The sequence below is a fragment of the Stenotrophomonas sp. 2694 genome (assembly GCF_040548715.1).
In the GTDB taxonomy this organism is placed as follows: Bacteria; Pseudomonadota; Gammaproteobacteria; order Xanthomonadales; family Xanthomonadaceae; genus Stenotrophomonas; species Stenotrophomonas indicatrix.
Window position 1 is genome coordinate 1 of record NZ_JBEPSG010000026.1, and the last position, 54407, is coordinate 54407.

Annotated in this window: 57 protein-coding genes and 2 tRNA genes (1 of these 59 running past the window's edge); 31 read left to right on the forward strand and 28 right to left on the reverse strand. The window is 66.2% G+C overall.

Annotated features, from left to right (window positions below; genetic code table 11):
- Positions 1-213 precede the first annotated feature (213 nt).
- Positions 214-1752, reverse strand: coding sequence for a GGDEF domain-containing protein (locus tag ABIA73_RS19410; RefSeq protein WP_032976627.1), 1539 nt, complete (start codon positions 1750-1752; stop codon positions 214-216).
- A 106-nt stretch (positions 1753-1858) separates the two neighbouring features.
- Here ABIA73_RS19410 and ABIA73_RS19415 point away from each other — a divergent pair, with 106 nt between their 5' ends.
- The 3 genes from ABIA73_RS19415 to ABIA73_RS19425 all read left to right on the forward strand — a co-directional run bounded on the left by ABIA73_RS19415 (position 1859) and on the right by ABIA73_RS19425 (position 3883).
- Positions 1859-2494 carry an NAD-dependent epimerase/dehydratase family protein gene (locus ABIA73_RS19415; protein WP_059065400.1) on the forward strand — a complete coding sequence of 212 codons (636 nt, stop codon included), beginning with the start codon at positions 1859-1861 and terminating at the stop codon, positions 2492-2494.
- Complete coding sequence (locus ABIA73_RS19420) at positions 2494-3201, forward strand: helix-turn-helix transcriptional regulator (protein WP_354276183.1); 708 nt, start codon at positions 2494-2496, stop codon at positions 3199-3201. Before ABIA73_RS19415 ends, ABIA73_RS19420 begins: the two co-directional genes overlap by 1 nt.
- Before the next feature lie 295 nt (positions 3202-3496).
- On the forward strand, positions 3497-3883 hold the full coding sequence (locus ABIA73_RS19425) for a VOC family protein (protein ID WP_025874580.1): 387 nt from the start codon (positions 3497-3499) through the stop codon (positions 3881-3883).
- A 36-nt stretch (positions 3884-3919) separates the two neighbouring features.
- On the opposite strand, the gene ABIA73_RS19430 is transcribed toward ABIA73_RS19425, so the two are convergent.
- The 5 genes from ABIA73_RS19430 to pdhA form a co-directional block, all read right to left on the reverse strand.
- On the reverse strand, positions 3920-4903 hold the full coding sequence (locus ABIA73_RS19430) for a hypothetical protein (protein ID WP_354276184.1): 984 nt from the start codon (positions 4901-4903) through the stop codon (positions 3920-3922).
- A 223-nt stretch (positions 4904-5126) separates the two neighbouring features.
- On the reverse strand, positions 5127-6521 hold the full coding sequence (locus ABIA73_RS19435; RefSeq protein ID WP_354276185.1) for a dihydrolipoamide acetyltransferase family protein: 1395 nt from the start codon (positions 6519-6521) through the stop codon (positions 5127-5129).
- Positions 6518-6871 carry an SH3 domain-containing protein gene (locus ABIA73_RS19440; RefSeq protein ID WP_025874583.1) on the reverse strand — a complete coding sequence of 118 codons (354 nt, stop codon included), beginning with the start codon at positions 6869-6871 and terminating at the stop codon, positions 6518-6520. Before ABIA73_RS19440 ends, ABIA73_RS19435 begins: the two co-directional genes overlap by 4 nt.
- A 1-nt stretch (position 6872) precedes the next feature.
- Positions 6873-7940 carry an alpha-ketoacid dehydrogenase subunit beta gene (locus ABIA73_RS19445; protein WP_025874584.1) on the reverse strand — a complete coding sequence of 356 codons (1068 nt, stop codon included), beginning with the start codon at positions 7938-7940 and terminating at the stop codon, positions 6873-6875.
- Positions 7933-9015, reverse strand: a complete 1083-nt coding sequence (gene pdhA / locus ABIA73_RS19450) for a pyruvate dehydrogenase (acetyl-transferring) E1 component subunit alpha (RefSeq protein ID WP_032976633.1) — start codon at positions 9013-9015, stop codon at positions 7933-7935. Before pdhA ends, ABIA73_RS19445 begins: the two co-directional genes overlap by 8 nt.
- A gap of 325 nt (positions 9016-9340) precedes the next feature.
- Here pdhA and ABIA73_RS19455 point away from each other — a divergent pair, with 325 nt between their 5' ends.
- The 4 genes from ABIA73_RS19455 (at position 9341) to ABIA73_RS19470 (ending at position 13785) form a co-directional block, all read left to right on the forward strand.
- Positions 9341-10216 carry a tryptophan 2,3-dioxygenase gene (locus ABIA73_RS19455; RefSeq protein WP_049464095.1) on the forward strand — a complete coding sequence of 292 codons (876 nt, stop codon included), beginning with the start codon at positions 9341-9343 and terminating at the stop codon, positions 10214-10216.
- A 179-nt stretch (positions 10217-10395) separates the two neighbouring features.
- Positions 10396-11895 (forward strand): peptide MFS transporter, encoded by a 1500-nt coding sequence (locus tag ABIA73_RS19460; RefSeq protein WP_033832413.1) that lies wholly within the window; start codon positions 10396-10398, stop codon positions 11893-11895.
- Between the two features lie 16 nt (positions 11896-11911).
- Positions 11912-12514, forward strand: a complete 603-nt coding sequence (locus ABIA73_RS19465; RefSeq protein ID WP_033832411.1) for a thioredoxin family protein — start codon at positions 11912-11914, stop codon at positions 12512-12514.
- Positions 12515-12645: 131 nt separating this feature from the next.
- The gene (locus ABIA73_RS19470; protein WP_279208956.1) at positions 12646-13785 is read left to right on the forward strand and encodes a hypothetical protein; all 1140 of its coding nucleotides are present in this window, start codon (positions 12646-12648) and stop codon (positions 13783-13785) included.
- A 54-nt stretch (positions 13786-13839) separates the two neighbouring features.
- Here ABIA73_RS19470 and ABIA73_RS19475 read toward each other — a convergent pair whose 3' ends face one another.
- From ABIA73_RS19475 to ABIA73_RS19485, 3 genes are all read right to left on the reverse strand, one after another.
- Positions 13840-14901, reverse strand: coding sequence for a PDDEXK nuclease domain-containing protein (locus tag ABIA73_RS19475; protein WP_099785660.1), 1062 nt, complete (start codon positions 14899-14901; stop codon positions 13840-13842).
- A 19-nt stretch (positions 14902-14920) separates the two neighbouring features.
- Entirely contained in the window at positions 14921-15148 is a 228-nt protein-coding gene (locus ABIA73_RS19480) for a hypothetical protein (protein ID WP_025874590.1), read from the reverse strand.
- A 539-nt stretch (positions 15149-15687) separates the two neighbouring features.
- Complete coding sequence (locus ABIA73_RS19485; protein ID WP_049467584.1) at positions 15688-16182, reverse strand: MarR family winged helix-turn-helix transcriptional regulator; 495 nt, start codon at positions 16180-16182, stop codon at positions 15688-15690.
- A 129-nt stretch (positions 16183-16311) separates the two neighbouring features.
- Between ABIA73_RS19485 and hppD the strand changes: the two genes are divergently transcribed.
- A complete protein-coding gene (gene hppD, locus ABIA73_RS19490) occupies positions 16312-17424 on the forward strand; it encodes a 4-hydroxyphenylpyruvate dioxygenase (protein ID WP_025874592.1) in 1113 nt (370 codons plus the stop codon).
- Between the two features lie 78 nt (positions 17425-17502).
- Entirely contained in the window at positions 17503-18801 is a 1299-nt protein-coding gene (gene hmgA, locus ABIA73_RS19495) for a homogentisate 1,2-dioxygenase (protein WP_032951718.1), read from the forward strand.
- Positions 18802-18966: 165 nt separating this feature from the next.
- Here hmgA and ABIA73_RS19500 read toward each other — a convergent pair whose 3' ends face one another.
- Positions 18967-19500: a hypothetical protein gene (locus ABIA73_RS19500; protein ID WP_025874594.1), complete on the reverse strand. Its 534-nt coding sequence runs from the start codon at positions 19498-19500 to the stop codon at positions 18967-18969.
- A 124-nt stretch (positions 19501-19624) separates the two neighbouring features.
- Between ABIA73_RS19500 and ABIA73_RS19505 the strand changes: the two genes are divergently transcribed.
- Both ABIA73_RS19505 and ABIA73_RS19510 read left to right on the forward strand, forming a co-directional pair.
- The gene (locus tag ABIA73_RS19505; RefSeq protein WP_025874595.1) at positions 19625-20269 is read left to right on the forward strand and encodes a hypothetical protein; all 645 of its coding nucleotides are present in this window, start codon (positions 19625-19627) and stop codon (positions 20267-20269) included.
- Between the two features lie 73 nt (positions 20270-20342).
- Entirely contained in the window at positions 20343-21302 is a 960-nt protein-coding gene (locus tag ABIA73_RS19510) for a sodium:calcium antiporter (RefSeq protein WP_033832407.1), read from the forward strand.
- 108 nt (positions 21303-21410) lie between these two features.
- On the opposite strand, the gene ABIA73_RS19515 is transcribed toward ABIA73_RS19510, so the two are convergent.
- The 8 genes from ABIA73_RS19515 to ABIA73_RS19550 all read right to left on the reverse strand — a co-directional run bounded on the left by ABIA73_RS19515 (position 21411) and on the right by ABIA73_RS19550 (position 29267).
- Positions 21411-21797, reverse strand: a complete 387-nt coding sequence (locus ABIA73_RS19515; RefSeq protein ID WP_025874597.1) for a Na+/H+ antiporter subunit G — start codon at positions 21795-21797, stop codon at positions 21411-21413.
- On the reverse strand, positions 21794-22078 hold the full coding sequence (locus tag ABIA73_RS19520; RefSeq protein ID WP_025874598.1) for a K+/H+ antiporter subunit F: 285 nt from the start codon (positions 22076-22078) through the stop codon (positions 21794-21796). The genes ABIA73_RS19515 and ABIA73_RS19520 overlap by 4 nt, the downstream gene beginning before the upstream one ends.
- Complete coding sequence (locus tag ABIA73_RS19525; RefSeq protein ID WP_313282253.1) at positions 22075-22581, reverse strand: Na+/H+ antiporter subunit E; 507 nt, start codon at positions 22579-22581, stop codon at positions 22075-22077. The genes ABIA73_RS19520 and ABIA73_RS19525 overlap by 4 nt, the downstream gene beginning before the upstream one ends.
- Complete coding sequence (locus ABIA73_RS19530; RefSeq protein ID WP_025874600.1) at positions 22578-24113, reverse strand: monovalent cation/H+ antiporter subunit D; 1536 nt, start codon at positions 24111-24113, stop codon at positions 22578-22580. The genes ABIA73_RS19525 and ABIA73_RS19530 overlap by 4 nt, the downstream gene beginning before the upstream one ends.
- Complete coding sequence (locus ABIA73_RS19535; protein ID WP_025874601.1) at positions 24110-24487, reverse strand: Na+/H+ antiporter subunit C; 378 nt, start codon at positions 24485-24487, stop codon at positions 24110-24112. Before ABIA73_RS19535 ends, ABIA73_RS19530 begins: the two co-directional genes overlap by 4 nt.
- A complete protein-coding gene (locus ABIA73_RS19540; RefSeq protein WP_354276186.1) occupies positions 24487-27315 on the reverse strand; it encodes a monovalent cation/H+ antiporter subunit A in 2829 nt (942 codons plus the stop codon). The genes ABIA73_RS19535 and ABIA73_RS19540 overlap by 1 nt, the downstream gene beginning before the upstream one ends.
- Positions 27316-27647: 332 nt before the next feature.
- Positions 27648-28133 carry an Mpo1 family 2-hydroxy fatty acid dioxygenase gene (locus tag ABIA73_RS19545; protein ID WP_025874603.1) on the reverse strand — a complete coding sequence of 162 codons (486 nt, stop codon included), beginning with the start codon at positions 28131-28133 and terminating at the stop codon, positions 27648-27650.
- A 207-nt stretch (positions 28134-28340) separates the two neighbouring features.
- The gene (locus ABIA73_RS19550; protein ID WP_080149676.1) at positions 28341-29267 is read right to left on the reverse strand and encodes a phosphoribosylaminoimidazolesuccinocarboxamide synthase; all 927 of its coding nucleotides are present in this window, start codon (positions 29265-29267) and stop codon (positions 28341-28343) included.
- Positions 29268-29411: 144 nt separating this feature from the next.
- On the opposite strand from ABIA73_RS19550, the gene ABIA73_RS19555 reads away from it, so the two are divergent.
- The 5 genes from ABIA73_RS19555 (at position 29412) to yegS (ending at position 32811) form a co-directional block, all read left to right on the forward strand.
- A complete protein-coding gene (locus ABIA73_RS19555; RefSeq protein WP_025874605.1) occupies positions 29412-29741 on the forward strand; it encodes a J domain-containing protein in 330 nt (109 codons plus the stop codon).
- 57 nt (positions 29742-29798) lie between these two features.
- Positions 29799-30473 (forward strand): ribulose-phosphate 3-epimerase, encoded by a 675-nt coding sequence (gene rpe / locus ABIA73_RS19560; protein WP_025874606.1) that lies wholly within the window; start codon positions 29799-29801, stop codon positions 30471-30473.
- Positions 30474-30530: 57 nt separating this feature from the next.
- Complete coding sequence (locus ABIA73_RS19565) at positions 30531-31010, forward strand: GNAT family N-acetyltransferase (RefSeq protein ID WP_354276187.1); 480 nt, start codon at positions 30531-30533, stop codon at positions 31008-31010.
- A gap of 26 nt (positions 31011-31036) precedes the next feature.
- Positions 31037-31624 carry a hypothetical protein gene (locus tag ABIA73_RS19570; RefSeq protein ID WP_301866870.1) on the forward strand — a complete coding sequence of 196 codons (588 nt, stop codon included), beginning with the start codon at positions 31037-31039 and terminating at the stop codon, positions 31622-31624.
- Positions 31625-31878: 254 nt separating this feature from the next.
- Positions 31879-32811: a lipid kinase YegS gene (gene yegS, locus ABIA73_RS19575; protein ID WP_059065388.1), complete on the forward strand. Its 933-nt coding sequence runs from the start codon at positions 31879-31881 to the stop codon at positions 32809-32811.
- Between the two features lie 8 nt (positions 32812-32819).
- Here the strand turns inward: yegS and ABIA73_RS19580 are convergent, their stop codons facing one another.
- Together ABIA73_RS19580 and ABIA73_RS19585 are read right to left on the reverse strand one after the other, a co-directional pair.
- A complete protein-coding gene (locus tag ABIA73_RS19580; protein WP_354276188.1) occupies positions 32820-33677 on the reverse strand; it encodes an ankyrin repeat domain-containing protein in 858 nt (285 codons plus the stop codon).
- Positions 33678-33688: 11 nt separating this feature from the next.
- Complete coding sequence (locus ABIA73_RS19585; protein WP_256993991.1) at positions 33689-34792, reverse strand: ankyrin repeat domain-containing protein; 1104 nt, start codon at positions 34790-34792, stop codon at positions 33689-33691.
- On the opposite strand from ABIA73_RS19585, the gene ABIA73_RS19590 reads away from it, so the two are divergent.
- The 7 genes from ABIA73_RS19590 to ABIA73_RS19620 all read left to right on the forward strand — a co-directional run bounded on the left by ABIA73_RS19590 (position 34673) and on the right by ABIA73_RS19620 (position 42788).
- Complete coding sequence (locus ABIA73_RS19590; protein ID WP_502960555.1) at positions 34673-37054, forward strand: Tle-like phospholipase domain-containing protein; 2382 nt, start codon at positions 34673-34675, stop codon at positions 37052-37054. The genes ABIA73_RS19585 and ABIA73_RS19590 overlap by 120 nt on opposite strands.
- Positions 37055-37230: 176 nt before the next feature.
- Positions 37231-38721 carry an anthranilate synthase component I gene (gene trpE, locus ABIA73_RS19595; protein ID WP_059065384.1) on the forward strand — a complete coding sequence of 497 codons (1491 nt, stop codon included), beginning with the start codon at positions 37231-37233 and terminating at the stop codon, positions 38719-38721.
- A 67-nt stretch (positions 38722-38788) separates the two neighbouring features.
- Positions 38789-39568: an SIMPL domain-containing protein gene (locus ABIA73_RS19600; protein WP_025874613.1), complete on the forward strand. Its 780-nt coding sequence runs from the start codon at positions 38789-38791 to the stop codon at positions 39566-39568.
- Between the two features lie 2 nt (positions 39569-39570).
- Positions 39571-40158, forward strand: a complete 588-nt coding sequence (locus ABIA73_RS19605) for an anthranilate synthase component II (RefSeq protein ID WP_025874614.1) — start codon at positions 39571-39573, stop codon at positions 40156-40158.
- 16 nt (positions 40159-40174) lie between these two features.
- Positions 40175-41206, forward strand: coding sequence for an anthranilate phosphoribosyltransferase (trpD, locus tag ABIA73_RS19610; RefSeq protein WP_025874615.1), 1032 nt, complete (start codon positions 40175-40177; stop codon positions 41204-41206).
- A 74-nt stretch (positions 41207-41280) separates the two neighbouring features.
- On the forward strand, positions 41281-42075 hold the full coding sequence (gene trpC, locus ABIA73_RS19615) for an indole-3-glycerol phosphate synthase TrpC (protein WP_354276190.1): 795 nt from the start codon (positions 41281-41283) through the stop codon (positions 42073-42075).
- Positions 42072-42788 carry a haloacid dehalogenase-like hydrolase gene (locus tag ABIA73_RS19620; RefSeq protein ID WP_025874617.1) on the forward strand — a complete coding sequence of 239 codons (717 nt, stop codon included), beginning with the start codon at positions 42072-42074 and terminating at the stop codon, positions 42786-42788. Before trpC ends, ABIA73_RS19620 begins: the two co-directional genes overlap by 4 nt.
- Positions 42789-42939: 151 nt before the next feature.
- On the opposite strand, the gene ABIA73_RS19625 is transcribed toward ABIA73_RS19620, so the two are convergent.
- Together ABIA73_RS19625 and crp are read right to left on the reverse strand one after the other, a co-directional pair.
- The gene (locus ABIA73_RS19625; protein ID WP_025874618.1) at positions 42940-43701 is read right to left on the reverse strand and encodes a sulfite exporter TauE/SafE family protein; all 762 of its coding nucleotides are present in this window, start codon (positions 43699-43701) and stop codon (positions 42940-42942) included.
- A gap of 137 nt (positions 43702-43838) precedes the next feature.
- Positions 43839-44528: a cAMP-activated global transcriptional regulator CRP gene (gene crp, locus ABIA73_RS19630; protein WP_025874619.1), complete on the reverse strand. Its 690-nt coding sequence runs from the start codon at positions 44526-44528 to the stop codon at positions 43839-43841.
- 150 nt (positions 44529-44678) lie between these two features.
- Here crp and speD point away from each other — a divergent pair, with 150 nt between their 5' ends.
- The gene (speD, locus tag ABIA73_RS19635; protein ID WP_025874620.1) at positions 44679-45473 is read left to right on the forward strand and encodes an adenosylmethionine decarboxylase; all 795 of its coding nucleotides are present in this window, start codon (positions 44679-44681) and stop codon (positions 45471-45473) included.
- A gap of 165 nt (positions 45474-45638) precedes the next feature.
- Positions 45639-45959 (forward strand): DMT family transporter, encoded by a 321-nt coding sequence (locus ABIA73_RS19640; protein WP_025874621.1) that lies wholly within the window; start codon positions 45639-45641, stop codon positions 45957-45959.
- A gap of 95 nt (positions 45960-46054) precedes the next feature.
- Here ABIA73_RS19640 and coq7 read toward each other — a convergent pair whose 3' ends face one another.
- The gene (gene coq7 / locus ABIA73_RS19645) at positions 46055-46699 is read right to left on the reverse strand and encodes a 2-polyprenyl-3-methyl-6-methoxy-1,4-benzoquinone monooxygenase (RefSeq protein ID WP_099843937.1); all 645 of its coding nucleotides are present in this window, start codon (positions 46697-46699) and stop codon (positions 46055-46057) included.
- Positions 46700-46895: 196 nt separating this feature from the next.
- On the opposite strand from coq7, the gene rplM reads away from it, so the two are divergent.
- Positions 46896-47324 (forward strand): 50S ribosomal protein L13, encoded by a 429-nt coding sequence (gene rplM, locus ABIA73_RS19650; RefSeq protein WP_025874623.1) that lies wholly within the window; start codon positions 46896-46898, stop codon positions 47322-47324.
- A 2-nt stretch (positions 47325-47326) separates the two neighbouring features.
- A complete protein-coding gene (gene rpsI, locus ABIA73_RS19655; RefSeq protein ID WP_005411311.1) occupies positions 47327-47719 on the forward strand; it encodes a 30S ribosomal protein S9 in 393 nt (130 codons plus the stop codon).
- Positions 47720-48021: 302 nt separating this feature from the next.
- Here rpsI and ABIA73_RS19660 read toward each other — a convergent pair.
- Both ABIA73_RS19660 and ABIA73_RS19665 read right to left on the reverse strand, forming a co-directional pair.
- Positions 48022-48095, reverse strand: a tRNA-Gln gene (locus ABIA73_RS19660).
- Between the two features lie 52 nt (positions 48096-48147).
- Positions 48148-48224 (reverse strand) — tRNA-Met (locus ABIA73_RS19665).
- A gap of 121 nt (positions 48225-48345) precedes the next feature.
- On the opposite strand from ABIA73_RS19665, the gene ABIA73_RS19670 reads away from it, so the two are divergent.
- The 4 genes from ABIA73_RS19670 (at position 48346) to bfr (ending at position 50224) form a co-directional block, all read left to right on the forward strand.
- Complete coding sequence (locus tag ABIA73_RS19670; RefSeq protein ID WP_025874624.1) at positions 48346-48969, forward strand: RNA pyrophosphohydrolase; 624 nt, start codon at positions 48346-48348, stop codon at positions 48967-48969.
- Between the two features lie 8 nt (positions 48970-48977).
- Positions 48978-49268, forward strand: coding sequence for a hypothetical protein (locus tag ABIA73_RS19675; RefSeq protein WP_313282247.1), 291 nt, complete (start codon positions 48978-48980; stop codon positions 49266-49268).
- 135 nt (positions 49269-49403) lie between these two features.
- On the forward strand, positions 49404-49613 hold the full coding sequence (locus tag ABIA73_RS19680; RefSeq protein WP_032951724.1) for a (2Fe-2S)-binding protein: 210 nt from the start codon (positions 49404-49406) through the stop codon (positions 49611-49613).
- A 140-nt stretch (positions 49614-49753) separates the two neighbouring features.
- Positions 49754-50224 carry a bacterioferritin gene (gene bfr / locus ABIA73_RS19685; RefSeq protein WP_025874625.1) on the forward strand — a complete coding sequence of 157 codons (471 nt, stop codon included), beginning with the start codon at positions 49754-49756 and terminating at the stop codon, positions 50222-50224.
- 1 nt (position 50225) lies between these two features.
- Here the strand turns inward: bfr and ABIA73_RS19690 are convergent, their stop codons facing one another.
- The 3 genes in view from ABIA73_RS19690 to ABIA73_RS19700 are tightly spaced (at most 44 nt apart) and all read right to left on the reverse strand, a layout consistent with a single transcriptional unit that may run on beyond the window.
- Positions 50226-52430: an ATP-binding protein gene (locus tag ABIA73_RS19690; RefSeq protein ID WP_354276191.1), complete on the reverse strand. Its 2205-nt coding sequence runs from the start codon at positions 52428-52430 to the stop codon at positions 50226-50228.
- Complete coding sequence (locus tag ABIA73_RS19695) at positions 52431-54326, reverse strand: EAL domain-containing protein (protein WP_032976658.1); 1896 nt, start codon at positions 54324-54326, stop codon at positions 52431-52433.
- 44 nt (positions 54327-54370) lie between these two features.
- On the reverse strand, positions 54371-54407 hold the 3' end of the coding sequence (locus ABIA73_RS19700) for a DUF4126 domain-containing protein (RefSeq protein ID WP_025874628.1). The gene runs 581 nt beyond the window's last position; 37 of the gene's 618 nt are visible here — the last part of the coding sequence; its start codon lies beyond the right edge, outside the window; it ends in the stop codon at positions 54371-54373.

Here is a 54407-nt window from a genome sequence, read left to right on the forward strand (position 1 = left end):
GTCCGCGCGTGCCAACCAAGGTTGGCACCTACCCAGCGGTTTCCGGCGCCTTGCCCGGTAGAGGCCGACCTTGGTCGGCGGTTTGTTGTCCGCGCTTGCCAACCAGGGTTGGCACCTACCCAGCGGTTTCCGGTGCCTTGCCCGGTAGAGGCCGACCTTGGTCGGCGGTTTTATTCCCGCAAGCACCAACCAAGGTTGGCACCCACCGACGAGCTAGCCCGCGTGTACCCGGTTCTTGCCTTGGCGCTTTGCCGCGTACAGCGCGTCATCGGCGCGCCGCAGCAGCGTATCGGCATCGTCTCCCGGCTGCCATTGCGCCAGGCCCGCGCTGAAATGCACGGGGATGCGCCGCTCCTGCAGGGTCAGCACGCGATGCGCCAGTGAGCGCTGCAGCCGCTGCACCGTGGCCATGCTGTCCGCGCCGGGGGTTTCGGGAAGCACCAGCACGAATTCGTCGCCGCCCAGCCGGGCGATGCCATCGGTGGCACGCAGCAGCAGGCGGCACACTGCAACCAGGTGCTGCAGCAGCGCGTCGCCGCCGGCATGGCCGTGTTCGTCGTTGGTCTGGTGGAAATCATCCAGGTCGATCACCGCCAGTCCGAGCGGCGAGTGGTTGCGTGCGGCGCGGGCCAGCTCGCGCTGCAGCAGTTCATCCAGGCCACGCCGGTTCAGGGCCTGGGTCAAAGGATCGATACGCGCCAGATCGCCGGCCGCGCGCAGATCCTGTTCCAGCTGGTTGATGCGCTGTTCGGCGCGTTCCACTTCCTGCCGCGCGCTGGCCAGGTGATCGCGCGCCTGCGCCGCCTGCTGCTGCACTTTGCCGGTGTCCTGCATCACTTCCTGCAGCAGGTGGTTGAGGTCGGCGATGCTGCGCGCCTCGCGCAACTGCAGCGCGTAGCTGCCGATGCGGTCGTGGTATTCACCGGTGCTGGCAGCCATGCCATCCATGCGCTCGATGAACTCGCCCATCAAGCTACGCATGGCCGCTTTCGAATCGTCGATTCCCTGCCGCAGCAGGCCCTGCTTGTAGATCACCTCGCGCAGCTCGGCGCGGGTGCGCTCGACCGATTCGGCTTCCAGCGGCCCGGCCAGCAACTGGCGCACGGCCGCGATCTGGCCCTGCAGCCAACTGCGGTCATCCAGCAGCTCGCTGACGTTCTCCAGCAGCAGGGCGAACAACTCAAGCAACAACGCCTGCTGTTCCTGCCAGCTTTCGGCGCGCACGCCGATCTGGTGGCCCAGCTCGCGCGCGCCCTGTTCGATCGGTTCCAGTGCCGCGCCCGGTTGCCATTGGCGCAGGCGTACGGCCAGGGCCTGCGCCTGCTCGCGCAGGTCGGGATCGTGCTGCAGCAGCGCGACCACCGCGCCGCCCAGCAGCAACCGCAGCTGCTCGGACAGGCGCAGGCTGTCGGGCTGCCCATCGGGCGAGTGCTGGTCGATGGTGCGGATGTATTTATCGATCAGCTGCCGCATCGCCCGGCCATAGCGCGGCCAATCGGCACTGGCCTGCGCCGATTGCAGGCGATCACCCATGTCGCCCAGCTCGCCCGGCAGGGTGGCCATGCCATTGGCGAAGGCGGCCAGCAGCGGCTCGGGGGCATCGGCCCCGGCAAACAGCTGCTGCAACGCCACGCTGCTACCGCCCTGCAGTACCACCCGATCGCCGCGCCCGTCATCGACCACCGCGCGCACGCGCGCAGGCGGCCCGATGGCGGTGCCGGGGGCAGGGCGGGGGTCGGGCTGGTCCGTCATGGAACGCATCCTGGGATGGCAGGGGGGCTGGTCACAGCATATCGGCGCAACCGGCGGTGGCTTGAACCGATAGGATGGGCGACAGGATGCCGCAGTGGAGGTGGGTATGCGTGTGATGTTGCTGGGGGCGACGGGACTGGTCGGAGGCCACGCCCTGTCGCAGCTGCTGGCCGACCCCCGCTGCAGCGCCGTGGTCGCGCCCAGCCGTCGCCCGCTGGCTGCGCCGCACGGGAAACTGCACAACCCGGTGCTCGACTTCGCCCGGCTGCCCGATGCGCCGGACTGGGCCCGGGTGGACGCGGTGATCTGCGCCCTGGGCAGCACCATCGCCCAGGCCGGCAGCCGCGAGGCGTTCCATCGCATCGACCACGACTATCCGCTGGCCTTCGCCCGCCTGGCCCTTGCGCAGGGGGCCCAGGCCTTCGCGCTGAACTCGGCCGCAGGCGCCAACCCGCGTTCGTCGATCTTCTACAGCCGGGTCAAAGGCGAGCTGGAGCGCGACCTGCGCGCGCTGGGTTTCCCGTCGCTGACGCTGGTGCGGCCGGGGCTGATCGGCGGTGAGCGGCAGGAGGTCCGCCGTGGCGAACACTTCGCGCTGCAGGTGCTGGGTGTGCTGGGGCCGGTGTTGCCACGTGCGTGGCGGATCAATCCGGCACCGGTGATTGCCCACGCGCTGGTGGATGCGGCGCTGGCGGCAAAGCCGGGCGAGCGCGTGGTGCCGTCGCGCGATCTGGTCGGCTGATGTCCCGCGCGCTGCGCCTGAACCAGCTGCTGCAGGTGCTGCGCCGCCATCGCCGGCCGGTGGCCGGGCAGGCGCTGGCCGAAGAACTGGGCATCAGCCTGCGTACGCTGTACCGCGATATTGAAACGCTGCGCGAGCAGGGCGCCGATCTGCGCGGGGAAGCCGGTGTCGGATACCAGCTGGAACCGGGCGATGTGCTGCCGCCGCTGACCTTGCCACCGGCCGAGATCGACGCGCTGGTGCTCGGCCTGCGCTGGGTGGCGGCACGCACCGAGCCGGCCCTGGCCGAGGCCGCGCGTGATGCCCTGGCGCGGATCGCGCACGTGCTGCCGGCGGCGCGACGCGATGCGCTGCGTGACAGCGGCCTGCGGGTGGGGCCATCGCGAACGACGGCCAAGGTACCCCCGGCGCGGCTGCAGGCCGTACGCGAAGCGGTGGGCAGGCAGCAGCGGCTGCAGTTTGCCTATGAAGATGCGCAGGGCCGGCGTACCGAGCGCGTGGTCTGGCCGTTCGCACTGGGGTACTTCGATGAAGTGCCGATGCTGGTGGCGTGGTGCGAGGGCCGCGAGGACTTCCGTCATTTCCGCCTGGATCGCATTCGCCATGTGCGTGCGTTGGAAGAGCACTACCTGGTGCCACGTGCGACCTTGTTGCGGCGCTGGCAGAAGGCGCAGGGCATCGCTCCGGATTGGCTGGACCGTTCGTGACGAGGTCGAGCTTGCTCGACCGCTTCTGGTCGTTGCTCTGGCTTTGGTAGATGTCGAGCTTGCTCGACGCTCTTGCTCTTCGCGGAGAGCAGTCGAGCAAGCTCGACATCTACCAAAGCGGAAGCAGCAGCAGTCGAGCAAGCTCGACATCTACCAAAGCGGAAGCAGCAGCAGTCGAGCAAGCTCGACATCTACCAAAGCCAGAGCAAAGGCAGTCGAGCCTGCTCGACGCTGCTGACAGGATCTGTCAGCAGGGCAGGGCCACCATGACCGCTCCCAACCACGGAGCTTTCCTATGTTCAAACCAAGCACCCTGCTGCAGTACGTGCGCGACGTTGCCACCAGTGCCACCTTCTACAGCGGCATCCTCGGCACGGCACCGGTCGAACAGTCGCCCGGCTTTGCCCTGTTCCTGCTCGGCGATGGCGCCGCGCTCGGCCTGTGGCAGCGCGACGACGTGCAGCCGCCAGTGCATGCGCGGGCTGGCGCCGCCGAACTGGCGATGGTGGTCGCCAACCCCGACGCCGTGCAGCAGATGCATGATGCGTGGCGCGCACTCGGCGTGCAGATTCTGCAGGCGCCGGTGACGCTTGAATTCGGTCACACCTTCGTCGGCATCGATCCTGATGGCCACCGGCTGCGTGTCTACAGCCGCGCCGAGGGCATGGTCGCGCGGAACTGATCAAGGTAGGGGGCCGGCACTTGCTGGCTCCTGGACCTACCCTTGCTTCTGCGCTGCGTCGATGACGATTGAGAATATCTCGTCGTCTTCCGAATCCCAATCAATGGCCAGCTGGGCCAGCTCTGCGACCACGTCGCGGCCTGGATTGCATCGCCTGAGCTCTTTGATGAACTGTCGGACTCGGCGTGGCGTTAATTCACTGCCCGGATAGTTGAAGAGATTGAGCGCAGCATCTGAAGAGACGCCCAAGAGGTCGGGTGCGAGGATGGAATACGCTTTGATGTAGCGGGAGAGCGGAATATCCGACAGGAAGTTCTCCGCTGCACACATGATCGACGCGTCATGTGGCGGGTTCCGGAGGAATTCCCTCATGACCGCAAGGACGACTTCTACTGACGGTGGTTTTGTCAGTGGCCTGTAGAAGTGGTTGGCGTATGCACGGTCACCTTCGTGGGTGACCGCAGCATCCGATAGCGTTGCGAGCATCGTGATCCAGACGTCAGCGTCCAGCGGCGTAGCCGGTTCGGCGTGTCCTTGTTGATCGGCATTGGGGATGATCGCCCGGACGATGGACTCGCCGTTGCGCCATGACTGCAGGCGGGAGTCGATAATTGCGTACATCTGCTCCTGTTTGTCCCACATGGCGTTCGGCGAAGGCGTGGCGTCTTGAGGGAACAACGAGAAGAAGTCCGACAAGTAGGGTGCGGCCATGCAGAAGTAGCGGACGGTGAACTCCAGCAATTCCGGGTCGAACGCAGCGCCGGGAATTTCGTCCTGGAAGGCAGTTTCGACGCATGCCAAGGCATCTGCCGGCGAGGGAGCGGCTGCCACCGTAGAGCCGACCGATGCGTCAAGGAACGCGCGATTTCGGGCGAGCCAGCGCAGGAAGATGATGCCGAGGACCCAGTTCGTGTCCGACGGATCCTCATCCCTCGGCAGCAGTGTGCTGAACGGGGAGGCGCGGAAAAAATCATCGCCCGCCTTCAGGAATTCTTCGAGTGTGGGTGGTGTCTCAAACATGGAAATTCGACGTCTGCAGAGAGGCTCAATGCTATCGAGCTACTCTTGGGAATCCATGCAACTATTCTCAAAATGCTCCCTTGCGCTCTCGCCCGACTGTCGGAGAGCCCAGTAGATCCACGCCATGCGTGGATGGAGCGCGACGGAGCAGCCACAAAAAAACGCCGGGCAGTGCCCGGCGCTTTTTCAGGTCATGTGCCAACCAACGGTTGGCACCCACCAATCAGCTGGCCAGCGCCAGATCGTCCATCATCGCGCGCAGGAAGCGGGCCGCTTCACCGCCGGTGGCGGCGCGGTGGTCGAAGGTCACCGACAGCGGAATGACCTTGTGCGCTTCCACGCCGCCCATCACCGGGGTCATCTGGTGGCGGGCACGGCCGGCACCGACGATGGCCACGCACGGCGGCACCACGACCGGGGTCGCGTAGCGGCCGGCGAACATGCCGAAGTTGGACAGCGAGATGGTGTAGCCGCTCAGCTCCGAGGCCGCGATCGAACGCGCTTCCACCTGCTCGCGCAGGCGGTTCACGCCTTCACGGATGCCACGCGCGTCGAGCATGTCGGCGTTGCGCAGGGCCGGCACGAACAGGCCGTCGTCGGTATCCACGGCGATGCCGATGTCCACCTGCGCGTGCAGGGTGCGGGTCAGCGCTTCACCGTCGAACCAGGCGTTCATCGCCGGCACCTTCTGCGCGGCGACCACGATTGAGCGCACCAGGCGCGCGGTGACGTCGTTGCCCGGCAGCCAGGCGTGGATGTCGGCGTCGTCGTTCAGCGTGGTCGGCACGACCTTGCTGTGCGCATCGGCCATGACGCGGGCCATGTTGCGGCGCACGCCCTTCAGCGGTTCCGGCTGGCCCTTGGCGACCACGCCCGGCGGCTGGGTGCGCATCGGCTTGCCGGCAGCAGACAGCGGGGTGCGTGCGTCGGACTGTACCGGTGCGGCCGCCTGGGCTGGGGCCGGTGCGGCAGCAGCCGGTGCAGCAACCGCTGCCGGTGCCGCGCCGATCTTCGCGCTGCCGTCGGCGGCGGCCTGTTTGACGTCGGCCATGGTCACCGCGCCATCGGCGCCGGTGGCACGTACGCGGCTCAGGTCCACGCCCAGCTTGCGCGCGGTGGCACGCACCGCCGGCACGGCCTTGACGCCGCCCACAGCCAGCGCCTGTTCGGCATGCACAGCGTTGGAGCTCTGCATCGCGCCGACCACGGTGCCGGCGTCATCACGCTCGGCGGCAGCCGGCTTGGCTTCTTCTGCAGCTACCGGGGCGGCTGCGGTGGGCAGCGGCGGCGGCGTCGGAGCTGCGGCGGCAGCCGGAGCGGCATGGCCGTGGCTGTGGCCGGTGTCCTGGCCGTCAGCACGCTGCGGCAGGTTCGGGTCCAGCGAGAAGCTGGCCAGCACCGCGCCGGTCGGGATGATGTCGCCGGCAGCGCCGGACAGCTTCAGCACCGTGCCGGAGAACGGCGAGGGCACTTCGACGACGGCCTTGGCGGTCTCCATCGAGACCAGCGGCTCGTCCAGCTTGATCACATCGCCTTCCTTGACGAACCACTCGACGATGGTCGCGTCCGGCAGGCCTTCGCCCAGGTCGGGCAGGTTGAAGTTCTTGGTCTGGCTCATTTGCAGTTCTCTTCCAGCAGTTCCAGTTCGCGGGCAGGCAACCAGCCCGTCGCGCCATTGGCGCGCTCGGACCACCACCACCCGCCGTGTTCGTGATGAAGCTTGACCATCTCGCCGTTCTCCACATCCAGCTCGCGGGCGTCGTAGTCGCGCAGGGCTTCGGCGCGACCATCGTCCAACAGCTGCAACCACGCTACCGGTGCCCATCCGGCGCGCCCATCGCTGGTGCGCACCCAGGCAAACGCCGGCCATTCCTCGTCACGTACACCTACTTCGACGATCTGGCCGGTGCGGAACCGGAGCGGGTTGGGATACTGGCTGCGGTAAGCCCCGAGAAGGCGGGCCCGCATGTCAGCCTGCCGCCACCGCGCGCTTGGCCGCCGCCACGATCCGCTCCACGCTCGGCAGATACTTCATCTCCAGGCGGAACAGCGGAATGTGGGTGTCGTAACCGGTGACGCGCTCGACCGGAGCCAGCAGGTCGTAGATCGATTCCTCGGCCAGGCGTGCGGCGATTTCCGCGCCGAAGCCCGCGGTCTTCGGGGCCTCCTGCACGATCACGCAGCGGCCGGTCTTGGCCACCGACTCGGCGATGGTGGCAAAGTCCAGCGGACGCAGCGTGGCTACGTCGATGACTTCGGCACTGATGCCTTCGCCGGCCAGCTTGTCGGCCGCTTCCAGCGCTTCCTTCACCTGCGCACCCCAGGTCACCAGGGTCACGTCGGTGCCATCGCGCAGCACGAAGCACACGTCCAGCGGCAGGGCTTCGCCGTCGTTGACGACCACTTCCTTGTACTGGCGGTAGATGCGCTTGGGTTCCATGTAGATCACCGGATCCGGCTCGCGGATCGCGGCCAGCAGCAGGCCATAGGCGCGCTGCGGCGAGGACGGCAGCACCACGCGCAGGCCCGGCACGTTGGTGAAGATCGCTTCGTTGGCCTCGCTGTGGTGCTCCGGCGCACGGATGCCGCCACCCCACGGCACGCGCAGCACCATCGGGCAGTGCAGGCGGCCACGAGTGCGGTAACGCAGGCGCGCGGCGTGGCAGATGATGTGGTCGACCATCGGGTACATGAAGCCATCGAACTGCGCTTCGGCCACCGGCTTCATGCCCTGTGCGGCCAGGCCGATGGTGAGGCCGGCGATGGTGGTTTCATCCAGCGGGGTGTCGAGGATGCGGTCGGCGCCGAAGCGCTGCTGCAGGCCGGCGGTGGCGCGGAACACGCCGCCGTTGACGCCCACGTCTTCGCCCAGCACCAGCACCGACTTGTCGTGCTCCAGCTCCCAGGCCAGCGCCTGGGTGATGGCTTCGATGAGGGTGATCGGGGTGTCGGTCATGTTCTGTTCTCCGCGCGCGACGGCAGCGCTGTCGGCGGCGTTGGTATGCGCGCTGGACGCGCCGTTCTTGATCTCATCCATGGCGCTGCTCCAGGGCGATCGCCTGGGCACGCTGGGCCAGCAGGTCCTGCGGCGGGTCGGCATAGAGGAAATCGAACATCGCCTCGACCGGCTGCACCGGCGTGTTGAGGTACAGGTTCACTTCCTCGTCCACGCGCTTGCCGCACTCGGCGGTCCAGGCAGCTTCTTCTTCCTCGCTCCAGACACCGGCGTTGGTCAGGTACTTGCGCAGGCGCAGCATCGGCTCGCGCTGCCAGGCATCCTTCACTTCGGCGTCGTCGCGGTAGCGGCGGGCGTCATCGGCGGTGGTGTGGTCGGACAGGCGGTAGGTCATCAGTTCCAGCACGGTGCCGCCGTCGCCGGCCAGCGCACGCTCGCGCGCCTGCAGCATGGCGGCCATCACCGCGATCAGGTCGTTGCCGTCCACCTGCAGGCAGTGCAGGCCGCCGGCCAGGCCCTTCTGTGCCAGCGTCTCGGCACCGGTCTGCGCCGAACGCGGGACCGAGATGGCCCAGCCGTTGTTGACGATGCACAGGATCAGCGGCAGCTTGTAGGCACCGGCCGAATTCAAGGCCGCGTAGAAGTCGGTCTTGGAACTGCCACCGTCGCCGCATACGGCCACCGCGATCTGCGGTTCCTTGTTGAGCTTGAACTTCAGCGCAGCGCCTGCGGCGTGCAGGCACTGGGTGGAAATCGGCACGCAGAACGGGAAGTCCTTGGCGGCATTGCCGCCGTAGTCGTTGCCGCGCTCGTCGCCGCCCCAGTACATCAGCACGTCGTGCGGGCGCACGCCACGCATGAACATCGCGCCGTACTCGCGGTAGGACGGTGCGAACACGTCGTCCTTCTGCATCGAGGCGCCGATGCCCACATGCGCGGCTTCGTGGCCGAGGCAGGCCGCGTAGGTGCCCAGCTTGCCGGTGCGCTGCAGCGCGATCGACTTGCCGTCGAACACGCGCACGAACAGCATCTGCTTGAACATCGGCAGCAACGCGCGTGGGTCGCGCAGGGCTTCGGGCAGGTCATCGCGGACGAGCGTGCCGTCCGTGTCCAGATACTGCAGGTATTCGATCTTGAACTCAGCGGCAACCGTCATTGCGTACTGCACCTTCGACAGAGAAGTTACAAATGATATGAATCGCCATGTTAAGGAATGCGTACGAAAAAGCCGTCCTGCGGCGCAGCACGGACCACCGTCCTTTGTACCCCCTTCCGGGCGCATGATGCCAATAACTTCAACGTATTCAGCCATTGCTGCAAAGCATCACAAGCGACGCTGGGCTGAGCGCCAGTAGAACGGCGCAAACGGTTCCACGCGCAACCACCGTTCCACAGGCCTACCGCACGCCCCGGTACGGTCATCGCGGCTGCCAGCGCGGCGGCAACGCGCTACCCTTGCCGCCCCCGATCTGGTCCCGCCCATGTCCGTCGACAACAACCAACGCGATCTCGAAGCCGGTATCCACACCGATCTGCAGGGGCGGCTGACCTACGGCGGCTACCTGCGGCTGGACCAGCTGCTCAGCGCGCAGCAGCCGCTGTCCAACCCGCCGCATCACGACGAGATGCTCTTCATCATCCAGCACCAGACCTCCGAGCTGTGGCTGAAGCTGCTGGGCCACGAGCTGGGTGCGGCGATCGGCTTCCTGCAGCGCGATGAGGTCTGGCAGTGCCGCAAGGTGCTGGCGCGCAGCAAGCAGGTGCTGCGCCAGCTGACCGAGCAGTGGTCGGTGCTGGAAACGCTCACCCCGTCCGAGTACCTGGGCTTCCGCGACGTGCTGGGTCCGTCCTCGGGCTTCCAGTCGCTGCAGTACCGCTACATCGAGTTCCTGCTGGGCAACAAGAACGCGCAGATGCTGCAGGTGTTCGAGCACGACACGGCCGGGCAGGCGCAGCTGCGCACCGTGCTGGAGGCGCCGAGCCTGTACGAGGAATTCCTGAAGTACCTGGCCCGCTTCGGCCACGCCGTGCCGGCGGTGTACGAGGCGCACGACTGGACCCAGCCACACGTGGCCGACGACAGCCTGCAGCCGGTCTTCGAACGCATCTACCAGGACACCGACCGCTACTGGCGCGAGTACGCGCTGTGCGAGGACCTGGTGGACCTGGAAACGGCCTTCCAGCTGTGGCGGTTCCGCCACATGCGCACGGTGATGCGGGTGATCGGCTTCAAGCGCGGCACCGGCGGCTCGTCCGGCGTGGGCTTCCTGGCCAAGGCGCTGGAACTGACCTTCTTCCCTGAATTGTTCCAGGTACGCACCACCCTGCAGGCCGCGCCCCCGCCGGATCTGGCCTGATCCCCATTCAGCTTGGCCGCCCGCGGCTGGCTGGATCGTTTCAGATGCAAGTTCAGCGAGCAGGCCGCGACCTGCCTCAAACGGCGTGTATTTGACGTGAACGCCAGAAGTCGGTGATCCTCGCGCGTTGCTTCACCGCACATCGGACGTGCCTCCATCCACCGAACCAGGAATTCCGCATGAGCGTAAACGCCACTGCGAACACCCCAGAGCCGGCGCTGCCGGACTTCAACACCACGATGGGCCACCCGCGCCCGTTGTGGATGCTGTTCATGACCGAGTTCTGGGAGCGCTTTGCGTTCTACGGCATCCGCTGGGCGTTGGTGCTGTACATCGTTGCCCAGTTCTACAACGGCAACGCCGCCGGTGAAGGCGACGCCAGCCGCATCTACGGCGCCTACCTGGCGCTGGTGTACGCCGCAGCGATCTTCGGCGGTTACGTGGCCGACCGGGTACTGGGTTACCAGCGCTCGATCCTGACCGGCGCGATCATCATGGCCGTCGGCCTGTTCATGATCTCGCTGCCGCAGGAGCACATCTTCAAGCTCGGCCTGGCCACCATCATCGTCGGCAACGGTCTGTTCAAGCCCAACATCTCGACCATGGTCGGCAAGCTGTACGGCCTGAAGGACGAACGCCGCGACTCGGGCTTCACCATCTTCTACATGGGCATCAACATCGGCGCGATGATCGCTCCGGTGCTGACCGAGTACCTGGCCCGCAAGGTCTTCGGCACCTCGGAAATGCCGTCCTACAAGGTCGTGTTCATCGCTTCCGGCGTGGGCATGCTGATCTCGCTGGTGTGGTTCTACATCGGTCGTGCCGGCCTGAAGGGCATCGGCGCGCCGCCGGCCGGTGCCGAAGGCTTCGGCCGCATCGTCATGGTGCTGGTCGGTTCGCTGTTCGCCATTCCGGTGGCCTACTTCCTGCTCGCCACCGGCGCCACCGCGCTGGCCTGGATCCTCGGCGTGATGTTTGCCGCGCTGGCCGTGCTGCTGCTGGTGGAAGGCATCCGCGAGGGCAAGGTGCAGCGCGACCGCGTGATCGCCATGCTGATCATCTTCGCCTTCAACGTCATGTTCTGGATGTTCTTCGAACAGGCCGGCAGCTCCTTCACCTTCCTGGCCGAGAACATCGTCAACCGCCAGCTGGGTGATTGGACCTTCCCGACCGCGTGGTTCCAGTCGGTCAACTCGGTGGCGATCATCACCCTGGCGCCGATCATCGCCTGGATCTGGGTGGCCCTGGGCCGCGCCAATCCGTCCATTCCGCGCAAGTTCGGCCTCGGCCTGCTGTTCAACGGCGCGGCCTTCGCCCTGCTGATGTTCGCCCTGTCGACCATGGTCGTGGACGGCAAGATCCCGTTCTGGACCCTGTTCATGGTCTACGTCATCCAGTCGGTCGGTGAGCTGTGCCTGTCGCCGATCGGCCTGTCGATGGTGACCAAGCTGGCTCCGGTGCGCCTGGTCGGTTTCGGCATGGGCGGCTGGTTCCTGTCCACCGGCATCGGCAACAACCTGTCGGGCATCTTTGCCGGTGCGGTCAGCGGTGAAGGCGGCATGACGGTCGAATCGGCCCTGAAGGGGTATACCTTCGGGTTCTGGGCCTTGATCGGTTCGGGTGTGGTCCTGTTCCTGGTCGCGCCGCTGATCAACAAGCTGATGCATGGCGTGAAGTAATGAGAGGGTAGTGGGCATGCGTACAACGTTCGGTGGTGCAGTGGTGGCAGTGGTGTGTGCGGCGCTGATCGGCGCCTGTTCGCAGCCTCAACCTCCCGCGGCCCCCGAGCCCACGCAGCCCCTCGACACCCGCCCCACCGAGCCACCGGTCGCTGACCCCAGCGAACCGGTGGCCTCGGGGAACACCCCGGCGGCGGCCGACATCGCCGCCATTGCCGGGCTTGGCGCGCAGTTCGACCCGGCCCGCAATCCCGTTGCCGACCTGGAAACGGCCAAGGTCGAGGCCCAGCGCGGCAACAAGCGCATCATCCTGGAAGTGGGCAACGCCGCGTGCGAGCCCTGCCATGCGCTGGATGAAGCCGTGGAAGGCAATGGCGATCTGCGCCGCTTCCGTGATGCCCACTACGTGTGGGTGAAGGTCAACGACAGCGCCGAGAACCCGAACGCGGCGTTCCTCGGCCAGTTCCCGCCGCTCGAAGGCGAGCACCCGCACCTGCTGGTGATCGATGCCGACGGCACCCTGCTGGCGCCGCAGCCCAGCGAAGCAATGCGCAAGGGCAATGCCGTGCAGACCGCACGCGTGATGGCGTTCCTCAAGCAGTGGGCACCTGACCGGTAGCGCTGGACAGTGCCCGGCGGCCCACGGTGCGCTGCCTGGCCATCCACGCGTGGCGTGGATCTACAGATCATTACCCTTCGGCCGTTAATGGCAAGGACCTCACTGCGCCACCCGGCGCGACCGGAGCGCCCATGCACAGCGACCACGCCGAACGCCTGCCCGAACCTGCCAGCCCGTTGGCCGAAGGAGAGGCACCCGATGGCGTGAGCCTGCCTGCGCAGGAAGCCCTGCTGGATGACGCCGGCACCGGCGACGACACGCTGGAGTTGGCACCGCCGCGGCATCGGCTGCCGCAGATTGCCCTGCCCGACAACGTGGTGCTGAAAGGCGCGGTGCAGAAGCTGGTGGAACAGAAGGCGCGGCTGGATCGACTCGCCGCCGAAGGACAGCTGGCCGGCCTGCTGCCGCCGGAATGGCACGGCAACGGCGTGCGTGCGATCGACCTGTCCAGTTTCGTGCAGGGCGTGCTGCCGTTCCTGCAGCCCGCTGAGCGTGGTGAAACCGCACCGGCCCGCCTGCCGGTGCGCCATGTGCTGGGCGACGACAGCCGCTGGGGCCTGGTCGATGTGCCCGAACCGAAGTCACTGGCCTGGTACCTGGCCAGTGATGACCGCGCCAACGCGGGCAGCAAGGATGTCGCCGAGGCCTATCTGGTCGGCGCGCTTGGCTTGGCCTGGATGCAGGAAGGGCGCAGCCGTCCCGGCTTCCTGCGTGCGATGGACCAGGACAGCCTGGCGGCCCGGGTGACCATGCTGGGCTACCCGCCGCCGAGCGAGCTGGCGTTGTACAGCGTGACCGCACACGGCCAGCCGCAGATCTGGTGTGTGCATGGGCGGCGCAGGCTGCGCCCGCTGGTGGCGCCATGGCTGAGCGTGCCGCTGCTGACCGCCTATGGCGTGCCGGCACCGGTGGCGTGGCCGGGCAGCTTCCCGCCCGTCGAGGCCGTGGCCGAGGCGATTGCCGCCGCCCGTCCGGGCAAGCTGCTGCCGGAAGTGGATCTGGGCAGAGTGGTAGCGAAGATCGCCGAAGATGCGTCGTCCGAAGCGTGGCAGCCGGTCAGCCTGCTGCAGCTCAACACCTGGTCGCCGCGCTGGCCGTTCTTCCTGGGCACCTTCGTCGGCCTGCCGTCGCTGCTGCTGGTCACTGCCGCACTGGCGTTGCCCGGGGCGGTCGAAGCGGCCACTGTTGCTGCCTCGCTGGGCTTTGCCGGTGGCGCCATCGGCGCGCTTGCCGTGCCGTGGATCCATGCGCGGCGCAAGCATCTGAGCTGATCGAGTGGGTCATCCACGCATGGCGTGGATCTGTCGATCCTTGCTGAGTGGAGGCTAGGGATCGATGTCTTCAGCAGTGAGTTCCATGCGTTGCCGGGCACGCTCGGTGGCGGCCTGCAGTCGTTGCTTGAGGACTTCCCGGGAGGGAAGGGAGGTCAGGTACTCCGCCACATGGATGCCTGAGCGGTCCAGCTCCAGCAACTCGATCTGGCCTGCCTTCTTGCCTGTGCAAAGGATGATGCCCAGCGGCGCCTCTTCCCCTTCCTCTCGTTCATAACGATCCAGCCAACGCAGATAGAGCTCCATCTGGCCCTTGTACGCTGGCTTGAAGTCACCGATCTTCAATTCGACGGCCACCAGCCTGCGCAGGCGGCGGTTGTAGAACAACAGGTCGAGATGGAAGTCATCGTCGTCGATCTGGATGCGTTTCTGGCGGGCGACGAAACTGAAGCCTGCCCCGAGTTCAAGCAGGAACCCCTGCATTTCACGCAGGATGGCGCCTTCCAGTTCCTGTTCGTCCCAGCAGTCCTTCAACCCGAGAAAATCCAGTACGTACGGGTCGCGCAGGACCAGGCCCGGGGAGAGCTGCTGGTTCCTGCGCAACGCCGACAGCTCATTGGCGATTGTCTGTTCGGGCTGGCTGGAGAGTGCTGTGCGTTCGTACAGCATCGAATCGATGCGCTGGCGCAACATGCGGACACTCCAGCCTTCCGTGCTGGCCATCTGGGCGTAGAAGTCGCGTTTGAGTGGATCAGACAGCGGAATCAGCGCGATGAAATGGGTCCAGCTCAATTGTCGTAGCAGTGATACGACAATCTGCTCGTCGGCAAATGCGATGGAGAACTGCACCATCCTGCGCAGGCTCTTTTCACCGAACGAGCCGCCGAACTCGGTAGACAGCGTTCTTGCGATGCGCTTGAACAGGACCTCCCCATAGCGTGCCCGATGTCCACCCATCTGATCGACATGGATGCGACGTCCTATACGCCAGTAAAGCAGCGTCAGTTCGGCATTGACGGTCCTGACCATTCCGGCGCGGGCCGTGGATATCAGTGTCCGGATATCAGCCAGCAGGTCGTTGGTATGCGGCAGGGTGGGGCGCGGTGTGTCATCCATGAGGTGCTTTCCATCAGGGTCAGGGCTCGGCAATCACCCGCAACGCACTGGCATAGCCCTTGGCGAGACTGGTCAGGTCAAGCAGCCGGTTCAACGACAGCAGCAGGCCTGGCTGGCAGGCCTTCAGGCGATGATGCTCAAGCCAGGCCTCGGTGACGTTTTCCAATGTGGCCAAGGCCTCATCGATGCGCTGCAGGTCGGCATCGCGGTCGATGGGCCCGGTGGTGGGGTGATGGGGGCGTGTCATGGCGAAGCTCCGTGGCGGGCCGCCGGGAAGGCGGCAGGCGATGCGTGGTTGAAAGACCGCTTAAACGCGAAAACGGTGGGCACCAGGCCCCACGCACCGCCCGCCATAGGGCAGACCCGGCTGCAGAATGGCGCCCACCGTAAGATGGGCACCATGGGTGCAGCGTCGTTACGCGTTTGAGTGACGGGCTTTCAACCCCGGCAGCGGAGCGCCGCTGCGTTCCCACCCTCAGGCCTGTGCAGCCCGCCGTCCAATAGGCAATGCCACTCAATACGCGAATGTCGATACAGCCGCTCCGTCGGTCATGACTCTACCGGCCCGATGCCGAAACATCAGGTGGTAAACGCGACACGTTGAGTCGAACCCGGCCGAAAGACCGTTCGTCGGCGGGCCATGAACACCGCGCGTTGCACGTCATCAATGGCCTGCGCCGGATCCCTCACAGCGCAGCCCGCGACATCATCCACGCGTGGCGTGGATCCAAGTGTCGACCAAGGTCGACACCTACCAAGGGCGGCGAGGGCGCCGCCCCGAAGGGATCAGACCCCTTCGCCCATCCGCTCCAGGCCATCGCCGGCCAGGCGCAGGATCAGCTTCTCCAGCACCTGCTCCTCTTCCTCGCTCAGCACCGACATCAGCTTGCGGGTGATCTCGATCACCATCGGCGCGATCGTTTCGTATACCTCGAACCCCGCCGCCGACAGCGCCAACACCGAACGGCGGCGGTCATCGCCATGCGTCTCACGCTTGATGAAACCGCGCTCCAGCAGGCGGGCCACCGCGCGGCTGACCGCGACCTTGTCCATCGCCGTGCGGTCGGAGACCTCGCTGGCCGACGACCCGGGGTACAGCGCCAGGATGGTGATCACCCGCCACTCCGGAATGGCCAGGCCATAGCGGTCGCCGTACAGCTTGGCGATGTTGCCGCTGACCCGGTTGGACAGCACGCTCAGCCGGTACGGCAGGAACTGTTCCAGGTCGAGCAGGACGTGGGAGGCACGCAGGCGGGTGGAAACGGGATCGGCGGGGCTCATGTTGCGGTGCACCTTGCTGGTGGTTTCAAGTGTAACTATAAGTGTTGGGTCCGTACCCTGCATTCTCGCCGGGTCCAACCCCGCCCGCACCTGGTTTGTGCCGATGCGGCACCGATTCGGAGCCACGCCATGAATACCGCAGTCCCGTCCGCCTCGCATCCCAACCCCGGCATGCAGGTCACCACCTTCGAAAACCCGATGGGCATCGACGGCTTCGAGTTCGTCGAATTCGCCGCACCGGCCGGCCGTGGTGCCGAGCTGCACGAGTACTTCCGCAAGATGGGCTTCAGCGCGGTGCTCAAGCACAAGCAGCGTCCGATTACCGTCTATCGCCAGGGCGACGTCAACTTCCTGGTCAATGAAGACCCCGATTCGTTCGCCGCCGACTTCGCTGAAAAGCACGGCCCGTGCGCCTGCGGCTTCGCCATCCGCTTCAAGAAGCCGGGCGCGGAGGTCTACCAGACCGCGCTGGGCAATGGCGCCGAAGCCATCGCCTTCAAGCCGGAGAGCAAGGCGGTGAACGCCCCGGTCATCAAGGGCATCGGTGACTGCATGCTGTACCTGGTGGACCGCTACGGCGAAGCCGGCAGCATCTTCGATGGCGACTACGAGCTGATCGCCGGCGCCGAGCTGCGCCCGAAGGGCTTCGGCCTGACCTTCATCGACCACCTGACCCACAACCTGTACTTCGGCAACATGCAGCAGTGGTCGGACTATTACGAGCGCCTGTTCAACTTCCGCGAGATCCGCTACTTCGACATCAAGGGCCTGAAGACCGGCCTGGTGTCCAAGGCGATGACCGCGCCGGATGGCATCGTGCGCATTCCGCTGAACGAATCGTCCGACCCGAAGAGCCAGATCAACGAGTACCTGGATGCGTACAAGGGCGAGGGCATCCAGCACATCGCCTGCTTCACCGAGAACATCTACGAAACGGTCGAAGCCATGCGCGCGCAGGGCGTGGATTTCCTCGACACGCCGGAGACCTACTTCGATGTGATCGACCAGCGCGTGCCGAACCACGGTGAGGACGTCGCCCGCCTGGCGAAGAACAAGATCCTGATCGACGCCGACCCGGAAACCCACCAGCGCAAGCTGCTGCAGATCTTCACCCAGAACTGCATCGGCCCGATCTTCTTCGAGATCATCCAGCGCAAGGGCAACGAAGGCTTCGGCGAAGGCAACTTCACCGCGCTGTTCGAGAGCATCGAACGCGACCAGATCCGCCGCGGCGTGCTGTAAGGTTTCCACAACGGCACCTTCTCCACCGGTAGCGCCGGGCCATGCCCGGCGGCTTTCCCCAGGCTTCCAGGAACCCCCATGTCTCCCTCCATCACCGCCCGCGGCTACCAGTCCGGTTTCGGCAACGAGTTCGCCAGCGAGGCCGTGCCCGGTGCGCTGCCCGTCGGCCAGAACTCGCCGCAGAAGGTGGCCCATGGCCTGTATGCCGAGCAGCTGACCGGTACCGCATTCACCGCACCGCGCGGCAGCAATCGCCGCAGCTGGCTGTACCGGATCCGTCCGGCGGTTACCCACGGTGAGTTCACTCCCTTTGCGCAATCGCAGCTGCAGTGCGATTTCAGTGCGCAGCCGGCTTCGCCTAACCAGCTGCGCTGGAGCCCGCTGCCGCTTCCGGAACTGCCCACCGATTTCGTCGAAGGCCTGTACACGATGGGCGGCAACGGCTCGCCCGACGCGCATGCCGGTGTCGGCATCCATCTGTACGCGGCCAACCGTGACATGGTCGGCCGCTACTTCTACGACGCCGACGGCGAACTGCTGATCGTGCCGCAGCTGGGCAGCCTGCGCCTGCTGACCGAGCTGGGCGTGATCGAGATCGAACCGCAGCAGATCGCGGTGATTCCGCGCGGCGTGCGCTTCCGCGTCGAGCTGCCGGATGGCCCGAGCCGTGGCTACATCTGCGAGAACTTCGGCGCACTGCTGAAGCTGCCCGACCTGGGCCCGATCGGTTCCAACGGCCTGGCCAATCCGCGCGATTTCGAGACTCCGCATGCCGCGTTCGAAGACGTCGACGGCGATTTCGAACTGATTGCCAAGTTCGACGGCCGCCTGTGGCGTGCGCCGATCAATCATTCGCCGCTGGACGTGGTCGCCTGGCACGGCAACTACGCGCCGTACCGCTATGATCTGCGCCGCTTCAACACCATCGGCTCGATCAGCCACGACCACCCGGATCCGTCGATCTTCCTGGTGCTGCACTCGCCCAGCGACACCCCGGGCACCAGCAACATGGACTTTGCGATCTTCCCGCCGCGCTGGCTGGTGGCGCAGAACACGTTCCGCCCGCCGTGGTTCCACCGCAACATCGCCAGCGAGTTCATGGGCCTGGTGCATGGTGCCTACGACGCCAAGGCCGAAGGCTTCGTGCCGGGCGGTGCGTCGCTGCACAACTGCATGAGCGGCCACGGTCCGGATGCCCCGACCTTCGACAAAGCCTCCAATGCGGACCTGTCCAAGCCGGATGTGATCAAGGACACCATGGCCTTCATGTTCGAGACCCGCGGGGTGATCCGCCCGACCGCGCAGGCGCTGGCAGCAAGCCACCTGCAGGGCGATTACCAGCAGTGCTGGAACGGCCTGCGCAACAATTTCCGTTGATCGTCCGCATCCACGCATGGCGTGGATCTATCGGGAATCACGATACCGTATCCAGGCATGGCGTGGATCTACCGGAAAGCGCGATATCGCGTGCACGCGTGACGTGGATCCATCCGGGCACGTGATGTAGTAGATCCACGCCATGCGTGGATGCTGTTCCCCGGTTCAGGCAATGGCCGCGAACGCGCTGCAATGCTCCACCGGCAGCGCCTCCATCAGCCGCTGCCGCACGCGCTGGCAGTACCCTTCCGAGGTCAGCGCCGGCAGCACCTGCAGCGCCGATTGCATCACCCGCAGCACCTCGCCTTCGGCACGCGCCTGCTGCAGGTCGCGGAACAGCGCCGCTGCGTTGGGATGCCGCTGCATCTCCAGGATTCCCAGCACATAGATGCGCGCGGCGACCAGCGAGCGGCGGCGCTCGACCGGCGCAGAAGCGGCAGTGACTGACGGCGCCAGCGGAGCCGCCATCGCAACCGGCGCAGGTGGCGTGGAGGCGGGTGCGTCCGCAGCGGTCACCAGGTAGCCGCCCTGGATCAGCTGGATCACCATCGCTGCCGCGTCCTGCCCAAGCAGTGCGGTCAGCTCGGCGATGCTGCGCTGGCCATCACACAGGATCAGCAGGCGTCGCTGGCGCATGTCCAGCGGTGCGCGGTGGGCCTGCAGCGCGGTTCGGGCGAGGTCGGTCTTGCGCGGTTGCATGGGGAGGACAGCCAAGTCGGTGCTCGCCCAGCCTGAATGAGGGCGATGAAACCGGGATGACAATGCAGCGCCTGCACGCCGGCTGCGGTAGCGTGCACCCACCCTGTGCCAAGGATCCGCACCGATGAAGCATCTCCCGATGGCCGGCCTGCTGCTGTTGTCGTTGGCCGCCTGCAACCGTAGTCCCGACACCGCCGCACCGGCAGCGCCGCCCGCGGCCACCGCACCGGCGAAGGATGCCTCCGTTCCCGCCGACGCCGATCTGGCCACCGCTTCGCCGGTGGATCCGCGCAGCGACAGCCCGGCACGCCTGGATGGCTTCGGCGGCGCCACGCTGGGCGCAGGCATCGCCGAGGTGCGCAGTGGCTTCGGCACCCCCTTGCAGGGTCTGGGTACCGACGCCACGGGCAAGCCGCTGCCTGCCGACGATGCCAATGAAGGCTGCTACTTCCTGCGCCCGCAGGGGGCCGAAGACCCGCGCCTGATGTTCGAGGCGCGCAAGCTGGTCCGCTACGATGTACGCAGCCCGTCCATCGTCGCTCCCGGTGGCGGCCGGGTCGGCATGACCCTGGGCGAGCTGCAGGTGCTCTATCCCGAGCGCGCCGACGTCGGTCCTGACAAGTACGACGACAAGGCCCAGCACCTGCGCGTGCGCCCGGCGCAGGACGGAGCGGCGATCATCGATTTCGCCCTCGGCGCTGACGGCAAGGTCGGCGCCTGGCGGGTCGGCAGGACCCCGCAGGTGGACTACGCCGAAGGCTGCGGCTGATCGGCCATCCTCGGCTCACCCGCCGCGGGTGGGCCGAGCGTAGAATCGCGCCACGACCGCTGGGGAGCGCCCGATGATCGCTATTGCCATTGCCTGGTTCCTGCTCGGCCTGCTGTTGCTGGCCCTGGGTGGGGACTCCATCGTCAAAGCCGTGTCCGGCCTGGCGCAGCGTTTCGGCGCCAGTGCATTCACCGCAGGCCTGCTGTTGCTGGGTATCACCACCTCGCTGCCGGAGCTGGCGGTCAACGCCCGCGCGCTGGTGGTGGGCCAGCCGGAGCTGGCCTTGGGCAATGCCGTCGGCAGCAGCGTGGTCAACCTCGGCCTGACCCTGGCGGTGGCCGCGATGGTGGCGCCGTTGCTGCTGCGCGCGCGCCTGCAGGCCGTGCTGTGGTGGGGGCTGCTGGCCGCGGGCCTGCTGCTGATCGTGTTCGGACTCGATGGCCGCCTGCTGCGCTGGGAGGCCGGCGTGCTGGTGGCCGGGTTCGTGGTGGTGCAGTTCCTGCTGCTGCGTCGCGGACGCCATGAGAGCGCCGAGGTACAGGCGATCATTGCCGAGTCAGCCCTGAGCCGCACCAGCCTGCCGTTGAACGTACTGCGCCTGCTGGTTGCCGCACTGGCGTTGTATTGGGGCGCGCGCCTGGTGGTCGGTGCCGCCGCTGATTTCGGCGCCGCGCTGGGCTGGACGCCGCTGCTGGTGGGTCTGCTGCCGGTGGCGATCGGCACTGCGTTGCCGGAGGTGGCGGCCGCGGTCGCGGCAGCACGCCGTGGTCACGGCGACATGGTGCTGGGCCACGTGCTCGGCTCCAGCGTGGTCAACCTGATGCTGGTGATCGGTGCGATGGGGCTGCTGCAGCCGCTGGCGTTGCCAGCCTCGTTCGTGCGCTTGGAACTGCCGGCGGTGCTGGCCTTCGCACTGGTGCTGTACCCGATGCTGCGCGGCGACCTGCGCATCAGCCGCATCGAAGGTGCGGTGCTGCTGGGCGCGTTCGTGGCCTGGCTGGGGCTGGAAATCGCGCTGGTCACACCGGTCTGAGGTAGTGCCGGCCGCTGGCCGGCAACCTCGGCGAACTCGCAGCCAGGCATGGCCTGGCTCTACTGGCGGTTATCCGGGGTCGTGCCGACCAACGGTCGGCACCCACCGTCAACGCGCGGTGGTTTCCTCTTCCCGCTCCGGTTCCGGCGGGGGCAGCTGCTCGTCTTCGGCACGCTCGTTGCCCGGCAGGCTGGGGCGCGTTTCCATCAGCAGCGACAGTGCCGCCTTGGCCATCAGGTGCGCGCTGATCGGTGCGGTGATGAACAGGAACACGGTGATCAGCAGCTCGCGCGGCTGCGGGTCCTGGCCCAGGAAGATGTGGTAGCACACCGAGCACACCAGCACGCAGCCCACGCCCAGCGTGCTGGCCTTGGTCGGTGCGTGCAGGCGCTTGAAGAAGGTGGACAGCTTCACCAGGCCCAGTGCGCCGACCAGGATGAAGAAGCAGCCGAACAGCAGCAGGATCGACAGCGCGATCTGGATGAAGGTGATCATTCGACGATGTCCCGGCGCAGCACGAACTTGCTCAGCACCACGGTGCTGCCGAAGCCGAGCATGGCGATGATCAGTGCCGCCTCGAAGTAGATCGCCGAATTGAGGTACATGCCGAACAGCATCAACTCGGCGATGGCGGTCACCGACAGCGTATCCAGTGCAAGGATGCGGTCGGGCACGGTCGGCCCGCGCAGCAGGCGCCAGGTGGCCAGCAGCATGGCCAGGCCGACCACGTGCATGCACACCACCAGGGTGGTCTGGATGATCTGGAATCCAGTCATGGGAAGATCTCCATCAACGGGGCTTCATAACGGCGCTTGATCGTGTCGATCAGCTCCTGCGGGTCTTCCAGGTGCAGCACGTGCACCAGCAGGAATTTGCGGTCGTCGCTGAGGGCGGCCGACACCGTGCCGGGGGTCAGGGTGATCATGCTGGTCAGCGCGGCGATGCCGTGGATGTTGGCGATGTCCAGCGGCAGCCAGATGAAACCGGGGTGGATGTTCTTTTCCGGGCCCAGCACCTGGATGGCCACGCGGATGTTGGACATCAGGATGTCCCACAGGGTCACGAACAGCAGCTTCGGCAGCGGCCGCAGGGTGCCGATGCGGGCGAACTCGCGGTCCAGGCGCGCGGCGAACAGCGGAATGACCACGCCCAGCAGCAGGCCCAGCAGGAACTGGCCGAGCGTGAAGCTGTCGGACATCAACAGCCAGAACACCACCACCATCACGCTCAGCGCGGGCGAGGGCAGCAGGCGGCGGATCGGGGAACGCTTGGCGCTCATGGCTGGCGGATCTCCGGCGTGGTCGCGCGCAACTGCTGCACGTAGTCGCCCGGCTGCAGCAGCTGGGTGGCGATGGCGTCGGTGTGCTGCATCAGCGGGGCAGCGAACAAGGTCATGCCGATGCCGTACGCCAGCAGGATGCAGGCGGCGAACAGCTCCACACGGCGCAGTGGTGCCTTGCGCGGTGGCGGTGCATCGGGATCGGGCAGCGGCACGCGCCAGAACAGGCGGATGCCGCCGCGGGTCAGGCCCATGATGACCAGCAGGCTGCTGACCAGCACTGCGGTCCACACCGCGCCGGTGTACTGCGCCGGCATGCCGGCCAACAGCGCGGCCTTGGCCAGGAAGCCGGACAGCGGCGGCAGGCCGGCCACCGACACCGCTGCGATCAGGAACAGCACGGCCGGGGTCTCCTTGCCGGGCATCGGTGCGATCACTTCCTTGCGGTCGCTGGCGCCGCCACGGCGGCGTCGGATCAGGTCGGCGACCAGGAACAGTGCGGCGGCGACGAAGCTGCTGTGCGGCAGGTAGTACAGGCCGGCCGACAGCACCTCAGGCGTGCCCACCGAGAAGGCGATGAACAACGTGGCCGCCGAGACGATCACCAGATACGAAATCAGCACGCGCAGGCGTGCGGCGGCCAACGCGCCCAGGCCACCCAGCACCAGCGTCGCTACGCCGGCCCACAGCAGCCAGTCGCGGCCGTAGCCGGCCATCGCCCCCGCATCCTCGCCGAACCACAGCATCTGGATGCGCAGCACGGCATACAGGCCCACCTTGGTCATGATCGCGAACAGCGCCGCCACCGCCGCCGGCGCACGCGCATACGATTCGGGCAACCACAGGTACAGCGGCATCAGCGCGGCCTTGGCACAGAACACCAGCAGCAACAGGCCCATCGTCGCCTTCACCAGGGTCAGCTGCGCAGGCGGCACTTCGGCGATGCGCTGCGAGAGCTCGGCCATGTTCAATGAACCCAGCGAGGCGTACAGCAGGCCCAGTGCGATCAGGAACAGGGTCGAGGCGGTGACGTTGAACACCACGTAGTGCAGGCCGATGCGCATGCGCAGGCCGCGGCCGCCACTGAGCAGCAGGCCGTAGGAGGCGATCAGCATCACCTCGAAGAACACGAACAGGTTGAAGATGTCGCCGGTCAGGAAGGCGCCGTTGAGGCCGACCAGCTGGAACTGGAACAGCGCATGGAAGTGCGGTGCGCGCCGGTCCCAACCCGAACACGCATGCAGCAGGCAGGGGATGGCCAGCAGCAGGGTGGTCAGCAGCATCCACGCCGACAGCCGGTCGGCCACCAGTGCGATGCCCAGGCGCGACGGCCAGTCACCCAGCAGGTACACGCGGATGTCGCCGCCAGCGGTGTCGGCGAACAACAGGCCGACCACCACCGCCAGCGCGCCCAGCGCGGTCCACGCCACGGCGCGCTGCACCTTCGGCCCATAGCGGCGGTGTTCGACGAACAGCGACAGCGCAGCGCCGAGCAGCGGTACCAGGATCGGCAGGATCACCAGATGATTCATGCGCGGTCCTCGCCCCGGCGCGGCGGTGCATCGTCGTCCGGCTCGTGCGCGTCCACGTGGTCACTGTGGTTGTCGCTACGGCTGCGCATGGCCAGCACGATGCTGACGGCGGTCATCGCAAAGGCAATGACGATGGCGGTCAGCACCAGCGCCTGTGGCAGCGGATCGGTGTAGTTGCCCAGGTGGCTCTCCACGCCTTCCTGCAGCACCGGCGCCTTGCCCTGCACCACGCGGCCACCGGCGAAGATCAGCAGGTTGGTGGCGTAGGACAGGAAGGTCATGCCGAGGATCACATCGAAGCTGCGCGCGCGCAGCAGCAGGTAGATGCCGATGGCGGTCAGCACGCCGATCGCAGAGGCCAGGGCCAGTTCCATCAGTGCATCTCCCCCGTTCGTGCCGAGCGGCGTTGCAGGTCGATCTCGCCCTTGCGCGCGGTGCGCGTCCGCGAGGGTTTGACGGTGGCCATCATCGACAGCATCAGCATCGCGCCACCGAACACCACCAGGTACACGCCGATATCAAAACCAATCGCGCTGGCCAGCGGTACATCGCCGATCAACGGCAGGTGCAGGTCCAGGTGGCCGCTGGTCAGGAACGGCACGCCGAACAGCATCGACGCGGCGCCACTGAGGATGGCGATCAGCAGGCCGGTACCGATGCAGCGGATGTAGTCGAAGCCGAAGCGTGACTCCACCGAGGCGGTGCCCTGGATCACGTACTGGATCAGCAGCGGCACTGCCAGCACCAGGCCGGCGATGAAGCCGCCGCCCGGCGCGTTGTGGCCGCGCAGGAACAGGAAGATGGAGACCGTCAGGGTCAGCGGGAACATGATCTGGGCCAGATCGGCCGGCACCGGCAGCTTGATCGGCGGACCGGGCATGATCTGCTCCGGCGCCATCCGCGTGCGACGCAGCAGCGCATGCACGACCAGTGCGGCAATGCCGAACACGGTGATCTCGCCGAAGGTATCGAAGCCGCGGAAGTCGACCAGGATCACGTTGACCACGTTCTGGCCGTACGCCTCGGGCAGGGCGCGGGCAAGCAGCTCGCCGGCCATGGTGTTCGGCGGCAGGGTCATCGCGCTGTAGGCCAGCGCGCCCAGGCCGGCACCGGCCACGATCGCGATCAGCGCATCACGGCGCTTGCGCCAGCGCGGCCGCTCCGGGCCGGACTGTGCCGGCAGGTAGTTCATGCCCAGCAGCATCAGCACCAGGGTCACCATTTCCACCAGCAGCTGGGTCAGCGCCAGGTCCGGTGCGGACAGGAACACGAAGGTCAGCGCCACCATCAGGCCGACACCGCCGACCAGCAGCACGGCCAGCAGGCGCTGCTTGTACATGCGCAGGGTCGCCACCGCGCAGGACATCATCACCAGCCACAACGCCCAGCCCAGCAGCGGTATCGGCTGCGGTCTGGTCCATTCCGGCGAGGCCGGGTTGGCGATGTAGGGCGCGGCGGCGACCACGATCGCCACCAGCACCAGGCCCAGCAGCATGCGCTGCAGGCTGCCGTTGGCGATGCCGGCGGTCAACCGCTGCGCACCGGCCGACAGCAGGTCCAGCTGGTGGTGGAAGACGTTGCGTCCCGGCGTGGTGTTGGTTACCGCGTGCAGATCGATCAGCTTGCGCAGGCCGAAGTAGAGGGCCACGCCACCGACCACGCCAGCGGCGCTCATCGCCAGCGGCAGGTTGAAGCCATGCCAGATCGACAGGTTGTACTCGGGCATCGCGCTGCCGAGGATCGAGGCGGCTGCCGCGTGCAATACCGGGGCCACGGTCACGGCCGGGGCGATACCCACCGCCACGCAGATCACCACCAGGATCTCCACCGGCACCTTCATCCAGCGCGGCGGTTCGTGCGGCACGCGGTCCAGGCCATGCGGGCCCTTGCCGAAGAACGTGTCGTGCACGAAGCGCAGGCTGTAGGCCACGCCGAACACACCAGCCAGCAGCGCGGCGATCGACACCGCCGTGCGCATGGTGTCGGTGTCGCCCGCCGAGAGCGCTTCGGCGAACAGCATTTCCTTGGACAGGAAGCCGTTGAGCAGCGGGATGCCGGCCATCGCCAGCGAGGCGATGATCGCCAGCGCGCTGGTGAACGGCATCAGCCTGCGCAGGCCACCCAGCTTGCGCATGTCACGGGTGCCGGTCTCGTGGTCGATGATGCCGGCGGCCATGAACAGCGAGGCCTTGAAGGTGGCGTGGTTGATGATGTGGAACACGCCGGCGACCACCGCCATCGGCGTGGACAGGCCGAACAGCAGGGTGATCAGGCCCAGGTGCGAGATCGTCGAATAGGCCAGCAGGCCCTTCAGGTCATGCTGGAAGATCGCGTTCCAGGCACCGATCAGCAGGGTGATCGCACCGATGCCGCTGACCGTGTAGAAGAACAGATCGCTGCCGGCCAATGCCGGATGCAGGCGCGCCAGCAGGAACACACCGGCCTTCACCATGGTGGCCGAGTGCAGGTAGGCCGACACCGGGGTGGGGGCGGCCATCGCGTGCGGCAGCCAGAAGTGGAACGGGAACTGCGCGCTCTTGGTGAAGATGCCCGCCAGCACCAGGAACAGGGCGTAGGGGTACAGCGCGCTGGCGCGGATCTGCTCGCCGGCGGCCAGCACCACGTCCAGGTCGAAGCTGCCAACGATGCGGCCGATCAGCAGCACGCCGGCCAGCAGCGCCAGGCCGCCGCCGCCGGTGATCACCAGCGCCATCCGCGCGCCCTCGCGCGCGTCCTGGCGGTGCGACCAGAAACCGATCAGCAGGAACGAGCTGATGCTGGTCATTTCCCAGAAGACCATCAGCAGCAACAGGTTGCCCGACAGCACCATGCCCAGCATGGCGCCCATGAACAGCAACAGGTAGGTATAGAAGCGGTGCGCGTTGTCCTGGCTGCTGAGGTAATAGCGCGCATACAGCACCACCAGCGCGCCGATGCCCAGCACCAGCCCCGCGAACATCCAGGCCAGGCCATCCAGGCGCAGGGTGAAGTCCAGGCCGATCTGCGGCAGCCACGGCACCATCGTGCGCACCACCTGGCCATCAAGCACCGATGGGGTCAGCCAGGCGAGGATCGCCAGCCCGCCCAACGGCGCCAGCGCCGCCAGCCAGGCAGCAGTCGAGCGCGAACTACGGGGGAAGGCTGCGACAGCCACTGCCATGAGGAACGGCAGGGCCAGCAGCAGGGGCAGGCTGGGGAGCATGCAGGGAATCCATGATTCACGAGCAGGTCAGGGAGCATAACAGGCTGCCAAATGTCGCCGAAACCCATTGAACAGCGATCAATTGCATGTAACGTGCGCTGATTCATTTTTTCTGCGATGCAGCATGCCGCGCGGATGACCCATCAGGACCCGGTGGGCAGGTCCACCCTACGCCCACGCAGGGACAGCGCAGCCCCTGTCGCACAGGGACCGCCGCCGCTGGGCGGGGCAAGGTGAGGAGGTCACCGCGGCAGGCTGGCAGGCCCGCCGTGCAGTGTCGGTGACGGGATCTGCCCGTTCAGGAAACCAAGGCGTCGACGCGGCGACGCTGGTCAGTAGCGCCAGTCGAGCTTGCGATAGGCCTTGGCCATCACCCACGCCGGGCCGATCAGCAGGTAGGTCAGGTCGGTCAGGAAGCTGGGCTTGCGGCCTTCGAACTTGTGGCCGATGAACTGCGCGATCCAGGCGACGACGAATACGCCGATGGCCAGCGAGCGCAGGTTGTGCAGGCCGATTTCCGCTTCCAGCAGTCGGCACAGGCAGCCGAACACGAAGAACTGGATGAGCATGCCGATGCCCAGCGGACGCGACAGCTTGTTGTAGAAGCACCACGCGCTGAACATCGCGAACGCCGACCAGATGCCGTACTGGAACCAGGTGATCAGCGGCGGCACGCACCACAGCAGGGCCACCACCGACCACAGGATCGCCGGCACCGCCACCACGTGGATGCGCTGGTTGACCACATTGCGGTGGTCGTCGGAGTAGCTGGCGAAATAGCGGTCGATCGGACGCGCAAGCTGGGTGCTGGTCTGCATGTGGCCAGCATACCCCGGCCGGGGCCGGCAGTAGAGCCAGGCCATGCCTGGCTGGATGTTCGCGGGGTTGCCGGCCAGCGGCCGGCACTACCAACCGCCAGTAGAGCCAGGCCGTGCCTGGCTGCAAGTTCGCCGAGGTTGCCGGCCAGCGGCCGGCACTACCGCACTCAGAACGCCCCCGCCACGCGGGCCGGGGGCGCAGGGGAATCAGTCGACGCTGATCCCGGCCAGGCGCTGCAGCGCCTCGGCGTACTTGGCGCGGGTGCGCTCGATGATCTCCGCCGGGATGCTCGGGCCCGGGGCGGTCTTGCCCCAGTCCAGCGTCTCCAGGTAGTCACGCACGAACTGCTTGTCGTAGCTCGGCGGGCTGGTGCCCACTTCGTACTCGTCGGCAGGCCAATAGCGCGAGGAATCCGGCGTCAGCATCTCGTCCATGATGTACAGGCGACCGTCGGCGTCGGTACCGAACTCGAACTTGGTGTCGGCCAGGATGATGCCGTGCTCGCGTGCGTAATCGGCCGCGAACTTGTAGATGCGCAGCGTCGCGTCGCGCACCCGCTCGGCCATCTCCGCACCGACCGTCTTCACCATCGCGTCGAAGTCGATGTTCTCGTCATGGTCGCCAACGGCGGCCTTGGTCGAGGGGGTGAAGATCGGCTCGGGCAGCTGCTCGGCCTGGCGCAGGCCGTCGGGCAGCTCGATGCCGCTGACCTTGCCGGTGCGCTGGTAGTCCTTCCAGCCGCTGCCGATCAGGTAGCCACGGGCGATAGCTTCCACCGGTACCGGCTTCAGCTTGCGGGTGACCACCGCGCGCTTGGCGTACAGGGCCGCGTCCACGCCATCGGGCAGCACGCTGGCCACATCAATGCCGGTCAGGTGGTTGGGCATCAGGTGCGCGGTCTTGGCGAACCAGAAGTTGGACACCTGGCAGAGCATCTCGCCCTTGCCCGGGATCGGGTCGGGCAGGACCACATCGAACGCCGACAGGCGATCGGTGGCGACCATCAAGAGGTAGTCCCCCGGTGGGGTACCGGCCGGCAGTCGCTCGCGCGGGATATCGAACACATCACGCACCTTGCCGCGGTGGCGCAAGGGCAGGCCGGGGAGATCGGATTGCAACAGCGTGGTTGGCACGGGCACTCCTGGGGCTTCGTCGAGACGGCTGCCCAGGGGACCCGGCGGGCCCGCAACTGGTCAGCGGGCGGCCTAGTGTAAAGCGGTCCGGGCCCGCTGTGACGTAAAATGAGCGTCCATTTCGTCGGCCGACCCCGGAGCGCCATGCGCTGGTACGGAAAACTGCTCGGATTCATCGCCGGCGCCCTGCTGTTCCGGCCCAATCCGCTGTTCGGCGCGGTGGTCGGCCTGTTGCTGGGGCATGCCTTCGACAGCGACTGGTTCCGCCTGAACAAGGAGAACCCGTACCGCGAGCTGGGGCTGACCTCCGAGGCCACGGATGCCGAGGTCGAGCGCGCCTACCGCAAGCTGATCTCCCAGTACCACCCCGACAAGCTGGGCGGCGCTGCCCCGGAGCTGCAGCAGCAGGCCGAGCAGAAGTCGCGGCGCATCAACGCTGCCTACGACCGCATCAAGACCCTGCGCAAGCGCTGACCCCATTGCCCCGCCTGCGGGCGGGAGACCCCTTTCCCCGTTCCGAAGGCCCCGGCCATGTCCAACTGCCTCATCGCTCCTTCCATCCTCTCGGCCAACTTCGCCCGCCTGGGCGAGGAAGTCGACAACGTCCTGGCCGCAGGTGCGGACTGGGTCCATTTCGATGTGATGGACAACCACTACGTGCCCAACCTGACCATCGGCCCGATGGTCTGCCAGGCGCTGCGCAAGCACGGCGTCACCGCGCCGATCGACGTGCACCTGATGGTCGAGCCGGTCGACCGCATCATCCCGGACTTCGCCGAGGCCGGTGCCACCTACATCAGCTTCCACCCGGAGGCCAGCCGCCACGTGCACCGCACCATCCAGCTGATCCGCTCGCTGGGCTGCAAGCCGGGCATCGTGCTCAACCCGGCCACCCCGGTGGACATCCTCGACTGGGTGCTGGACGACCTCGACCTGGTGCTGCTGATGTCGGTCAACCCGGGCTTCGGCGGCCAGGCCTTCATTCCGTCGGCCTTGGACAAGCTGCGCGTGGTGCGCCAGAAGATCGATGCCAGCGGCCGTGACATCCGCCTGGAGATCGATGGTGGCGTGAAGGCCGACAACATCGGCGAGATCGCCGCCGCTGGCGCCGACACGTTCGTCGCCGGCTCGGCCATCTTCAACGCCAAGACCAGCTACCAGGACGTGATCGCGCAGATGCGTGCCAACGTCGCTGCAGCGCGCTGACAAAAAGGGGACGGAGGGGATTAAGCTCGTTCAATTCCCTCCGTTCCCTCTTCGCCCATGGCACTGTTGAACATCCGCCCGGCCACCGTCGCCGACGCCGGCCTGATCCTTCGGTTCATCCGCGAACTGGCGATCTACGAGAAGGCCGAGCAGTCGGTGCAGACCGATGAGATCGGCATCGCCGAAAGCCTGTTCGGCGCCGACGCCACCGCCTGCGCGCTGGTCTGCGAGGCCAACGGTGAAGCCATCGGCTACGCGGTGTATTTCTACAACTATTCCACTTGGCTGGGGCGCAAGGGCATCTACCTGGAAGACCTGTACGTGAGCCCGGAAAAACGCGGCTCCGGCGCGGGCAAAGCGCTGCTGAAGTACATCGCCCGCCAGGCGGTAGCTGAAGGTTGTGGTCGCTTCGAATGGTCAGTGCTGGACTGGAACACGCCGGCCATCGAGTTCTACACCGCAGCCGGCGCCAGACCGCAGGACGAGTGGACGGTGTACCGGTTGGAAGGTGAGGCGCTGAAGGCATTCGCCGGGTAGGCCGTGTCCTGGTGACTGGTGTGCCGATGAAATACGCCATTGCCGCACTCCGCCAGCGGCTGCCGGCCTCGATTGCTGTCTGCAGGCAGGCGCTGGAGGCTGCCGGCGGTGACCTGTCACAGGCGCACGCCTTGGTGGTTGATCAGCTCGTGGCCGATTACGGGCACCGCACAGGGTTGGGGGTCGCCGAGGCCGCCATCGAGCTGCAGGCCGCTGGCCATGACGTGGAACGCGCCATGATGCTTTGGCGTCGCCGCCACCCATCGCCGCCGCCGCGGCCATTCGCGGCGCTTGAAAAGGGATGGGCACTGGCAGCGGAGCTGGCTTCGGCGGACACCGGGTTGCGCTGTTTCGCCCATGTCATCTCTGGCGAACAAGACACCTACGAGCTGCGCATGATCACCCATGCCGCACGCTTCACCGAGACCGCCTATGGCTTCGACTACGACTACGCCATGCAGGACGCGCAGACCAGGGTGGAACGCAGGTTCGTGACCGGAATCCCGGCGCTCAACCTTCTGTTGCAGGAGTACGCAATTGATGAAGCGATGTTGTGCAGCATCGATGCCTTCGACAGCTGCCTCCTGCACGGTCCCATCGAGGCTTACCTGTAAGCCGATATGCAGCGCCGCGCAGAAAAAAAAAGCCACGCCAAACGCTGGCGTGGCCTTGCTGCATGCGTGGGAGGCTGATCCTGCCTCCATCCGTCGTCCCTGCTATGGCCTTCCATTTTCCCGGTGGCCGATGACACCTGCATGACATGCCGCGCGGGCGAGCCCAGCGCCCTGACCTGAACGGTGGCCGCCGCCTTTCACTGGCCCCGAACGCGCGGTTGCTAGCCTGTGCCGCCCTTCCCTGGAAGCACCGCATGAGCACCCCCCGCTGGCGCCTGATCCTCAACGGCAAGTCCGCAGGCAACGATGACCTGCGCGAGGCCGTGGGCCACTGGCGCGAACGCGGCGTGCAGCTGGAAGTGCGGGTGACCTGGGAAGACGGTGATGCCGAGCGCTACGTCGCCGAAGCCATCGACCACGGCGTGGACGTGATCGTGGCGGCCGGCGGCGACGGCACGCTCAGCGCGGTGGCCGAGACGCTGGCCCATCGCGACGAGCCGGCTGAGGCGCTGCCTTCGCTGGCGCTGGTGCCGATGGGCACCGCCAACGATTTCGCCACCGCTGCCGGCATTCCGGTGGAGCCGCAGGAGGCCTTCGCACTGGTTGCCAGCGGCCACCCACGCCCCATGGACCTGCTGCGCGTCGATGCCGACGGCAAGCCATGGTGGTGCGCAAACCTCGCCAGCGGTGGCTTCGGTACCCAGGTCACGGTGGAAACCGATGCCGGCTTGAAGAAGATGCTCGGCGGACTGGCCTATGTCATCACCGGTATAGCCAAGCTCGGCCGCATCGAACCCATCACCGCACGCCTGAGCGGGCCGGACTTCCAGTGGGAAGGTGGGTTCATCGCGCTGGGTATCGGCAACGGCCGTCAGGCCGGTGGCGGCCAGCAGCTGTGCCCCCAGGCACTGATCGATGACGGCCTGCTGGACGTCACCGTGGTGCCGGAACTGGAGGGTGAAGTCGCAGCCACCCTTGGACAGATGCTGACCGGCGGCAAGGAGGCGGCGCTGGAACGTGTCGCCACGCGCGCGCAGCTGCCGTGGCTGCAGATCGACGCACCGCAGCCGTTGACGCTGAACCTGGATGGCGAACCGGTGCAGGCACGCCGCTTCCGCATTGACTGCGTGGCGGGCAGGGTGCGGATGCATCTGCCGGATGACTGCGTGCTGCTTTCCGGCAGCTGAGACAGGAATCAGAGCAGCGGAATGTCTTCTTCCTTGCTCGGGAATTTGAAGGCCTCGCGCTTCCTGCGGATGTGTTCGGGCATCGGCGGGCGGGGGATGTTGCGCTCAGCCAGCCATTGCTGGCATTTCTTCTGCCACGGCAGGTTGTCCGGCGTGGTGATTTCCCAGTAGATGTCCTCGACCATCTTCTGCCGGCCAGGCTGGCTGGACCCTTCCGGCTTTGCAATCGCTGGATCAGCACCATGTTCCAGTAGCCAGTAAGCGTAGTCGAAGCCGCCTCGCGTCGTGTACCAGCTCAGGACCGTGTCATCGCCCAGGTCCAGGCTTGATTCATTGATGTTGGCCCCGTTCTCAATCAGTACCTGGATGTTCTTCCACTGATTTCCGCTGAGGAATGCCTGCAGCAGTAGAGTCTCGTTGGCTGAGTTGCGGGTGTTGGGGTCTCCGCCATGCTTCAGGAGCAGCTCCAGGAAGCGAGGGTCGTCCAGCTTTGCCGCGTAGACCATCGCATTGTTGTAACCAAGCCTGCGCCCGTCCACCGTCCTGTATACGCGTGCATTCGGATCTGCGCCGTTGTCCAGAAGTGCACGTAGCCCATCAAGATTCTTCGCCAGGAGGGGCCACGCCACCAAGGGGATGCCAGCATCGCGAGCGAAGACCTTGTCGGGATCGACGCCTTCGTCCTTTACCAGGCGCGTGATCTTGTCGGCATCCCCTTGCTCGCTGGCAACGGCCAGCTCAAGCGCCTTGCCCTTGAAGTAGTCGCTGGCACCATGCGTTGACTGTGGCGTGCAGCCCGGAATCAGAAACAGCGCTGCTGCCAGAAGGGCGGGATACGCAATGATGCGACGCAGGTGAACGTCCATGTCAGAGCTCCTTACAGCAGCGGAATGTCTTCTTCCTTGCTCGGGAATTTGAAGGCCTCGCGCTTCCTGCGGATGTGGTCGGGCATCGGCGGGCGGGGGATGTTGCGCTCAGCCAGCCATTGCTGGCATTTCTTCTGCCACGGCAGGTTGTCCGGCGTGGTGATTTCCCAGTAAATGTCTTCGACCATCAATTGCCGAGCCGTCCTGCCAGAGTTCTGGGGCACGCGCTCGGATATGGTCGGGTCTGCGCCATGCTCCAGCAACCAGTAGGCGTAGTCGAATCCGCCTCTTCCCGTGTACCAGCTCAGCACGGTGTCATCCCCCAGGCCGCGGTTCGATTCGTTGATGTTGGCTCCGTTCTCAATCAGTACCTGGATGTTCTTCCACTGGTTTCCACTGACGAAAGCCTGAAACAGCAGGGTTTCATTGGCCGAGTTCCGGGTGTTGGGGTCTCCGCCGTGTCTCAGCAGAAGCTCAATGAACCGGGAATCGTCCATCTTGGCGGCATAGACCATTGCATTGTTGTAGCCAAGCTTGCGTCCATCTACTGTCTTGTATGCGCGTGCGTTTGGATTTGCGCCGTTGTCCAGAAGTGCACGTAGCCCATCAAGATTCTTCGCCCGAAGGGGCCACGCCACCAAGGGGATGCCAGCATCCCGAGCGAAGACCTTGTCTGGATCGACGCCTTCGTCCTTTATCAGGTGCCGAATGGTGTCCGAATCGCCATTCTCGGTTGATATCGCAAGCTCAAGGTTTTTCCCGTCGAAGTACTGCTCGGCGCCATGGCTTGACGGCAGGGCGCACCCACTTACAGATAGAAGTGTGACGAAAAGCGCCGTTATTGGGAGTCGCTTCACATTCTCGATAATATGAATGGGCATGCCGATTCTTTGATGCTGCATCAGATGATGCTCAAGCCGTGACATTAGCAAATGGTTCTGGTAATCGATAAGTGTCGCGGCGCAAATGCGCCTACCAGGTGAATGGAGCTTGCCATGACGGATTCCGACATTGAGGCGCGGGCCCGCGCAATCCAGGAACAGCGTGAACTTGTCGAGCGGCTGCGTGCCAGTGGCCACGGTGAAGAAGCAGATCGCTTGCAGGAGACGTACCACGCGCGGGAGATGTCCGGACTCGCCTCCGATGTGTATCAATCAGCCAAGCATGCTGGCGAGCCGCCTTTGGGGTGGACGCGTGCAAGCACGGATCCTGCAGCACTGCGCGCGGCAGGGATCGACCTGGCGGACGATGCAATCCGGAAGCTGCTGCAGCCACCTGAGTCCGGATTCCGTGCCGAAATCTACATCCCGGACAAGCGCGTCTTTGGCGAGGATGCGAAACCTGTCGTGGTCTACAAGGGATCTACGGGTGAGATTGTTGACCCTCTGGCGCCCGATGGAAAACGTGAATCCGGCGGCGAGGATTTCCTCAACAACGGCCAGCAGGGCATCGGCATGCGCAGCGATTACTACGATCGCGCGATGGAACTTGCCGTAGCCATGAACAGACGCCTGCCCGGTGGCTTCGAAATCGCCGGTCACTCCCTCGGTGGCGGCATGGCGTCCGCCGCGTCCGCAGTCACCGGCGCACGTGCCACCACGTTCAACGCCGCCGGCCTGCATCCGGCTACCCCGGCGCGTTTCGCCAAGGACAACGGCCTGCCGACCTTCGATACGCAGCAGACCGTGCACACCTACCAGACCACCGGTGAAGTGCTGAACGATGTGCAGAACGGCATGCACCGCCTGAGCGAGCAGCAGCGTCGTGGCTACGGCGTGCTTGCCAACGAGCTGGGCATGGTGCTGAAGGATCCGGCCATGCAGAAGGTCGTCGGTGAAAAGCTGCGCGAGATGCTGCCCCCGGGGGCGCAGACCTCCGCTGCACAGTTCATCGAACAACTGGCGAGCCAGCCGGGCCAGCAGGCGCTGCGCGATATTCCGCTCGCGGCAGGGCGCCTGGAATTGTTGCTTGAGCCCAAGACCCGCGATGCGCAAGGGGCGCTCGTCGATCGCCCGCACGTGGCGCCGCCCAGCCAGGTGGCGGAACTGGCGGGGCCGTTGTCCACTGTGCTGCACGCCACGGCCTACGGCATGCGTAGCGGTCGGCTGGCCGGCGAGCAGGTCGAGCGGGCGGGCGCTGCCACTGCCCAGGTGCTGGACAGAACGGGCGATGGCGTCGAGCGCGTGCTGAAGACCGAGGGCATGGTCATCGGCCAGGTAGTGAACATGGGCTCGGCCAGCCTGCAGTTGGGTACCCGGGCGACGAGCACGGTGGTTGCTTCGGGGCGCGAACTGACCGGAAGCATCGAATCCACCCTGCACCGCGTCGAATCGCAGACCCGCTCCCATGGCCTGTCCGCACTATCGTGGGTCGCTGACCGGGTGGGCGCGGACAACGTCGCCGGCAGGCTTGCCAAGCAGGCCGAAGACGTCCGTGACCACGGCGAGCAACATGCGCAGCATGCGACGAAGCAGGCCCTTGCCGATGCCGCAGGCACGCGCGCGGCGGGCGAGCGCGTGGCCGCCGCCATCAACCACGACGGCCAATGGGTCGCTGGCAAGCTGCAGAACGGGTTCGCCACCGCCGGCGCCCATGTTGACCGCGGCTATGACCTGGTGGCCTCCCATGTGAAGGGCATTACCGACAAGGCGCCGATCACACTGTCCGCGGTAGGTGGTGCTGCGGTGGGCATCGGGGCTGCCGCTGCGACCCACTTGCCGACCGGCAACCTGGCGTTGGACGCAGCGAAGCTGCACAACCTCGACAAGTCCGAACGCGTCATCCGCGGAATGATGCCGGCCTTCAGTGAGGCGACCGCCCGCCATGGCATGGATCCGACGGTCATCCCCAGCCTGGACTCGGAACTGATCAAGCAGGAGGCCGCCGCCCGGAAACTGGTCGAGCGGCCCCCGCACGTCCAGCCTGCCGCCGAAAGCCGGCAGGCCAGCCGTGCCGCCGAACCCTTGGCGCAGGCGATCGGCATCGACCATCCCTCCCATGCCGGCAACCCCCTGTTTGTGGGTGCCCAGACCGGGGTCCACGCGCTGGACCGCGCCCACAACCGGGTGCCTGACCTGCAGAGCGACCAGCTCGCCGGCGCACTGGCCGTGCAGGCCAAGCGCGAGGGGCTGGAGTCCATTTCCCACGTGGTGCTCAGCGACGACCACAGCCGCGCCTTCGCGGTGGATACGCCCGACCTGAACGCCGCGCACCGTCGACATGCCCACGTCGAAGTGGCGGCGGGCATGGCCCAGCCGTTGAGCGCGAGCACCGCCCAGATGGACGCGATCAATGCCACTCGCGAGCAGGCGCAGGGGGTGTCGCTGGCCCAGCAGCAGGTGCACGAGACCCAGGAACAGGCACGGCGGATGGGCTAGGGCGGCGTAAACCGCCCGTCGCCAAAGGGTTTCCCTGCGGCCAAAGCTGCGATACAGTCATTGGGTGTCCAGCCTGACGACCCCGCATACCCTTTCTTCCGCACGCCGTTGGTGGCGATGGTGGCCTGTTGCCGTCGTCCGTCCCCATAACGCTGTGTCCCGGAAGGAAAGTCGTCTTGATCTCGCACGCTCAGTTTCAGCAGCAGGCCGCTGAAGGCCACACCCATATTCCCGTTGTCCGCGAAGTGCTGTCCGACCTGGACACGCCGCTTTCGGTCTATCTGAAGCTCGCCGACGGCCCCAATACCTACCTGTTTGAATCCGTCGAAGGCGGCGAGCGCTTTGGTCGTTACTCGATCATTGGCCTGCCGGCACGTCGCTTGTACGCCTTCCACGGCCACACCCTGACGGTGCGCGAGGACGGCCAGGTGGTGGAAACCCGCGAGGTGGCCGATCCGTTTGCCGAGGTCGAGGCGCTGCGCAGTGCTCACTCGGTGCCGAAGCTGGAAGGCCTGCCGGGCTTCACCGGTGGCTTGGTCGGCTGGTTCGGGTTCGAGTGCATCGGCTACATCGAGCCGCGCCTGGCATCGCCGGCCGGCCGCGACGAACTGGGCACCCCGGACATCCTGCTGCTGCACTCCGATGAGCTGGCGGTGTTCGACAACCTGAAGGGCCGGCTGTACCTGATCGTGCATGCCGATCCGCGCCAAGCGGGCGCCTTTGAACAGGCCCAAGCGCGCCTGGACGCATTGGCGGCCAAGCTGCGCGCGCCGGGTGCCGGCTATCCGGCACCACTCACCAGCGACGTGCTGGACGAGTCCGATTTCGTTTCCGGTTTCACCCGCGAAGGCTTCGTCGATGCGGTCCAGCGCAGCAAGGAGTACATCCGTGCCGGCGACATCTTCCAGGTGGTGCTCAGCCAGCGCCTGAGCGTGCCGTTCAAGGCGCGCCCGGTGGATGTGTATCGCGCGCTGCGTGCACTGAATCCGTCGCCGTACATGTATTTCCTCGATGTCGGCGACCTGCAGGTGGTCGGCTCCTCGCCGGAAATCCTGGTGCGTCTGCAACATACCCATGAAGGCGTGGGTGAAGTGACCGTGCGCCCGATCGCCGGCACCCGCCCGCGCGGCGCCACGCCGGAACTGGACCAGGCGCTGGAAGTCGAGCTGCTGGCCGATCCGAAGGAACGCGCCGAGCACTTGATGCTGATCGACCTGGGCCGCAACGACGCCGGCCGCGTGTCCAAAGCCGGTACCGTGGAAGTGGGCGAGCAGTTCGTGATCGAACGCTACAGCCACGTCATGCACATCGTCAGCGAAGTGACCGGGCAGCTGCAGCCGGGCCTGAGCTACGCCGACGTGCTGCGCGCCACCTTCCCGGCCGGTACGGTCAGCGGCGCGCCGAAGATCCGCGCGCTGGAAGTGATCCGCGAACTGGAACCGATCAAGCGCAATGTCTACGCCGGCAGCATCGGTTACATCGGCTGGCACGGCGATGCCGATACCGCGATCGCGATCCGCACCGCCGTGATCAAGGATGGCCGCCTGTACGTGCAGGCCGGCGCCGGCATCGTCTACGACTCGGACCCGGACAAGGAATGGGACGAGACGATGAACAAGGGCCGCGCGCTGTTCCGTGCCGTCGCCCAGGCCGCCAAGGGCCTGTGAGTTTCCCCGTGCTGTGGCCTGCGCCGCAGCACCCCTCGCTGTTTCCATTCAAGACAAGGAGTACCGCATGAAGCTGCTGAGCGCATTGCTGTGGTCGTCGCTGCTGGCCACGATGGCCCCGTCTGCCTGGGCGCAGGCCAACACCATTCCCTCGCAGCCGCACCTGCTGGTGAAGGGCGAGGCGCGCCGTCTGGTGATGCCTGACCGGTTCGGCCTGCAATTGAACATCGAAGAGACCGATATGGAGGCCGATGCCGCGCGTCGCCGCGTGCAGGACAACGTCGCCCGCGTGCTGGCGCTGTTCAAGCAGCACAAAGCGGTGGACGGCAGCGTGCGCGCGGACAACCTGCGCGTCGGCCCAGCGACGCGCTATGAGCAGAACCGGCAGGTCTTCATCGGTACGCGCGTGTCACGCCAGCTGCGCGCCAGCTTTGCCAGCGTGAAGGCGATGCAGGATGTGCTGGGTGCGCTGAAGGCCAACGAGAACGTACAGGTCAGCAGCCTGGCCCCGACGTACTCGGGCGAGGTGGCGCTGCGCCGTGAACTCAAGGGCGAGGCCGCAGCCAAGACCCGCGAGTCCGCGCAGGGCCTGGCCAAGGCCTACGGCACCCAGCTGCGCGGTCTGTACAGCATTTCCGATGTGGCGCCGAACTTCGCCTACGGCATCCAGGCAGGCAGCTGGCCCAGCAGCGGCGATCTGGTGACGCCGCCTTCGCCGCCCTCGCCCGAGGCGCCGATGAACAGCATCGAGACCACGGGCTCGCGCCTGCCCGAATCCATCGAAGCCGGCCCCATCACCTACACCGAAAACGTGTACGCCATTTTCCTGATAAGCGACGGAACCTGACCATGTTGTGGATGATCGACAACTACGACAGCTTCACCTACAACCTCGTGCAGTACCTGCAGACGCTGGGTGCCGAGGTGAAGGTGGTGCGCAACGATGCGATGAGCGTGGACGAGATCGCCGCGCAGAAACCCGAGCGCATCGTCATCTCGCCCGGCCCGTGCACGCCCAACGAAGCGGGCGTGTCGCTGGAGCTGATCCGGCGCCTGGGGCCGACCACGCCGATCCTCGGCGTGTGCCTGGGCCACCAGGGTATCGGCCAGGTCTACGGCGGCACGGTCATCCGTGCCGGCAACATCATGCACGGCAAGACCTCGCCGATCCGCCATGAAGGCAAGGGCGTGTTCGCCGGCCTGCCGGACGGTTACCAGGCCACCCGCTACCACTCGCTGGTGGTGGACAAGAACAGCCTGCCCGACGCGCTGGAAGTGACCGCGTGGACCGAAAACGAGGATGGCTCGATCGAAGAGATCATGGGCCTGCGCCACCGCCAGTTCCCGGTGGAGGGCGTGCAGTTCCATCCCGAATCGATCCTCACCGAGCATGGTCACGCGCTGCTGCGCAATTTCCTGCAGCGCCCGGCTGCCTGATCCAAGGAGTATTCCGATGAGCTTCTCCCCCCAGGAAGCCCTGCAACGCACCATCGAACACCGCGAAATCTTCTTCGACGAAATGGTCGACCTGATGCGGCAGATCATGCGCGGCGATGTCTCGCCGATGATGACCGCCGCCATCCTCACCGGCCTGCGCGTGAAGAAGGAAACCATCGACGAGATCGCCGCTGCGGCGACGGTGATGCGCGAATTCGCGCTGGCCGTGCCGGTCGCCGATACCACCCACCTGGTCGACATCGTCGGCACCGGTGGCGATGGCTCGCATACCTTCAACATCTCCACCTGCGCGATGTTCGTTGCTGCTGCCGCCGGCGCGCGCGTGGCCAAGCATGGCAACCGCAGCGTGTCGTCCAAGTCCGGCAGCGCTGATGCGGTCGAGGCATTGGGCGCAGCGATCGAGCTGCAGCCGGCGCAGGTGGCGGCGGCCATCGAACAGACCGGCATCGGTTTCATGTTCGCGCCGATCCACCATCCGTCGATGAAGGTGGTGGCGCCGGTGCGTCGCGAGATGGGCGTGCGCACCATCTTCAACATCCTCGGGCCGCTGACCAACCCGGCCAGCGCACCGTCGGTGCTGATGGGCGTGTTCCATCCCGACCTGGTGGGCATCCAGGCGCGCGTGCTGCGCGAGCTGGGTACCGAGCGTGCGATGGTGGTCTGGGGCCGCGACAACATGGACGAGATCTCGCTGGGCGCCGGCACCCTGGTGGGTGAGCTGCGCGACGGCAAGGTGCGCGAGTACGAGATCCATCCGGAAGACTTCGGCATCGCCATGTCGGCCAGCCGCAACCTGCGCGTGGACGGCCCGGAGCAATCCATTGCCATGCTGCGCGCGGTGCTCGACAACGAGCCGGGTCCGGCGCTGGACATCGTCGCCCTGAATGCGGGCGCAGCGTTGTACGTGGCCGGCGTAGCCAGCGATATCGGCGACGGCCTGGCCCGTGCCCGCGCGGTCATCGCCGATGGCAGCGCCCGTGCCCGCCTGCAGCAGTATGTCGATACCACCCGCGCGCTGGTTGCCTGAGCGCGCGGTTCAGCCTGACCCACCCGATGGCCGATAATGGTCGTCCTCACCGCCCCAGCACCGACCCGACGACGATGAGCGATATCCTGCAGACGATCCTGGCCCGCAAGGCCGAAGAAGTAGCCCAGCGCCGCGCCCAGCGGCCGCTTGAGGAGCTGCAGGCGGCGCTGGCCGATGCGCCACCGGTGCGCGGTTTCGTGCGCGCGCTGCAGGCCGCCGTGGCCAATGGCGATCCGGCGGTGATTGCCGAAGTGAAGAAGGCCAGCCCGTCCAAGGGCGTGATCCGCCCCGACTTCCGCCCGGCCGACATCGCGGTCAGCTATGAGTTCGGCGGCGCCAGCTGCCTGTCGGTGCTGACCGACGTGGATTTCTTCCAGGGGGCCGACGTCTACCTGCAGCAGGCCCGCGAAGCGTGCACGCTGCCGGTGCTGCGCAAGGACTTCGTGATCGATGCCTACCAGGTGGTCGAGGCGCGCGTGCTCGGCGCCGACTGCATCCTGCTGATCGTCGCCGCGCTGGACGATACGCAGTTGGCCACGCTGTCCGAACTGGCGATGTCGCTGGGCATGGACGTGCTGGTGGAAGTGCACGACATCGACGAACTGGAACGTGCACTGCAGGTGCCGGCGCCGATGATCGGCATCAACAACCGCAACCTGCGCACCTTCGAAGTGTCGCTGCAGACCACCCTGGACATGCGCCTGGCCGTGCCGCGCGATCGCCTGCTGGTCACCGAGAGTGGCATTCTCGGCCCGCAGGACGTGGCGCTGATGCGCGATGCCGGCATCCACTCGTTCCTGGTCGGCGAGGCCTTCATGCGCGTGGAAGAGCCGGGCGAGGGTCTGCGTCAGCTATTCTTCGCAGCATGAAAACGCACTATCCAACGCCGCGCGAGGATGCGCCGCTGGTGGTCTTCGACTTCGACCACACCCTGTATGACGGCGATTCGGGCACCCACCTGTTCGCCTCGCTGATCAAGCGCAACCCGCTGCGGATGCTGGCGGCGCTGCTGGTCACCCCGATCGCCGGGCCGATGGTGGCGATGCTGCCGACCCGCCGTGCCGGTATCTCGGTCTATGTCTGGATCGGCAGTTTCGGGTTGCACCGCGCGCGTGAGTTCAACAAGGTGATCGACGCCTACGTGCTGCGCAACGAGGCGCAGATGCGCGCCAAGCTGTTGCCGCAGGCGCTGGAGGTGTTCGCCGCGCATCGTGCCAAGGGCGACCGCGTGGTGGTGGCCACCGGTGCGCCGCCGGAGCTGGCCCGCGCGATCCTGGCCTTTGTCGCTCACCAGGACGTGCCGGTGATCGGCACCGAAGTGGGGCCGCGTCTGGGCGGGGTAGGGCCGACCCGACACTGCCACAACGAAGAGAAGATGCGCATGCTGCGCGAGCGCGGCTACGGCGACATCGACATCGCCTATTCCGACAGTACCGCCGACCTGCCGCTGCTGCTGGCGGCGAAAGCGCCGGTTGTGGTCAACCCGAAGCCGGCCAAGGTGGAATTCTTCCGCCGCGTGCTGCCGGCCGGCACCCGCATCCTCAACTGGGGCTGCGTGGACCGCGGTGGCGACAAGGCGTAATCGATCCCGCCTGCGCGCCGGGCAGGGACCCGGTAGTGCCGGCCGCTGGCCGGCAACCTGGCAAGCGTTTCCGGAGTTCATGAGGTTGCCGGCCAGCGGCCGGCACTACCGAATCCCACGCGGGTAGCGCCGGGCCACGCCCGGCGGGCGGTCAGCGGCCCAGGTACCCGAACAGCGCATGGCCTACCTGGAACAGGCTGATGCCCAGCACCAGCACGCCCACTGCGACCAGCACCCAGCGTTCCTTCACCCGCTTCACCAGCACCGCCGCCACCGGCGCGGCCATCATGCCGCCGATCAGCAGGCCGGCGACGATCTGCAGGTGCTGCACCCCCATCGACAGCAGGAACGTGGCCGAAATGGTCAGGGTGACCACGAACTCGGCCGCGTTGACGGTGCCGATCGTGGTCCTGGCCTGGCCACCGCGGGCGAGCAGGGTGGAGGTGGCCACTGGGCCCCAGCCGCCGCCGCCGCTGGCATCGAGCAGGCCAGCGAAGAATCCCAGCACCGGCACCCGGCGGATCTCGCCCTTGGGCATCCAGCGGCCGGCCGCGCGGGCCAGGATGATGATGGCCAGCACCAGCAGGTACAGGTAGATCAGCGGGCGGATCAGGTCGCCAGGGACCTGTGTCAGGACGTACGCGCCGAGTGCGCCGCCCAGGGCGCCGGGCAAGGCGAGGCGGAAGAACAGGCGTTTGTCGACATTTCCTGCTACCAGATGCGACACACCGGATGCGCCGGTGGTGAACACCTCAGCGGTATGGACGCTGGCGCTGACCTGTGCGGGAGGCAGCCCCATGCTGAGCAGCACCGATGAAGAAACCAGCCCGAATGCCATGCCCAGCGCACCATCGACCAGCTGTGCGCCAAGGCCGATGAGGATGAACCACCAGAATTCGCTGCTCAGTTCCATGGATCGAGCCTAGCGGAAGCGGGTGTGCGGGACATGCGATGGTACGTCGCACGTACGGCGGTCCGCCGGGCATGTCCCGGCGCTACCGGCGCAGGTCTTGTGGTAGCGCCGGGCCATGCCCGGCGGACACCGGGTGGTCAACGGGTGCCGTACAGCACCACGGTCTTGCCGCGGGCGTGCAGCAGGCCGTCGGTCTGCAGCTTCTTCAGCACCCGGCCGGCCATTTCGCGCGAGCAGCCGACCAGGCGGGCCAGTTCCTGGCGTGAGACGCGCAGCTGGCTGCCCTGCGGATGGCTCATCGACTCCGGCTCCTGCGCCAGATCGTGCAGGGTGCGCACGATACGGTCGGTGACATCCAGGAACGCCAGGCGGCTGGCCTTGCGGCTGGTGTCCAGCAGGCGCTTGGAGATCTGCTGGCCCAGCGCGTACAGCAGGCGCGGGGCATCGGCCGACAGCGGGCCGAGGAACAGCTGATGCAGGCGCTCGTAGCTGATTTCGGCAAGCTCACAGGCGGTGCGGGTGCGCAGGATCACCTCGCGGCGGTCCGACTCCACGAACAGGCCCATCTCGCCGACGAACTCACCGGCGCCGAAATAGCCCAGCACCAGCTCGCGGTCCTCCTCCTCCTCGGCCATGATCGAAACCGAGCCGCTGATGACGTAATACAGGGTTCCCGCCGGGTCACCGGGTCGGAAGACGTCGGTACGGGTGGGATAGCGCCGCCGGTGGCTGTGTGCCAGGAAGCGGTCGATTGTTGCGATGTCCAAGGCCAATGGGCTGCTAGCTAGGCGCACGGTTGACACGATAGGGGCGCTCCCTCTGCGCATGAACGGATTCACGGGGTCGATAGCGGAGCTTAACCAGCGCAATTGTTAAGGGCAAACAGTGTGCCAGAACCTGAGCGTCTTCACGTTCCCCCTGGAGACACTTATGCCGCATAATTCCCCCTTTCCCTTCTTACACAGGAATCGACCGCCGTGGTCAAGCCGTTGCCTCGCCTGAGGTTGCAGGGTTTCAACAACCTCACCAAGGCGCTGAGCTTCAACATCTATGACGTGTGTTACGCGCGCACCGAAGAGGAGCGTCAGCGTTACATTGAATACATCGATGAAGAGTACAACGCCGACAGGCTTACTCAAATCTTGACCGATGTCGCTGAGATCATCGGCGCCAACATCCTCAACGTGGCGCGCCAGGATTACGATCCGCAGGGTGCCTCGGTGACGATCCTGATCTCCGAAGAGCCGGTGATCGACAAGAAGCAGGCCGGCAAGGAGTTGATTTCCGATGCCGTGGTCGCGCACATGGACAAGTCGCACATCACCGTGCACACCTATCCGGAAACGCACCCGCAGGAAGGCATTGCCACCTTCCGCGCCGATATCGACGTGGCTACCTGTGGCGTCATTTCGCCGTTGAAGGCACTGAACTACCTGATCGAGAGCCTGGAATCGGACATCGTGATCATGGACTACCGTGTCCGTGGCTTCACGCGTGATGTGAAGGGCAAGAAGCACTACATCGATCACAAGATCAACTCGATCCAGAACTTCCTGGCCAAGAACATCAAGTCGCGTTACGAGATGTTCGACGTCAATGTCTACCAGGAAAACATCTTCCACACGAAGATGCACCTGAAGGACTTCGACCTGGACCAGTACCTGTTCGAGGAAAAGGCCAAGAACATCTCGTTCAAGGAACGCATGAAGATCGAAGCGCTGCTGCGTCGTGAGATCGAAGAGCTGTTCCACGGCCGCAACCTGGCTGAGTGACCCATGTGCGATGCCGGCAGGCATCGCCACCCAGGCGGGACGCCCCGCCCCGTGGAGCCTGCGCTTGGCGCAATCTTCAGTTCCACGGCGATGTACCGACCTACGGCCCGGTGTGAAAACACCGGGCCGTTTCGTTTTTCCCAAAAAGGTAAGGAGCCCCCACCCATGCCCTGGATCTACCTGCTGCTTGCCGGTCTGTTCGAGATCGGATTCGCCCTTGGAATGAAGTACTCCGAAGGTTTCAGCAAACCCGTGCCGACCGCCCTGACGGTGGTGTCGGCGCTGATCAGCCTGTACTTGATGAGCCAGGCGATGAAGAACATTCCGGTCGGCACGGCCTATGCGATCTGGACCGGCATCGGCGCCATGGGCGTGACCGTACTGGGCATCTACCTGTTCAACGACAGCGCGTCGCCGGCACGCTTGGCCTGCGTGGGCCTGATCGTGGCCGGCGTGATCGGCCTGAAGCTGGTGTCACCCAACTAAGCCCTGGTAGTGCCGGCCGCTGGCCGGCAACCTCATGACCTGCGGCGACCCATGCGGGGCTGCCGGCCAGCGGCCGGCACTACCGTCAGGTGGCCTCACAGCCGGTAGGCAATGGTCTTCATCACCCTGGAGGCCAGCGCCATCGCGCCCGGAATCGGGAACGGCAGGCGGCGCGCGCCGGCCTGCTCGGCATGTTCGGCATGCCGGGCCTCGTCTTCCTTCATCACCCGGATGACCGCGCGGCTGCGCAGGTCGCCGGCCGGCAGGTCGACCAGGTGTTCGTCCAGATGGGCTTCCACCTGGCGCTCGGTCTCGACCACGAAACCCAGGTTCCAGCCGTCGCCGCGCAGCCCGGCCAGGGTGCCGATGGTGTAGCTGCCGGCGTACCAGAGCGGATTGAACAGGCTCGGGCGGCTGTCCAGCTCGCCCAGGCGGGTGGCGCACCAGGCCAGGTGATCGGTCTCTTCCTGGGCCGCTTCCAGCAGATGTTCGCGGGTCGCCGGGTCGCGTGCCACCGCGGCCTGGCCGAAGTACAGGCCCTGGGCGCAGACCTCACCGACATGGTTGATGCGCATCAGCCCGGCCGCGTGGCGACGCTGGGCGCTGTCCATGCCGGGCTCGCCGGTGTCCGTGGCCGGATAGGGGCGGCTGGCCGGCGGGTTGCCGAACACCGTGTCCAGGGCGCGCTGCGCCTCGGTCAGCAGGTGGTCCAGCGGGGTGGTCTGGCGAAGCACGGTCATGGCGGCACGGCGTGGAGCGGGGGAGGCCCGATTCTCGCCCGGCCCCGGTCCCCTGCCAACCCGGGGCAGGGGACCGGTTGCACCTGCCAGCCAAGCTGCGTACAATGCCGCCCCTTACGCTCCACCTTTCACAACGCGTGGCAGAGTTCCGGCGAGTCCTTCGCCGCAATGAGCCCGACCTAACCAAGAGTTCTTCATGAGCACTTTCACTGCCAAGAACGAGACCGTCCAGCGCGACTGGTACCTCGTCGACGCCGAGGGCAAGACCCTGGGCCGTCTCTGCACCGAGCTGGCCCGCCGTCTGCGTGGCAAGCACAAGCCGGTCTACACCCCGCACGTTGATACCGGCGACTACCTGGTCGTCATCAATGCAGAAAAGATTGTCGTCACCGGCAAGAAGCTGCAGGACAAGATGTATCACCGTTTCACCGGTTACATCGGCAACCTGAAGACCGAATCCCTCGCCCAGGCGCTTGAGCGCCACCCGGAGCGCGTGATCGAGACCGCCGTCAAGGGCATGCTGCCGAAGGGCACGCTGGGTCGCCAGATGTACCGCAAGCTCAAGGTCTACGCCGGCACTGAGCATCCGCACGCCGCACAGCAGCCGCAGGTTCTGGATATCTAATCATGGCTATCACTCAAAACTACGGCACTGGCCGCCGCAAGTCCTCCACCGCTCGCGTGTTCCTGCGCAAGGGTTCGGGCAACATCACCGTCAATGGCCGTCCGCTGGACGAGTTCTTCGGCCGTGAGACCGCTCGCATGATCGTGCGCCAGCCGCTCGAGCTGACCAAGAACACCGAGAGCTTCGACATCCTGGTCACCGCCGCTGGCGGCGGCACCACCGGCCAGGCCGGTGCGATCCGTCTGGGCATCGCCCGTGCTCTGGTCGAGTACGACGAGACCCTGAAGTCCGAGCTGCGCAAGGCTGGCTTCATGACCCGCGACGCCCGCGAAGTCGAACGTAAGAAGGTCGGTCTGCACAAGGCCCGCCGCGCCACCCAGTTCTCCAAGCGCTGATTTACCGCGCCTGGCCGGGCTCCTTCGGGAGCCCGCTGGTTGGAAAAGCAAAAGCCCGGCTTCGGCCGGGCTTTTGTCGTTCTGGGGCTGCGCATTTCCAGGTTGCCGGCCAGCGGCTGGCGATGGGGTGGGGTCAGGGCCTTTTCCTTTGGAAAAGGATCCGACCCCGGATCCCTCTCTGGAGGAGAGCCCCCTTGTTGTTCAAGGGGGCGCGCCGACAGGCGCGGGGATAAGGTGGGATGCGTGACCAAGCAAAAAAGAAAAAAGCCTGATCTTTCGATCAGGCTTTTTTCTTTTTTGTTTGGCTGCCCCTGATGGATTCGAACCACCGATGCCTGAGTCAGAGTCAGGTGCCTTACCGCTTGGCTAAGGGGCAATGTAACGTGTAACTATTTTCTCACTTTTCACGTTGAAAAACAACTTCAACGTGGTGGCTATGGGTGGACTCGAACCACCGACCCCAGCATTATGAGTGCTGTGCTCTAACCGGCTGAGCTACATAGCCTTGGTGAGCCCGCTATTCTGCTGATGTGTACAAGGACTGTCAACACCTTTGTATCGTGCTTGTGGCCCGACAGACGGCATGGGATAGTCCCAACCAGTAGATTTTCTTAGGAGTCCGCATCGTGATCGATCCGGACGGCTATCGACCGAACGTCGGCATCGTGCTGATGCGGCAGGACGGGCAGGTGTTCTGGGCACGACGTGTGCGCCGGGATGGCTGGCAGTTCCCGCAGGGTGGCATGAACACCGACGAGACGCCTGTCGAGGCCATGTATCGTGAACTGCAGGAAGAGACCGGGTTGTTGCCGGAGCACGTTGAAGTGCTTGGGGCGACACCGGGCTGGCTGCGTTACAAGCTGCCGGCGCGTGCCATCCGCCGCAATGAACGCCAGGTCTGCATCGGCCAGAAGCAGGTCTGGTTCCTGCTGCGCCTGACCGGTGATGAGGCCCACGTCAGCCTGGACCATACCGACTCGCCTGAGTTCGATCATTGGCGCTGGGTCGACTTCTGGTATCCGGTGGAGCATGTGGTGGTGTTCAAGCGTGGCGTCTACGCGCGCGCCCTGCGACATCTGGCGCCGTTGGCCCAGGGGGTGGCGGGGCAGGGCATCAGTGCCATGCCCAAGAGCGCTGCCGAGGCCTGGATGCCAGGCCACGCGGCCGGCCACGACAGGCCCAGGAAGCGCACGCCCATGCGCGGCGGGTACTGGCCGCGGAAAGCAAAGGGTGAACCGGGAGCAGTTTGACGGGCAGGTTGCGCAAAGAGCGGGCCGAACGGTCGCAACGCACCTCTGCCGGGTATTTCCGGCAGGGACTGGCTGTCCGTCTGGCAAGCCTCCCCTGGCTGTTGTTAAGCGTGGTGGTCCTCGGCGGCATCGCATGGATGCCGCTTGCGCTGGGCGTTTGCCTCGCCTTCGCGACCTGTGCGGGTGCGCTGTTCCTGGCGGACTACCTGCTGCGGCTGAGAGCGGCAGGTGGTGGTGTGCAGTGGCTGATCGTCTTCTTCAGTACACCGGTGCTGGCGCTTGGGCTGTTGTCCCTGTAGCCGCCTCGTACCGGGTGGATTCGACGGTACTCTGAACCGTATCGAGAATGGTTCAGGTCTCTGATTGACAACCATTCTCGTTTCCATTGGAATAGCGACCAGGCCGCTACTGGCCTGCTGCCCTGGTTCCCGCCCGTGTACGTCTGCATCTGCAACGGTGTTACCGACCACCAGATCCGCGAAGCCGCCAGCCATGGCGTCACGTCGGTGGCCGAGCTGACCATGCGCACCGGATGCGGCGCGACCTGCGGTTCCTGTCTGGACATGGCCGGCGAACTGCTGGCCAAGGCGCGTGCCACCCACGATCTGCCGTTGCCGGTGTTGGGCCTGGCGCAGGTCGCCTGAGTCGCTTCGCGGCGCGTTGACGCCGCGCTCTCCTGATCTTCATTGTTGGCCGCAGTGGCCAATGCGCACGATTCGCGTTCCTTCACGCGCGCGCTCAAGGCGCTACAGTGCCCGCGATTTCAGCGTGCAGGAGCATCCCCATGAAGGGCGACACCAAGGTCATCGAATTCCTCAACAAGGTCCTCTACAACGAGCTGACCGCGATCAACCAGTACTTCCTGCACGCCAAGATGCTCAAGAACTGGGGCATCAAGGAACTGGCCGAACACGAGTACAAGGAATCGATCGAGGAAATGAAGCATGCCGACATGCTTGCTGATCGCATCCTGTTCCTTGAAGGCCTGCCGAACTTCCAGGCGCTGGGCAAGCTGCGCATCGGTGAGAACCCGACCGAGATCCTGCAGTGCGATCTGTCGCTGGAACGCGATGGCGTGGTCACCCTGCGCGAGGCCGTGGCCTATGCCGATTCGGTCGGCGACTACGTCAGCCGCCAGCTGTTCGTGAAGATCCTCGATTCCGAGGAAGAACACATCGACTGGCTGGAAACCCAGCTGGAGCTGATCGAGCGCATCGGTGAGCCGAAGTACTTGCTGAGCAAGCTCGAAGAGTGATTCAACGGGCCTGGCCGGCGAGGTAGCCGGTCAGCGCCACGCGCGCGCGGGCGAACTCCGCCACCAGCAGCGCCACTGCCACGGCAGGGCGCTGCAGGCTGCCACTGCGGGCTTCGAGTTCGATCCGCCGCGCCACCGCTGACAGCGACAGCGCGCCGACGTTGGCGCTGGAGGATTTCAGGCTGTGTGACAGCGCCTGTAGGCGTTCGATGTCGTTGCCCTGCGCCGCCTGCTGCAGCTGCTGCACCAGCTGCGGTGCGTCTTCCAGGAACACCGTTACGATCTGCGCGGCGGCATCGCCGATCACCGCCTGCAGTTCATCCAGCACACTGCGATCAAGCACCGGCTGTGGAATCGGGATCGCGCGCGTTCGTTCATCGTCCAGGCTTTCGCCGTCGGGCACGCTCGGGGTTGCGGCAGGTTGCACGGGTTCCGGCAGCGGTGCATGGCCGCGATCCACGGAAACTCGGCCCCAGCGTTGCAGCAGCGCATGCAGCGCTTCACGCGTGATCGGCTTGGAAAGATAGTCGTCCATGCCCGCCTGCAGGCAGCGTTCGCGATCACCGGCCATGGCGTTGGCGGTCATCGCGATGATCGGCAACCGCGTGCGCCCCGCTTCGGCTTCCTCCCTGCGCCAGCGCTGTGTCGCGCTGTAGCCGTCGAGCACCGGCATCTGGCAATCCATCAGCACCACGTCGATTCCACCTTCGCGCAGCAGTGCGAGGGCCTGCTCGCCGTCGGCGGCATTGCGCACCCGGCACTGGAAGACCCGCAGCAGGTGCTCGGCCACCATCCGGTTGACCGTGTTGTCTTCGACCAGCAGCACATGCAGATCCAGCGGTGGCAGCGCGGCGGCCGGCCTGGCGTCTTCGGCGTTGGCCAGCAGGGCTGCCGGGCGTGCAGTGGCTGTTGGCTGGGCCAGGAGCGCGTGCAGGTCGGCATCGTTGAATGTGCTGTGCAACTGCTGCTGGCGCGGCCGTGCTGCAACCGGATCATCCTGCAGCCACAGCACCTGCAGTGCGTCGTCGGCACCGCGCTCGGCCAAGGCGCGCTGCAGGGCCACCTCGCCATTGCGGCGGTGGCGCGCGTCGACCAGCAACCATGCCGGTGTGCTCTGGCCCGGGCGTGGTGCTGCGCGCAGGCGTTCCATTGCCTCATCAATGCTGGCCAGCGGCTGCACCTGCAGGCCGTGGTGCGCGGCGATGCGTTCGACGCGTGGCTGCAGCTGTGCATCGGCGGTGTACAGCAGCAGCGCTGCCGGCGAGCGGGCCAGCGCCGGCAGGTCGCCGGGAACCTTCAGCAGCGGTATTTCAAACCAGAAGGTTGCGCCCTGGCCTGGGGTGGAGTGCACGCCGATGTCGCCATGCATCAGGTCGGTGATGCGCTTGCAGATGGCCAGGCCCAGACCGGTGCCACCGTAGATGCGGGTGGTGGACGCGTCGGCCTGGCTGAAGGACTGGAACAGCCGCGCCTGCAGGGCCTCATCGATGCCGATGCCGGTGTCGACCACTTCGAAACGCAGCTGGTGCTGGGCGGGGCCTTCGCCCAGCCGCTGCACGCGCAACTGCACCTGGCCGCGTGCGGTGAACTTGATGGCATTGGCCAGCAGGTTGCCCAGGACCTGGCGCAGGCGCACCGGATCGCCGCGTACCGGCAGGCGCACGGCCGGATCCAGTTGCAGGCTCAACGTCAGGCCCTTGGCCTCGGCGGCGCGCTGCAGCAGCTGCACCACGCCATCGAGCAGTTCGCGCAGGTTGAAGCTGGTGATCTCCAGCTCCAGCGCCTGGGCTTCCAGGCGCGAGTAATCGAGGATGTCATCGACGATGCGCAGCAGCTGCTGCGAGCTGGCCGAGGCGGTGGCCAGCATCTGCCGCTGGTCTTCGCCCAGCGGTCCGCGGGCAATCAGCTCCAGCATGGGCAGGATGCCGTTGAGCGGCGTGCGGATTTCATGGCTCATGGTGGCCAGGAATTCGCCCTTGGCCAGCACGGCTGCTTCTGCAGCCTGCTTGGCCTGCAGCAGCTGATGTTCCAGCTGGCCCTGGCGCTCGGTGGTACGCCGCAGCTGGTCGCGTTCACTGGTCAGGGTGATGCGTTCGCGCTGCAGTGTCGCCAGCGCGCGATTGCGCGAACGCAATCGCAGGCCCAGTACCAGCAGGGCGACGATGGCCAGCGCCAGTACCGCCAACAGCGCGACCGTCGGTGACACTCAGAGCACCGCGTTGTGGAAGTCGAAGTTCAGGTCGCTGCCGGCCGACTGCACCATGTTGCCCTGGATGTAATCGACACCGCCGACCCACATCGCGGCCGCTGCCTGCGGGTCCTCGATCTGCTGGCCGATGATCTGCAGGCCGGCTGCATGCGCCTGCTCGATCGATCGGCGCAGTTCTTCGCGCGTATCGGGGTTGGAGTGGCTGCTGGAAAAGCGTGCGGCCATGCGCACGAACGACAGTGGCAGCTGGGTGAGCAGGGCCAAGGCTTCGCTGCCCGGTTCGAACTGGCTCAGGCAGAAGCGCACACCGACGCTGGCCATGCGCTGGCAGAACTGCTGCAACGGCACGGTGTGGATCAGCGCGTCGGGCAGGCGCACGTCGATCACCAGCGCGCTGCCGGGCAGGCGGCGTTGCTGCAGCGATTCCAGCAGCCAGTCGGCGAAGGCATCGCGCTGCAGGGTACGCAGCGACTGCGAGACGAACAGGTTCAGCGGCTGGGTGGCGTGGCGATACAGGTCGAGCAGACCCATCGCATGCTCCAGCACCTGCTGGTCGAGGTCGGCGATGCGGCCGGCCGCCTCGGCGGCCGGAATCACCTGGCCGGCGGTCAGTACGCTGCCATCGGTCCGGCGCAGGCGCAGCAGCAACTGGTACTGCGCGCTGCTGCCGCCGGCGACGGCGACGATCGGCTGGTAAGCGAGCTCGAGCTGGCCTTCCAGCAACGCCAGGTGCTCCTGCTCGGTCGTGACCTGGCGATGCACATGGCCGGCAACGCCGGCGCTGAGCAGGCGTGCCTGCAGGGTGGTACGTTCGACCGCTTCCAGGGCGCTGCTGGCATCGTCGAAACCCGGCGACAGCGGCGCGTAGCCGACCACGCCACGCAGGTGTACCGATTCGTCGTCGCGGATCACGAAGGCGCGCGCGGACAGCTGCTCACGCAGGGTGCCGGCGATCGCTTCCAGGCTGTCCTCATCGGCGTTGCGCGCCAGCAGCAGGAAGCTGTTGTCGTTCAGGCGCGCCAGCAGGTGCGGATGGCCCGCCTCGGCAAGGCGTTGCCCGGCCTGCACCATCAGCCGCTCGAAGGCCGCATAGCCATAGCGCTCGCGCAGGCCCAGCGCGCTGGAGATTTCCACGAAGAACACGCCACCGCGGTCGTGCTGCGCCAGCGTCGCGTTGAGTTGCTGCAGCACGTGGTGGCGCGTGGGCAGCCCGGTTTCCGGGTTGCTGGTGGCCGGTGCACCGTTGGCACCGGGCAGGGTCGCTGCCTGCGCGCGTGCGCGGCGGATACGGTTGGCCACCGCGGCAATCAAGTGGCGCGGCCGGATCGGCTTGCTCAGGTAATCGTCGGCACCGCAGTCGAGCACTTCGAACTGGCGCTCCGGATCCGGGTCGCCGCTGAGGAAGACGATCGGCAGCAGCTGCATGCCGGGCTGCTGGCGGATCATCGCGGTCAGCCGCATGCCATCCAGCCCGGGCAGGTGCAGATCCATCAGGATCAGGTCAGGGCGTTGCTCGCGGATGGCCTGCTGCACGCCATCGGCATCGCCGAGCACGATCGCCTGCATGCCGGCGCCATGCAGCACGCTCTGTGCGAACAGGGCCTGGGCACGATCGTCTTCGACGATCAGCACGCGGTAGGGCGAGTCGGCATCGACAGGCGGGATGTCACTGTTGCCCGCCTCGGGCAGTGCGGCGGTGGAGGGCAGGGGCGGCGGAGCCGCCAGTCGGGCGCCGTCGCCGGGCACCGACAGGGCGGGTGTCTCTGACACCGCCGGTACTGCTTCGGCAGGCGTTGCCGCAGCCAAGGGGGCGGCCCAACGTTGCCAATGATCGGCCGGAGGGGTTTCAGCGCGTCCCGGGCGGGGGCCCGCGGCGGATTCGTTTGCGGCCATCGATGCTCCTGGTGTTCGCGGCCATTATGCGACAAGCCTGCCGATCAGCCGGTACGCGGTTGCCGTTGTCCGTCGTCGCTG

Excerpts from the sequence above, each read along its gene's own strand:
- rplM (WP_025874623.1), top strand. The coding sequence starts at position 46,896 with ATGAGCACTTTCACTGCCAAGAACGAGACCGTCCAGCGCGACTGGTAC.
- yegS (WP_059065388.1), top strand. The coding sequence starts at position 31,879 with ATGAGCACCCCCCGCTGGCGCCTGATCCTCAACGGCAAGTCCGCAGGC.
- ABIA73_RS19455 (WP_049464095.1), top strand. The coding sequence starts at position 9,341 with ATGTCCGTCGACAACAACCAACGCGATCTCGAAGCCGGTATCCACACC.
- ABIA73_RS19555 (WP_025874605.1), top strand. The coding sequence starts at position 29,412 with ATGCGCTGGTACGGAAAACTGCTCGGATTCATCGCCGGCGCCCTGCTG.
- ABIA73_RS19430 (WP_354276184.1), bottom strand. The coding sequence starts at position 4,903 with ATGTTTGAGACACCACCCACACTCGAAGAATTCCTGAAGGCGGGCGAT.
- bfr (WP_025874625.1), top strand. The coding sequence starts at position 49,754 with ATGAAGGGCGACACCAAGGTCATCGAATTCCTCAACAAGGTCCTCTAC.
- ABIA73_RS19535 (WP_025874601.1), bottom strand. The coding sequence starts at position 24,487 with ATGGAACTGGCCCTGGCCTCTGCGATCGGCGTGCTGACCGCCATCGGC.
- ABIA73_RS19485 (WP_049467584.1), bottom strand. The coding sequence starts at position 16,182 with ATGAGCCCCGCCGATCCCGTTTCCACCCGCCTGCGTGCCTCCCACGTC.
- ABIA73_RS19565 (WP_354276187.1), top strand. The coding sequence starts at position 30,531 with ATGGCACTGTTGAACATCCGCCCGGCCACCGTCGCCGACGCCGGCCTG.
- hppD (WP_025874592.1), top strand. The coding sequence starts at position 16,312 with ATGAATACCGCAGTCCCGTCCGCCTCGCATCCCAACCCCGGCATGCAG.
- ABIA73_RS19570 (WP_301866870.1), top strand. The coding sequence starts at position 31,037 with ATGAAATACGCCATTGCCGCACTCCGCCAGCGGCTGCCGGCCTCGATT.
- ABIA73_RS19590 (WP_502960555.1), top strand. The coding sequence starts at position 34,673 with ATGACGGATTCCGACATTGAGGCGCGGGCCCGCGCAATCCAGGAACAG.
- pdhA (WP_032976633.1), bottom strand. The coding sequence starts at position 9,015 with ATGACGGTTGCCGCTGAGTTCAAGATCGAATACCTGCAGTATCTGGAC.
- ABIA73_RS19425 (WP_025874580.1), top strand. The coding sequence starts at position 3,497 with ATGTTCAAACCAAGCACCCTGCTGCAGTACGTGCGCGACGTTGCCACC.
- ABIA73_RS19470 (WP_279208956.1), top strand. The coding sequence starts at position 12,646 with ATGCACAGCGACCACGCCGAACGCCTGCCCGAACCTGCCAGCCCGTTG.
- rpsI (WP_005411311.1), top strand. The coding sequence starts at position 47,327 with ATGGCTATCACTCAAAACTACGGCACTGGCCGCCGCAAGTCCTCCACC.
- ABIA73_RS19600 (WP_025874613.1), top strand. The coding sequence starts at position 38,789 with ATGAAGCTGCTGAGCGCATTGCTGTGGTCGTCGCTGCTGGCCACGATG.
- ABIA73_RS19515 (WP_025874597.1), bottom strand. The coding sequence starts at position 21,797 with ATGATCACCTTCATCCAGATCGCGCTGTCGATCCTGCTGCTGTTCGGC.
- trpC (WP_354276190.1), top strand. The coding sequence starts at position 41,281 with ATGAGCGATATCCTGCAGACGATCCTGGCCCGCAAGGCCGAAGAAGTA.
- ABIA73_RS19540 (WP_354276186.1), bottom strand. The coding sequence starts at position 27,315 with ATGCTCCCCAGCCTGCCCCTGCTGCTGGCCCTGCCGTTCCTCATGGCA.
- ABIA73_RS19460 (WP_033832413.1), top strand. The coding sequence starts at position 10,396 with ATGAGCGTAAACGCCACTGCGAACACCCCAGAGCCGGCGCTGCCGGAC.
- trpD (WP_025874615.1), top strand. The coding sequence starts at position 40,175 with ATGAGCTTCTCCCCCCAGGAAGCCCTGCAACGCACCATCGAACACCGC.
- rpe (WP_025874606.1), top strand. The coding sequence starts at position 29,799 with ATGTCCAACTGCCTCATCGCTCCTTCCATCCTCTCGGCCAACTTCGCC.
- ABIA73_RS19520 (WP_025874598.1), bottom strand. The coding sequence starts at position 22,078 with ATGACTGGATTCCAGATCATCCAGACCACCCTGGTGGTGTGCATGCAC.
- ABIA73_RS19505 (WP_025874595.1), top strand. The coding sequence starts at position 19,625 with ATGAAGCATCTCCCGATGGCCGGCCTGCTGCTGTTGTCGTTGGCCGCC.
- ABIA73_RS19545 (WP_025874603.1), bottom strand. The coding sequence starts at position 28,133 with ATGCAGACCAGCACCCAGCTTGCGCGTCCGATCGACCGCTATTTCGCC.
- ABIA73_RS19480 (WP_025874590.1), bottom strand. The coding sequence starts at position 15,148 with ATGACACGCCCCCATCACCCCACCACCGGGCCCATCGACCGCGATGCC.
- ABIA73_RS19530 (WP_025874600.1), bottom strand. The coding sequence starts at position 24,113 with ATGAATCATCTGGTGATCCTGCCGATCCTGGTACCGCTGCTCGGCGCT.
- ABIA73_RS19435 (WP_354276185.1), bottom strand. The coding sequence starts at position 6,521 with ATGAGCCAGACCAAGAACTTCAACCTGCCCGACCTGGGCGAAGGCCTG.
- ABIA73_RS19620 (WP_025874617.1), top strand. The coding sequence starts at position 42,072 with ATGAAAACGCACTATCCAACGCCGCGCGAGGATGCGCCGCTGGTGGTC.
- ABIA73_RS19605 (WP_025874614.1), top strand. The coding sequence starts at position 39,571 with ATGTTGTGGATGATCGACAACTACGACAGCTTCACCTACAACCTCGTG.
- ABIA73_RS19445 (WP_025874584.1), bottom strand. The coding sequence starts at position 7,940 with ATGGATGAGATCAAGAACGGCGCGTCCAGCGCGCATACCAACGCCGCC.
- hmgA (WP_032951718.1), top strand. The coding sequence starts at position 17,503 with ATGTCTCCCTCCATCACCGCCCGCGGCTACCAGTCCGGTTTCGGCAAC.
- ABIA73_RS19465 (WP_033832411.1), top strand. The coding sequence starts at position 11,912 with ATGCGTACAACGTTCGGTGGTGCAGTGGTGGCAGTGGTGTGTGCGGCG.
- ABIA73_RS19580 (WP_354276188.1), bottom strand. The coding sequence starts at position 33,677 with ATGGACGTTCACCTGCGTCGCATCATTGCGTATCCCGCCCTTCTGGCA.
- ABIA73_RS19625 (WP_025874618.1), bottom strand. The coding sequence starts at position 43,701 with ATGGAACTGAGCAGCGAATTCTGGTGGTTCATCCTCATCGGCCTTGGC.
- ABIA73_RS19525 (WP_313282253.1), bottom strand. The coding sequence starts at position 22,581 with ATGAGCGCCAAGCGTTCCCCGATCCGCCGCCTGCTGCCCTCGCCCGCG.
- ABIA73_RS19510 (WP_033832407.1), top strand. The coding sequence starts at position 20,343 with ATGATCGCTATTGCCATTGCCTGGTTCCTGCTCGGCCTGCTGTTGCTG.
- ABIA73_RS19415 (WP_059065400.1), top strand. The coding sequence starts at position 1,859 with ATGCGTGTGATGTTGCTGGGGGCGACGGGACTGGTCGGAGGCCACGCC.
- ABIA73_RS19440 (WP_025874583.1), bottom strand. The coding sequence starts at position 6,871 with ATGCGGGCCCGCCTTCTCGGGGCTTACCGCAGCCAGTATCCCAACCCG.
- ABIA73_RS19640 (WP_025874621.1), top strand. The coding sequence starts at position 45,639 with ATGCCCTGGATCTACCTGCTGCTTGCCGGTCTGTTCGAGATCGGATTC.
- ABIA73_RS19500 (WP_025874594.1), bottom strand. The coding sequence starts at position 19,500 with ATGCAACCGCGCAAGACCGACCTCGCCCGAACCGCGCTGCAGGCCCAC.
- ABIA73_RS19695 (WP_032976658.1), bottom strand. The coding sequence starts at position 54,326 with ATGGCCGCAAACGAATCCGCCGCGGGCCCCCGCCCGGGACGCGCTGAA.
- ABIA73_RS19410 (WP_032976627.1), bottom strand. The coding sequence starts at position 1,752 with ATGACGGACCAGCCCGACCCCCGCCCTGCCCCCGGCACCGCCATCGGG.
- crp (WP_025874619.1), bottom strand. The coding sequence starts at position 44,528 with ATGCGCAGAGGGAGCGCCCCTATCGTGTCAACCGTGCGCCTAGCTAGC.
- coq7 (WP_099843937.1), bottom strand. The coding sequence starts at position 46,699 with ATGACCGTGCTTCGCCAGACCACCCCGCTGGACCACCTGCTGACCGAG.
- ABIA73_RS19420 (WP_354276183.1), top strand. The coding sequence starts at position 2,494 with ATGTCCCGCGCGCTGCGCCTGAACCAGCTGCTGCAGGTGCTGCGCCGC.
- ABIA73_RS19475 (WP_099785660.1), bottom strand. The coding sequence starts at position 14,901 with ATGGATGACACACCGCGCCCCACCCTGCCGCATACCAACGACCTGCTG.